General features: G+C 34.4%; 58 protein-coding genes and 5 pseudogenes (1 of these 63 running past the window's edge). 50 read left to right on the forward strand and 13 right to left on the reverse strand.

The genetic code is table 11. From position 1 onward, the window contains the following. Nucleotides 1–201 precede the first annotated feature (201 nt). Nucleotides 202–2,004: a DUF262 domain-containing protein gene (locus tag DEX24_RS11935; RefSeq protein WP_109306639.1), complete on the forward strand. Its 1,803-nt coding sequence runs from the start codon at nt 202–204 to the stop codon at nt 2,002–2,004. 1,825 nt (nt 2,005–3,829) lie between these two features. Continuing rightward, nucleotides 3,830–4,619 (forward strand): annotated as a pseudogene (locus DEX24_RS17505) (IS3 family transposase); the annotation flags it as partial. On the opposite strand, the gene DEX24_RS17850 reads toward DEX24_RS17505, so the two are convergent. Beyond that, nucleotides 4,594–4,731 carry a hypothetical protein gene (locus DEX24_RS17850; RefSeq protein ID WP_170112929.1) on the reverse strand — a complete coding sequence of 46 codons (138 nt, stop codon included), beginning with the start codon at nt 4,729–4,731 and terminating at the stop codon, nt 4,594–4,596. The pseudogene DEX24_RS17505 and the gene DEX24_RS17850 sit on opposite strands and share 26 nt — an antisense overlap. A 558-nt stretch (nt 4,732–5,289) precedes the next feature. Here DEX24_RS17850 and DEX24_RS11960 point away from each other — a divergent pair. From DEX24_RS11960 to DEX24_RS11970, 3 genes are read left to right on the forward strand one after another with little or no spacing between them, the layout of a single operon-like run. After that, a complete protein-coding gene (locus DEX24_RS11960) occupies nt 5,290–7,203 on the forward strand; it encodes a hypothetical protein (RefSeq protein WP_246131457.1) in 1,914 nt (637 codons plus the stop codon). A gap of 1 nt (nt 7,204) precedes the next feature. Next, nucleotides 7,205–8,059, forward strand: a complete 855-nt coding sequence (locus tag DEX24_RS11965) for a hypothetical protein (RefSeq protein WP_109306645.1) — start codon at nt 7,205–7,207, stop codon at nt 8,057–8,059. After that, nucleotides 8,049–8,819 (forward strand): hypothetical protein, encoded by a 771-nt coding sequence (locus tag DEX24_RS11970; protein WP_109306646.1) that lies wholly within the window; start codon nt 8,049–8,051, stop codon nt 8,817–8,819. Before DEX24_RS11965 ends, DEX24_RS11970 begins: the two co-directional genes overlap by 11 nt. Nucleotides 8,820–9,354: 535 nt before the next feature. Here DEX24_RS11970 and DEX24_RS11980 read toward each other — a convergent pair. Then, nucleotides 9,355–9,615, reverse strand: coding sequence for a transposase (locus DEX24_RS11980; protein ID WP_109306648.1), 261 nt, complete (start codon nt 9,613–9,615; stop codon nt 9,355–9,357). 889 nt (nt 9,616–10,504) lie between these two features. Here DEX24_RS11980 and DEX24_RS11985 point away from each other — a divergent pair. The 15 genes and pseudogenes from DEX24_RS11985 to DEX24_RS12045 all read left to right on the forward strand — a co-directional run bounded on the left by DEX24_RS11985 (nt 10,505) and on the right by DEX24_RS12045 (nt 21,104). Then, a complete protein-coding gene (locus DEX24_RS11985) occupies nt 10,505–12,127 on the forward strand; it encodes a DUF2075 domain-containing protein (protein ID WP_170112930.1) in 1,623 nt (540 codons plus the stop codon). A gap of 188 nt (nt 12,128–12,315) precedes the next feature. Next, nucleotides 12,316–12,468: pseudogene (locus DEX24_RS11990) on the forward strand (type I restriction enzyme subunit R domain-containing protein); the annotation flags it as partial. 111 nt (nt 12,469–12,579) lie between these two features. Next, complete coding sequence (locus DEX24_RS17230) at nt 12,580–12,738, forward strand: hypothetical protein (RefSeq protein WP_170112931.1); 159 nt, start codon at nt 12,580–12,582, stop codon at nt 12,736–12,738. Nucleotides 12,739–13,145: 407 nt separating this feature from the next. Then, nucleotides 13,146–13,970, forward strand: coding sequence for a hypothetical protein (locus DEX24_RS11995; RefSeq protein WP_109306650.1), 825 nt, complete (start codon nt 13,146–13,148; stop codon nt 13,968–13,970). Between the two features lie 258 nt (nt 13,971–14,228). After that, nucleotides 14,229–14,447: a helix-turn-helix domain-containing protein gene (locus DEX24_RS12000; RefSeq protein ID WP_109306651.1), complete on the forward strand. Its 219-nt coding sequence runs from the start codon at nt 14,229–14,231 to the stop codon at nt 14,445–14,447. Then, complete coding sequence (locus DEX24_RS12005) at nt 14,444–14,653, forward strand: hypothetical protein (protein WP_109306652.1); 210 nt, start codon at nt 14,444–14,446, stop codon at nt 14,651–14,653. The genes DEX24_RS12000 and DEX24_RS12005 overlap by 4 nt, the downstream gene beginning before the upstream one ends. A 23-nt stretch (nt 14,654–14,676) precedes the next feature. After that, entirely contained in the window at nt 14,677–14,805 is a 129-nt protein-coding gene (locus tag DEX24_RS17855) for a hypothetical protein (RefSeq protein WP_373863582.1), read from the forward strand. A 701-nt stretch (nt 14,806–15,506) separates the two neighbouring features. Next, the gene (locus DEX24_RS12010) at nt 15,507–16,811 is read left to right on the forward strand and encodes a GTPase (RefSeq protein ID WP_109306653.1); all 1,305 of its coding nucleotides are present in this window, start codon (nt 15,507–15,509) and stop codon (nt 16,809–16,811) included. A 537-nt stretch (nt 16,812–17,348) separates the two neighbouring features. Next, nucleotides 17,349–17,557 (forward strand): annotated as a pseudogene (locus DEX24_RS17780) (protein rep); the annotation flags it as partial. A 47-nt stretch (nt 17,558–17,604) separates the two neighbouring features. After that, on the forward strand, nt 17,605–17,766 hold the full coding sequence (locus DEX24_RS17240) for a hypothetical protein (RefSeq protein ID WP_170112932.1): 162 nt from the start codon (nt 17,605–17,607) through the stop codon (nt 17,764–17,766). A gap of 138 nt (nt 17,767–17,904) precedes the next feature. Further along, on the forward strand, nt 17,905–18,351 hold the full coding sequence (locus DEX24_RS12025; RefSeq protein WP_109306655.1) for a terpene synthase: 447 nt from the start codon (nt 17,905–17,907) through the stop codon (nt 18,349–18,351). A 184-nt stretch (nt 18,352–18,535) separates the two neighbouring features. Further along, on the forward strand, nt 18,536–18,760 hold the full coding sequence (locus DEX24_RS12030; RefSeq protein WP_109306656.1) for a hypothetical protein: 225 nt from the start codon (nt 18,536–18,538) through the stop codon (nt 18,758–18,760). Next, nucleotides 18,732–19,259, forward strand: a complete 528-nt coding sequence (locus DEX24_RS12035) for a hypothetical protein (RefSeq protein WP_109306657.1) — start codon at nt 18,732–18,734, stop codon at nt 19,257–19,259. The genes DEX24_RS12030 and DEX24_RS12035 overlap by 29 nt, the downstream gene beginning before the upstream one ends. Nucleotides 19,260–19,837: 578 nt before the next feature. Then, entirely contained in the window at nt 19,838–20,062 is a 225-nt protein-coding gene (locus DEX24_RS12040) for a hypothetical protein (protein ID WP_109306658.1), read from the forward strand. Between the two features lie 547 nt (nt 20,063–20,609). Next, on the forward strand, nt 20,610–21,104 hold the full coding sequence (locus DEX24_RS12045) for a hypothetical protein (RefSeq protein WP_109306659.1): 495 nt from the start codon (nt 20,610–20,612) through the stop codon (nt 21,102–21,104). A gap of 137 nt (nt 21,105–21,241) precedes the next feature. On the opposite strand, the gene DEX24_RS12050 is transcribed toward DEX24_RS12045, so the two are convergent. Next, nucleotides 21,242–21,394: an IS3 family transposase gene (locus tag DEX24_RS12050; RefSeq protein ID WP_109306660.1), complete on the reverse strand. Its 153-nt coding sequence runs from the start codon at nt 21,392–21,394 to the stop codon at nt 21,242–21,244. 221 nt (nt 21,395–21,615) lie between these two features. Here DEX24_RS12050 and DEX24_RS12055 point away from each other — a divergent pair, with 221 nt between their 5' ends. Both DEX24_RS12055 and DEX24_RS17860 read left to right on the forward strand, forming a co-directional pair. Beyond that, entirely contained in the window at nt 21,616–21,900 is a 285-nt protein-coding gene (locus DEX24_RS12055) for a hypothetical protein (RefSeq protein ID WP_109306661.1), read from the forward strand. Between the two features lie 15 nt (nt 21,901–21,915). Beyond that, nucleotides 21,916–22,065 (forward strand): annotated as a pseudogene (locus DEX24_RS17860) (transposase); the annotation flags it as partial. An 88-nt stretch (nt 22,066–22,153) separates the two neighbouring features. Here DEX24_RS17860 and gntK read toward each other — a convergent pair. Further along, complete coding sequence (gene gntK, locus DEX24_RS12065) at nt 22,154–23,683, reverse strand: gluconokinase (protein ID WP_109306662.1); 1,530 nt, start codon at nt 23,681–23,683, stop codon at nt 22,154–22,156. Nucleotides 23,684–23,910: 227 nt separating this feature from the next. Between gntK and DEX24_RS12070 the strand changes: the two genes are divergently transcribed. Continuing rightward, the gene (locus tag DEX24_RS12070) at nt 23,911–25,245 is read left to right on the forward strand and encodes a GntT/GntP/DsdX family permease (protein WP_109306663.1); all 1,335 of its coding nucleotides are present in this window, start codon (nt 23,911–23,913) and stop codon (nt 25,243–25,245) included. A gap of 44 nt (nt 25,246–25,289) precedes the next feature. Here the strand turns inward: DEX24_RS12070 and DEX24_RS12075 are convergent, their stop codons facing one another. Then, the gene (locus DEX24_RS12075) at nt 25,290–26,132 is read right to left on the reverse strand and encodes a MurR/RpiR family transcriptional regulator (protein ID WP_109306664.1); all 843 of its coding nucleotides are present in this window, start codon (nt 26,130–26,132) and stop codon (nt 25,290–25,292) included. An 82-nt stretch (nt 26,133–26,214) separates the two neighbouring features. Between DEX24_RS12075 and gnd the strand changes: the two genes are divergently transcribed. From gnd to DEX24_RS12130, 11 genes and pseudogenes are all read left to right on the forward strand, one after another. Beyond that, nucleotides 26,215–27,114, forward strand: a complete 900-nt coding sequence (gnd, locus tag DEX24_RS12080; protein WP_109306665.1) for a phosphogluconate dehydrogenase (NAD(+)-dependent, decarboxylating) — start codon at nt 26,215–26,217, stop codon at nt 27,112–27,114. A gap of 605 nt (nt 27,115–27,719) precedes the next feature. After that, the gene (locus tag DEX24_RS12085; RefSeq protein WP_109306666.1) at nt 27,720–28,571 is read left to right on the forward strand and encodes an alpha/beta hydrolase; all 852 of its coding nucleotides are present in this window, start codon (nt 27,720–27,722) and stop codon (nt 28,569–28,571) included. A 61-nt stretch (nt 28,572–28,632) separates the two neighbouring features. Beyond that, entirely contained in the window at nt 28,633–28,938 is a 306-nt protein-coding gene (locus tag DEX24_RS12090; protein ID WP_109306667.1) for an ArsR/SmtB family transcription factor, read from the forward strand. A gap of 212 nt (nt 28,939–29,150) precedes the next feature. Then, nucleotides 29,151–29,585 (forward strand): SRPBCC family protein, encoded by a 435-nt coding sequence (locus tag DEX24_RS12095; protein WP_109306668.1) that lies wholly within the window; start codon nt 29,151–29,153, stop codon nt 29,583–29,585. 26 nt (nt 29,586–29,611) lie between these two features. Then, the gene (locus DEX24_RS12100) at nt 29,612–30,616 is read left to right on the forward strand and encodes an aldo/keto reductase (RefSeq protein ID WP_109306669.1); all 1,005 of its coding nucleotides are present in this window, start codon (nt 29,612–29,614) and stop codon (nt 30,614–30,616) included. A 175-nt stretch (nt 30,617–30,791) separates the two neighbouring features. After that, the gene (locus tag DEX24_RS12105) at nt 30,792–31,094 is read left to right on the forward strand and encodes an excinuclease (RefSeq protein ID WP_109306670.1); all 303 of its coding nucleotides are present in this window, start codon (nt 30,792–30,794) and stop codon (nt 31,092–31,094) included. Between the two features lie 88 nt (nt 31,095–31,182). Then, nucleotides 31,183–31,560 (forward strand): PH domain-containing protein, encoded by a 378-nt coding sequence (locus tag DEX24_RS12110; protein WP_109306671.1) that lies wholly within the window; start codon nt 31,183–31,185, stop codon nt 31,558–31,560. Between the two features lie 400 nt (nt 31,561–31,960). Beyond that, nucleotides 31,961–33,199, forward strand: coding sequence for a stalk domain-containing protein (locus DEX24_RS12115; RefSeq protein WP_211310121.1), 1,239 nt, complete (start codon nt 31,961–31,963; stop codon nt 33,197–33,199). Nucleotides 33,200–33,234: 35 nt separating this feature from the next. Further along, nucleotides 33,235–33,744, forward strand: a complete 510-nt coding sequence (locus DEX24_RS12120) for a YfiT family bacillithiol transferase (protein WP_109306672.1) — start codon at nt 33,235–33,237, stop codon at nt 33,742–33,744. A 57-nt stretch (nt 33,745–33,801) separates the two neighbouring features. Beyond that, nucleotides 33,802–34,233 (forward strand): annotated as a pseudogene (locus DEX24_RS12125) (DUF1569 domain-containing protein); the annotation flags it as partial. A gap of 123 nt (nt 34,234–34,356) precedes the next feature. Then, nucleotides 34,357–35,073: a dihydropteridine reductase gene (locus DEX24_RS12130; RefSeq protein WP_109306710.1), complete on the forward strand. Its 717-nt coding sequence runs from the start codon at nt 34,357–34,359 to the stop codon at nt 35,071–35,073. Nucleotides 35,074–35,119: 46 nt separating this feature from the next. Here the strand turns inward: DEX24_RS12130 and DEX24_RS12135 are convergent, their stop codons facing one another. Further along, the gene (locus DEX24_RS12135; protein WP_109306673.1) at nt 35,120–36,781 is read right to left on the reverse strand and encodes an FAD-dependent oxidoreductase; all 1,662 of its coding nucleotides are present in this window, start codon (nt 36,779–36,781) and stop codon (nt 35,120–35,122) included. 277 nt (nt 36,782–37,058) lie between these two features. Between DEX24_RS12135 and DEX24_RS12140 the strand changes: the two genes are divergently transcribed. Beyond that, entirely contained in the window at nt 37,059–37,922 is an 864-nt protein-coding gene (locus DEX24_RS12140; protein WP_281288195.1) for a ribose-phosphate pyrophosphokinase-like domain-containing protein, read from the forward strand. A 39-nt stretch (nt 37,923–37,961) separates the two neighbouring features. Here the strand turns inward: DEX24_RS12140 and DEX24_RS12145 are convergent, their stop codons facing one another. Beyond that, on the reverse strand, nt 37,962–38,933 hold the full coding sequence (locus tag DEX24_RS12145; RefSeq protein ID WP_109306675.1) for a tRNA dihydrouridine synthase: 972 nt from the start codon (nt 38,931–38,933) through the stop codon (nt 37,962–37,964). Nucleotides 38,934–39,462: 529 nt separating this feature from the next. Between DEX24_RS12145 and DEX24_RS17035 the strand changes: the two genes are divergently transcribed. Beyond that, the gene (locus DEX24_RS17035; protein ID WP_146192992.1) at nt 39,463–39,669 is read left to right on the forward strand and encodes a hypothetical protein; all 207 of its coding nucleotides are present in this window, start codon (nt 39,463–39,465) and stop codon (nt 39,667–39,669) included. 552 nt (nt 39,670–40,221) lie between these two features. On the opposite strand, the gene DEX24_RS12150 is transcribed toward DEX24_RS17035, so the two are convergent. The 5 genes from DEX24_RS12150 to DEX24_RS12170 form a co-directional block, all read right to left on the reverse strand. After that, nucleotides 40,222–41,241, reverse strand: a complete 1,020-nt coding sequence (locus DEX24_RS12150; protein WP_109306676.1) for a zinc-dependent alcohol dehydrogenase — start codon at nt 41,239–41,241, stop codon at nt 40,222–40,224. A 124-nt stretch (nt 41,242–41,365) separates the two neighbouring features. After that, nucleotides 41,366–41,962, reverse strand: coding sequence for a TetR/AcrR family transcriptional regulator (locus DEX24_RS12155; RefSeq protein ID WP_109306677.1), 597 nt, complete (start codon nt 41,960–41,962; stop codon nt 41,366–41,368). A gap of 308 nt (nt 41,963–42,270) precedes the next feature. Then, nucleotides 42,271–42,912, reverse strand: coding sequence for a 2OG-Fe(II) oxygenase (locus DEX24_RS12160; RefSeq protein WP_109306678.1), 642 nt, complete (start codon nt 42,910–42,912; stop codon nt 42,271–42,273). A gap of 219 nt (nt 42,913–43,131) precedes the next feature. Next, nucleotides 43,132–43,254: an SDR family oxidoreductase gene (locus DEX24_RS12165; RefSeq protein ID WP_109306679.1), complete on the reverse strand. Its 123-nt coding sequence runs from the start codon at nt 43,252–43,254 to the stop codon at nt 43,132–43,134. A 4-nt stretch (nt 43,255–43,258) separates the two neighbouring features. Then, nucleotides 43,259–43,492 carry an SDR family NAD(P)-dependent oxidoreductase gene (locus tag DEX24_RS12170; RefSeq protein ID WP_246131490.1) on the reverse strand — a complete coding sequence of 78 codons (234 nt, stop codon included), beginning with the start codon at nt 43,490–43,492 and terminating at the stop codon, nt 43,259–43,261. A gap of 239 nt (nt 43,493–43,731) precedes the next feature. Here DEX24_RS12170 and DEX24_RS12175 point away from each other — a divergent pair, with 239 nt between their 5' ends. From DEX24_RS12175 to DEX24_RS12205, 7 genes are all read left to right on the forward strand, one after another. After that, complete coding sequence (locus DEX24_RS12175; protein ID WP_146192993.1) at nt 43,732–44,037, forward strand: hypothetical protein; 306 nt, start codon at nt 43,732–43,734, stop codon at nt 44,035–44,037. A gap of 155 nt (nt 44,038–44,192) precedes the next feature. Then, a complete protein-coding gene (locus tag DEX24_RS12180; RefSeq protein WP_246131493.1) occupies nt 44,193–45,551 on the forward strand; it encodes an MATE family efflux transporter in 1,359 nt (452 codons plus the stop codon). Nucleotides 45,552–45,945: 394 nt separating this feature from the next. Then, nucleotides 45,946–46,380, forward strand: a complete 435-nt coding sequence (locus DEX24_RS12185) for a MarR family winged helix-turn-helix transcriptional regulator (protein ID WP_109306681.1) — start codon at nt 45,946–45,948, stop codon at nt 46,378–46,380. 60 nt (nt 46,381–46,440) lie between these two features. Further along, the gene (locus DEX24_RS12190; protein WP_146192994.1) at nt 46,441–47,790 is read left to right on the forward strand and encodes an MATE family efflux transporter; all 1,350 of its coding nucleotides are present in this window, start codon (nt 46,441–46,443) and stop codon (nt 47,788–47,790) included. Between the two features lie 258 nt (nt 47,791–48,048). Beyond that, nucleotides 48,049–49,233 carry a YhgE/Pip domain-containing protein gene (locus tag DEX24_RS12195; RefSeq protein WP_109306683.1) on the forward strand — a complete coding sequence of 395 codons (1,185 nt, stop codon included), beginning with the start codon at nt 48,049–48,051 and terminating at the stop codon, nt 49,231–49,233. Between the two features lie 68 nt (nt 49,234–49,301). After that, entirely contained in the window at nt 49,302–49,841 is a 540-nt protein-coding gene (locus DEX24_RS12200) for a PadR family transcriptional regulator (RefSeq protein WP_109306684.1), read from the forward strand. 211 nt (nt 49,842–50,052) lie between these two features. Continuing rightward, on the forward strand, nt 50,053–50,460 hold the full coding sequence (locus DEX24_RS12205; protein ID WP_170112936.1) for a cytidine deaminase: 408 nt from the start codon (nt 50,053–50,055) through the stop codon (nt 50,458–50,460). 596 nt (nt 50,461–51,056) lie between these two features. Here DEX24_RS12205 and DEX24_RS12210 read toward each other — a convergent pair. Beyond that, nucleotides 51,057–51,968 carry a TDT family transporter gene (locus DEX24_RS12210; RefSeq protein ID WP_109306685.1) on the reverse strand — a complete coding sequence of 304 codons (912 nt, stop codon included), beginning with the start codon at nt 51,966–51,968 and terminating at the stop codon, nt 51,057–51,059. 181 nt (nt 51,969–52,149) lie between these two features. Between DEX24_RS12210 and DEX24_RS12215 the strand changes: the two genes are divergently transcribed. The 7 genes from DEX24_RS12215 to DEX24_RS12245 form a co-directional block, all read left to right on the forward strand. Beyond that, on the forward strand, nt 52,150–53,019 hold the full coding sequence (locus DEX24_RS12215; RefSeq protein WP_109306686.1) for an alpha/beta hydrolase: 870 nt from the start codon (nt 52,150–52,152) through the stop codon (nt 53,017–53,019). Between the two features lie 138 nt (nt 53,020–53,157). Next, complete coding sequence (locus tag DEX24_RS12220; protein ID WP_109306687.1) at nt 53,158–53,640, forward strand: RrF2 family transcriptional regulator; 483 nt, start codon at nt 53,158–53,160, stop codon at nt 53,638–53,640. A 16-nt stretch (nt 53,641–53,656) separates the two neighbouring features. Continuing rightward, a complete protein-coding gene (locus tag DEX24_RS12225; protein WP_109306688.1) occupies nt 53,657–54,601 on the forward strand; it encodes an LLM class oxidoreductase in 945 nt (314 codons plus the stop codon). A 22-nt stretch (nt 54,602–54,623) separates the two neighbouring features. Then, a complete protein-coding gene (locus tag DEX24_RS12230; RefSeq protein WP_109306689.1) occupies nt 54,624–54,845 on the forward strand; it encodes a DUF896 domain-containing protein in 222 nt (73 codons plus the stop codon). An 18-nt stretch (nt 54,846–54,863) separates the two neighbouring features. Beyond that, nucleotides 54,864–55,730 carry an Hsp33 family molecular chaperone HslO gene (gene hslO / locus DEX24_RS12235; RefSeq protein ID WP_109306690.1) on the forward strand — a complete coding sequence of 289 codons (867 nt, stop codon included), beginning with the start codon at nt 54,864–54,866 and terminating at the stop codon, nt 55,728–55,730. 337 nt (nt 55,731–56,067) lie between these two features. Beyond that, nucleotides 56,068–56,928 (forward strand): alpha/beta fold hydrolase, encoded by an 861-nt coding sequence (locus DEX24_RS12240; RefSeq protein ID WP_170112937.1) that lies wholly within the window; start codon nt 56,068–56,070, stop codon nt 56,926–56,928. A gap of 1 nt (nt 56,929) precedes the next feature. After that, nucleotides 56,930–57,671, forward strand: the 5' portion of a protein-coding gene (locus DEX24_RS12245; RefSeq protein ID WP_109306692.1) for a DUF1684 domain-containing protein. The gene runs 41 nt beyond the window's last position; 742 of the gene's 783 nt are visible here — the first part of the coding sequence; its start codon is at nt 56,930–56,932; its stop codon lies off the right edge, out of view.

Here is a 57,671-nt window from a genome sequence, read left to right on the forward strand (position 1 = left end):
CAGAGCTGGCCGAAATGTTTGAAGTTAACAAAGACCAGTAACTCAAATTAACGCATATATATATTCGAAAATGATCAGATACTATGAAAAGGTTGGATTGTCATTTACACATAAATATTGACACTCTTGTCTAAAATATGCGATGATATAAGGTCTTAATTTTATCATAATTTACTTGTTAAAAAAGAAGGGAAGAAAGAAATGAATTTTGATGCAATGAGTGATAATATACGAGGTTTATTAACTGCTACAAGGACATATAGAATTCCAAGGTTTCAACGTGATTTTTCTTGGGATCAAAATAATTACAATGAATTTTTAAAGGATATGTTATCACAAATATCATTTAATCCCAAAACTTCCAAATTTGAAACTTCGCAGTATTTTTTAGGGAACATGTTATTTTTAGGAGAAAAAGATACAGATCTAGTTGAAGTTGTAGATGGTCAACAGAGATTAACTACAGCTACAATATTATTAGCAGCTTTAAGAAATTCATTGTATGGTGTAAACGATCCGACAATGTATAGTAGTGATCAAATAGCAGCAGCTCATGATTATGCCGATACTGTACAAAGTGAATATTTAATAAAAAAAATTGATGGTTCTCCACAAAGGAAAATACAAACAACTTCTAGTTATCCATATTTCACGCAAACTATTCAAGACTATCATACTAAAAATAGTGAAGTTGAACCTACTACAGAAGAAGAGGACTTACTAAAGAAAACATTTGAGTTCTTTTTAAAAGAATTAAAAGAAGATGCTTTTTTAAAAAAAATGTCGGCAATGTATAAATATCAGTTTAAAACTGCAGATTATGTTGAAGCTTTAAAAGCGTTAAGAGATCAATTATTAAAGTCCGAAATAATCGATGTGTTTGTTTCAGAAAAAGAACAAGCAAATAAAATATTTGAAAATATAAACTCTAAAGGTAAGCCACTTTCTCAAGTGGATTTGATAAAAAACTCTATTTTTAGCAGAATTGGTATTACTGATGGTGGAGTTGATGAAATATCAATTACCTGGAATGATTTCAAGCAACAAATTGTAGATTTAGATACTACTTTCAATGAATTTTTCCTACATTATTGGAAGGCTGTATATCCAGAGGATAGTGCAAATGGAAATAACTTATATAAAAAGTTTCTTAAAAGATTTGGTACAAGTACGAATCAAGAACTTGAAAGTTTTGTTAAAGAGCTGAAACAAGGACTAAAATTTTATAAAACAATTGTATCACCAGATAAAAATCAATTTACGAGGAAAGAGTTAAAAGCAGAATTAAATTATTTAATAGCCATTAATAGATTTAAAGGCGTACAGGTACGACCAGTTTTACTCTCTTTATATATCAAAAATGAAGAGCTAGGTAAAAAGAAATTACCTCAAAAAGAAAAAACTTTATTCTTGCAGTTTTTAAGTAACTTTCATTTTGCTGCATATGGAACAAATTTAAAAATTAGGTCTAATAAAGCTACAATGCCGTATAAAAACTGTGCTGGAAATATTTCTAATGCTAAGACGAAAAATGATGTTAAATTAGCAATTTTGAAATTAAGAACAGAGTTATTAAAGCTTATTACGAAAGAAAAATTTATTAAAGAATTTGAGTGTTTAGAATTTTCTAAGGAAAAAGCAAGAGGCGGTTTAGAAGCATATCCTGCTTCGTATGCTATTAAACAAATAGCTAATATAATGGATAATAGAGAATTTGATGATGATGAATATTCTATAGAGCATATTTTAGATGAATCGTTAGGTAATACTGAAAATATTGGCAATTTAATAGTTCTTGAAGAAAAATATAATAGAGAAATCAATGAAGAGAAGAAACGAAATAAAAATACAATATCATTTGAACAAAAGAAATTAATATATTTAAAAAGTAAATATATTATGATGCAAACCTTATGTGAAAAAAAATCTAGCTTTGCTAGGGATGATGTATCTAAAAGAGCTAATGAATTAGCCAAATCTTTTTGGGATTCATTTTTCAAGTAAAGAAAATCTTCATTGCACATTTAGGATCTTTTTATTATAAGTAGTTTTTCAAATAGACATTTCATTAAAAAATTCTTTATAATGAAAAAATATGTAATAAAAATAAAAATAAAATTAATATTTATATTATTTTTTTGACTAGACAAAGAATATATATGTCTGGTCCTTTTTTCTTCATATCTGTATATCGCAACCCAATATTGAGCCAATTATTAACTAAGCCAGTGAGCCACTTAATCCACCCTGTACTTTCCAGACACACACCTCGGCTTTATTTGGAGTGGCGGGCATGATACCCTTGTTCGGGCGTTAAATCCTTGATACTACGCCTTTTAAGCGAGAATTATGCCCGCAGAGGCTCCATGTAAAGCCTACGAGCAAACTTGCTGCCTTGATTATCTTGTCTACGGAAATGACTTAATATTTCAGTTGCGATGTGGCTCACATTTCAATTGCGAAATACACATATCTATATAATGTATATTTAATAGCTATTATTCCTACACTGAATGTAAACATATTATTTACATTCAGTGTAGGAAGGTGAAAAAGTTTGAAAAAAAGGAATTTGTAATGATTGTTTTTAACGATACTCAACATTTCAAGTGCAGCTGATAGAATTATCTTTTTGGTTTCTAAGCTTAATTCTTCACCATTATGGAAAACTGTTTGATCTAAAATTAATGAACGGAATTCCTTTTTTTTTGACTACTAAATCCATATTTAATCAATCCTTTCTATTTGTCTAAGTGACTCCAATTTCATTAAACTTGTATACTATAAGTAGGAAAAGATAAATTTCTTCAAAATTAGATTTAATTTTTGTATATACATAATTGGTTAATATTGGGATTTATTATATAATTTTAATAGTCCTAAAAAGGACCAATTATACAGAAATCAGAACTTGTTGCATATTCATGAAAAACCGTTTTAAAAACGGTTTTTTTCTTGAATATACGTAACAGGTGCTTTTTTGGATTATATTCAACAGAAAAGGAGAATTTTAATGTTTTCTTATGAAGAAGTAAGGAATTTATTACAAGAGAAAATGTTTGAAAAGTACTCAGGTGAATTTGAGAAATAAACAGAATACAGTGAAAAGAATATAATGACTTTATATGAACTACTGGATATAGGAGAATACTCTTATGATGTAAATTTTAAAGAAATTATGGTGATAGTTGATATTGGAAATGAATACTTTAATGAAGAAAAAACGCTTAATAATTTCTTTTTAGAAGTTAATGACCTTTTTATGAAAAGTAGTGTAATAAGCATGAGGAAGCTACATCAAATTTTAAATTCATTCATTATATAACTGTCCATAGAGATGAGAAAAGTAATAAACCAATTCAATTATTAGTAAGGTTTAATCTTGATTTAAGTAAATATATTAAGGAACATTTAGAAGAGGCTGGTTGCGTTTTTAAATAATCATTTTAGTGTAAAATCTGAATCCGTATTAGCCCTGTATGGCATTCATATTTTTTCTTGGTCAAAATCTGGTCAAAGCGTGTGGATTTATGAAGAAAAGTCCTTTGAAACATTGATATAATAAGGTTTTAGGTTTTTTTAGTGTGAATCCCCGCCGTCTCCATATTACGAAATCAACCGATTTCATAGAGTGTCAAAACCTTTGATAGATAAGGGTTTTGGCACTTTTTATTTTTATCCAATTTCAATAGATTGTATTCAAACATAGTCAAAAATCAATTTACCAATTAATTAGATCTCAAGGTAGGTAGCAAACTTCTGAATTGCTCCTTTGAACTACACCTCCAATTATTAGACACAATCTAATAATTGGAGGTGTAGTTTTTTTATGACCAAATTTACGAGCGTGTTAAAATTAGCGATTGTACAAGGAATTAATCCAAATAAAATTTCACAAAACGAGTATGCATCTTAGATGTATGTTACAAAAACCCAATTTCAATTTTGGTTGAGATTATACGAATTGCATGGCGAAGAAACGTTTCAAAATTCCTATATAAATTATTCTGTACCCCTTAAACTAAATATACTTAACTACATGGTTCATTCTGGTGGCATAGAGGCCCTTGAATCAAAAACAAAGGGGCATCCATCCATGAAAAAAGAAACAACCAAAACAACTACCAGTAGAAGGTTCACCAGAAGCACTTCAGGTAGAAATCCAACGTCTACGTATGGGAAATTAGTATTTAAAAAAATTGAACTCCTTAGTTCAAGCCAAGGAAACATCACCAAAGAAGACAAAGTAAAGGACATCTATGAATTAAGGCAATAAATATCCGATGAAGGCGCTTTCGAAGTTCGTAGGCATTCCACGTAGCACGTATTATGATTACGTAAAGAAGATGAATCGATGGGATCCAGATGCCAAGTTAAAAGATGATATTCAAGCGATTTATAATGAACATGGTGGTCGTTATGGCTATCGTCGTATTCGAAATGAGCTAGCGAATTGTAGACAAAAAGTTAATCATAAAAAGGTTCAACGTCTTATGAAATCCTTAGGCTTAAAATGCATGGTACGTATAAAAAAATGTAAATCTTATAAAGGGACGATTGGTAAAATTGCGCCAAATATTTTAAATCGTCATTTTACGGCTGAAGCGTCAAATGAGAAGTAGGCTCCTTACATTCTATTATTAGATAGGGCTTTGAATCTTCATTCAAAATAAAGATGGCAGCTCTTAATTTCAAATCTGTTTTACTATACTTATGTACAGGTCTTTCCACTTCAATATAAGTTTTGTGGTATATAGCGCATACAAATCTTCAGTAGTTTTTGTCGAACATATTCTTCAGGATACATAATGACCGGAAACTCACGAATCAAACATAACGGCTTTTCCATGTAAGCCCTCCTACTGATACTGCTTTGTTTAGTGAAGTTATTTGAATTAATTATATAATATTGGAGGAATTGTTTGGAAATGGTTTTTTATTACAATGTCAGTTAAATGAAAAGAGCTATGGACCTTTAAATAGATCCATAGCTCTTAATATATTGAAAACGAATTTTACTTATAAAACAAATAAATTCCCAAGTGCTATTAAAGATACTTTAGGCAGGATAATAATAATCGTTGCATCACGGCCGAGCGTTAAATACAAAAATCGTATTGCAATCAATACCTATAAATCTGTGGGAATTATATAGAATGTGGAATTTTGTATAACTAATAGATAATTTATTCTATAATTAGAGGTTAAAAAATACAATAAGTGATAAAATAATCATAATAAATGAAGATATTTATGACCTATAAAACACTGATAATTGAGGTGCACAATTTGAACGCAACTGATAACCAATGGCAATTTTCACAAATACCAAATATCGAAGAATCAAATTTCAATAAAATTTTAGAACGCTTTTATAGTTTAGGGGTAGCAGGTCTAACAAGAGAAAATATACAAAACTCGTTAGACGGTCGACTAAATGATAATGATCAGCCAATAGTCGTTACGATTAAATTGGGGAAAATTGATCGACAATCGATTCCGGGAATAGATTCAATTGTAGAACGTATTAATAGTCTTGAGGGACGCAATGGCTACGCTAAAGAAACAATCAGTCACATGAAAGCGACTATGCAAGAGAAAGAATTACGTTATATTTCGTTTGAAGATAGCAATACACGTGGTTTAACTGGTGCAAAGTATGGTCAAAGTAATTCAAAAGACCATACATGGGGTATTTATGCATATAACAAAGGGGTTCATTTCGAAGAGAAGGATGAAAAATTTGAAGCTTCTCGTGGCGGTTCTCATGGTGTAGGGAAAATTGCATCTAATGCGGCATCTGATTTACATATGATGTTTTTTGCTAACTGTGACAAAGAAGGAGAGAAACACTTAGGAGGCACAATCCAATTAATCGAGCATCAGTATAAAAATGCTTATTATCGATCTACTGGCTATTTTGCTAAGTTAGGGGGTTCAAATTTCCTGCCGTTTGAAAATAAATTTGGTGGAATTTTTGAAAAGCAAACGCGCGGTTTAAAGATTGTCATTCCATTTTTACGCAAAAGCTTTTATAAAGAAGATGAAATCATTCGCTCAGTATGTGATAGCTTCTTTGTTGCGATTCTTGAGAAAAAGTTAATTGTACAAATAAATGATTTGGTTATTGATGCATCTACTATCGAGGACATTGTAAGCAACCCTAATTATTATGAGCAAGATATTTCGGCTATGAAAAAAGTGTTTACGCCTTTATATGTTCGTACTTATAAAAATGAAACATCGCATGTTATTGAAATTCCTCATGGTAGTTCAACATTTAAATTTAATTTGTACTTCAACTATGATGAACAAATTCCAAAAGGGAGAGTTGCGATTATTCGAACGATCGGTATGAAAATTGAAGACTTTATGGTGAAAAATAATTCTACAAAACCATTTAATGGCGTATTAATCGGAAGTAGTGATGAGGATGTCTATTTAAAATCACTTGAAAATGAATCGCATACTAAAATTTCGAGTGACGATATTAAAAATCCAGAGCTAAAAAAACAAGCGAAGAAGTTTATTAGTAATTTAACGAAAGAGCTGCTGAAAGTCATTGATGAAGCAGTCCGTAAACATAATCCAGTTGACGGGAAAATTAATACATCCGACATACTATATACAATGGAGCTGGATTTTAAAGAGAATTTAGCAGAATCATTCGGCACGATTAAAATTAAAAATGGTCGAAATATTGTCACAAGCGATGAAGGGAAAAACGCTGAAATCGCACCGGCAAAAGAGAAACGTAAGAAAAGAGGAACTGAAAATCCCGTAAAACCAAAACAAACAGGTATCCGACGAAAAAGTAATAAGCCGGATAAAGGGGATGAGAAAAGTGCGGTAGAGGATGTTAAGGATGAATTTAAAATTAATCCATACCGTGTAGAACGCTTATTATTGAATGATCAAGAAATCATTCAACTAAATTTAACAGGCGACCCAGATGTGTCAAAAGCAGTGCGCTGTAATTTAAAATTCAACATAGTAGACGGAATGGGTAAAGAGTATATGGGTGAATTTAATATGCTAGCAAACTATGTGAAAGTTATAGACAAAAATACGAATGCAGAATGTAAAGTTGAAAAAGATGCTATAAAAAACGTATCGGTTAAAAAAGGGTATGTAAATTTACAGCTAGCTCTTCAGCCAGCATATAATCGCTCGTTAAAATTCATTTATTATGTAGAGGTGTAACATGATTTATAAAAAAGATGCAAACTTTCCTTATCCAATACTTTCTTCGAATACGTTTTCTTATGAAGAAAGCGACTTTATGATCAAAGTGAGTTTTGAAGAGGACGGAGATTTATATAAATTCAAAATCCAAAAGTACTTAACATCTGATTTTGTCCAGGGCCTATTAAACAGTGGGGAAGCTCAATACTTACTAGTTATTCAATCAAAGGATACAAAGTTTTTCCCTTTGGAGCCAACTAATTTACAAGTCGAGATTCCGAAAAATCGAATGACGCTTTCGAGTCGTACATCGATTCAAATACACATTGTCGCAAATAAGGATATTACATTTGCGCAAAACAATGAACTGAACAGCTTTTATGACGAATTGAAAGCATCGATTACGGTACCGGAATTTTCGATGCTCGGTTTTTCAAATATTGTAACGTTTGAAGGGGGGATGAAAAATCCTCTTGATTTATTTGAAAAGCGTTTAGATCCAAAGCTTTCTTCAGCGATTAAGTTTGAACTAGGCTCTGAATGTATCATTCTTCATTTCCGCGATGAAGAAATGCAGTTCCAGTCAATGGCGAAAGCAAATGCATTCCTGAATCCATATTTATACACAGGCTTACGGATGGCATTAGAGCGATTTATTAGCACCTATGCTGAGGAAGATGACGATGTAGTAGAAATATCGCAAATTACACAGCCAGAGGATTTGCTTGATTATAAATTATATAATTTAATGGTGGGCAAATCAGTAGGGGAATTAAGTGTAGATAATATTGATGAAGTGATTGGGCGTATATCACATCAAATCATTGAGAAATACGTAAAAGCTGTAAAGGAGTTAGTAGCACATGAGGATTAAGCTTTTAACAGAAGGTTATAAAAAGGATGAGTTACTCTATATAGCATTTAAAAATGGTGAGGTAACAGACGATTTATTTTTCTCAGAAGAAACAATTGAAATTGAGGAAGCACCAGATTTTCCAATATATATGGGTAAAGGTTCTGAAATCCAAAAGAAAGCAGATTTTCTAGCAGCATTTCAAGCTATTGCGAATGCATATGTGAATTTAGATCGTGATATTCATTTTAATGAGCGTTTCTGGCATTCGCTATTAATCACACACAAACGGGATTATATCATCGGGAAATATCCTCAAGTTTTAGAAAGCTATCGCGAGTTTTGCAATATTGTTATCAAAGATTTTGACTGGGAAAACTATATTTATAAATGTATTTTAGCAGTTGAATATATTGAAGATGCTACAGAGTTAACGTTTTCTAAAGAGCAACATTACGAGTTAATAGTAGATAACCTAGATATATTCAATTACATTATCAAGTATTCCATTTTTAGAAATGGAGAGTTTCTAGTAAAAATCTTAACGGTTATTCATAACTTAGGAATCGGTGAACTGTTAAAAGGAAAAATAACGAATCGTCCTGATTTAGGTAAAGATGAACGTTACGGCCGACGAGTTATTTTTGAGCTTAATAAATCGTACCCAGTATTAATGAGTCCGTTATTAGATATCAAATCTTTGCAGGAAGAGTTTATAAAGGCATTGGGGAATTATTTTGATGTGTCGGGTATTGAGTCACAAAATAAAGTAATTTTGTAAAAATACTAAAATAAATAAATTTAACTATAAAAATTTTTTCGTTTTTTATTAAATAAATTTTGGATGTTCTGAATATGGAAAATAGATGTAATGAAATTTCGATTGGATAGAGTAGATATAAGCTTTACAGCATTAATCATTATTTCGTAAATTTTCATTTTGAAATGCAAATAGAGCAGCTAATCCCTAGGCCACAAGGATTAGCTACTCTATATAGATAATTGAAATTGGTGATGTAAATCAAAATATTTGATATGAGTAATTAAATTGCTTTAAGCGATCAACGATAACAGGAGCGTTGATCGCTTTTATTTTTATAAATAGTGAATTTTAGGTGCTCCATAACGACAGTCACTTTCTGGATGTATTTCACGAATACGTTCTGTTATGTGTTGATTTTCCAGATAATATACCGAAGGTTTTATATGAGCAGCCTGATAATACCTACTCTTAGGCAACTTTAAAACGCGACACGTCATTTGAACAGGATAATGTGCTTTCTCTTCATTAATATGTTCGATAATTTCTTGATCCATCACTTTTTCGAGAATATGGTCATAGCCTTTTTTAAAATTTCTACCTCTTGTTTTAAGCGTAAGTTTTCTTTCTGTCTGGCTGACATATCAGCTGTTGTAAGTGATTTTTCACCTTCAATTGAGGAATGCAATTTAATCCATTTATAAATATTTACTTCAGTAACACCATATTCACTGGCAAGTTGATTGACGGGTGTAACGGCACGATAAAATTCTACGATTGTTTCTTTGAATTCTTGATTGTAACATTTTTGTTTCATTACGGACACGTCCTCTCTTAATTTCTAGGATAAGGACTTAACTTCAAGGTGTCCATACAACTATACTAACTCCAGTTATATAAATTTAAAGAAAATCTAAGAGGAAGAGAATGACCGAAAAAATTACAATTAGATTCTTCCAATGAAAAAGCTCATACAGAGCAAAATAATGCAAAAAAAGTTATATAACATTTATACAATTTATATCAAAAAGCCATTGAGATTTCTTGAATATTCAAGCTACATTTATAGGGAATTGATGTAAGATATACAGCATTTATCTAAATAGAGGGAATTATCATTGGAAGAAATTGAATGGAAAAACTATTGTATAATTCCTCCAGGACAAAGGGGATTAATTAGCAATGGAAGGATTCGACTGAAAAAACTATTATCTGATTCTTCCAAGGATTTTAGCCTAATTAGAGCTTAAATTCTGAAAAAAGTTGAGAAAATATTTCATTTTTTTATTGTAAATCCTTTATTATCAATGGTTTAAAGGCATAATTGCTTCGGCAATATGCCCCTAACCAATCGCTTACACATGCTGAAAATATTATTATTGAAGGTTGTTCATCTGAACGGGGATAGCTATGTTACAGTTTTAGAGGATTTGGTGATTTATAGGTATGATCCAATTTTCCATAATCACAATTGATGAATGTAAAAGAGCTGGTAGTCGCAAACGCTTGTAATAACGCTAAACGAGCAGATGAAAGTAGAAAGGGCATCTATGATTATTTCAGAAGTTTTTTATCTGGTAGATATTCCTATTGCTGCTTTGTTATTATTAAAGTGGTAATTGGATTCATAGTGACTTCATAGAAATCATTTCCTTGAAAGGTTTGAATACCTGTTTTACTAGGAAAAATCATAAGTAGGTGAAAAAATGACAGCAATCGAAATACTATCTTTGCCGTTTAAGCAAGATCGTATTAATCAAATAAGCAATACAGATCAGTATGTAAATTACCCAGTCATATATGTGTTAAACGGCAACAAAGAGGCTTATATCGGTGAAACCGTATATTTTAAAAATCGAATGAAAGCACATTTAAAAGCTCGTAAAAATATTGATCAAATCAATCTCATCAAGCATGATAAATTTAATCGATCCGCAACATTTCATTTAGAAACGAAGCTTATAAATTACTTCCTAGGTGATGAAAAATATACACTGCAAAACAAAAGTAAAACGGCTAGTGATTTTACGCACAATTATTACAACAAACCGTACTATGATCAAAAAGTATTTAAAGAACTATGGCAGAAACTATATGAACAAAAGCTTGTTAATCATGAGCTTCATACGATTGAAAACAAAGACATTTTTAAATTATCTCCTTTTAAAGAATTATCTTTAGAGCAACTGGAATTAAAAGGAAAAGTACTCGAATTTTGTGAGAAACAAATACAAGCAACTACAACTGAATATGGTAGCCTGTTAGTGATAGAAGGTGAAGCTGGTGTAGGGAAAAGCGTTGTTTTAAGTTCGATTTTTAACACGATACAGGAACGAGCTGAAGAAGCATCTTCACCATTATATAAGACAGAAAACTATTTAGTTGTAAACCATGAGGAAATGTTTAAGACGTATAAAGGAATTGCGAAGCAGGTAAAGCATCTAAAGGGTAAAAACTTTATGAAGCCAACACCATTAGTAAACACACTTCAAAAAGAGCAGAAAAAAGCGGACATTATTTTTGTAGATGAAGCTCATTTATTGTTAACAAAGCCAGATACTTATAATAATTTTCATGGAAATAATCATCTGGAGGAACTTTTAAAGCTTGCAAAAGTAGTCGTTATTATTTATGACCAAGATCAAGTACTTAAGTTGAAAAGCCTATGGGGGGCTGCTACATTAGAGCAACTAAAAAAGTTGAGCACATACCAGGAGGAATATCAGTTATCAAATCAGTTCCGTATGCAGGCAAATGATGAAGTTATTAATTGGATCAATGCATTTAAACGTAAGCAAGTGCTGCCATTGCCTCACGATGTGAACTATGAATTAAAAATTTTTGAAACGATGAAAGATATGCATGGAAAAATAAAGGCTCAAAATCATCAATTTGGATTAAGCCGTGTCGTTTCAACATTTGATTATCTACATAAAAAAGATGGTGGCACATATTATGTGAATGAATCAAATGGGGAATACAAAATACCTTGGAACACAACAAGTACGAAATACACTTGGGCTGAGAAGCCTGAAACAATTCATGAAGCTGGCTCTATTTATACAATTCAAGGGTTTGATTTAAATTACGTTGGTGTCGTGCTGGGACCTTCTGTTCAATACGATGCTGCTAAAGATGAAATCGTTATTGATACGAGTAAGTATATGGACAAAGGTGCTTATACAGGTACGGAAGGCATTACCAATGTAAATGAAGCAAAAGAAAAAATCGTACTTAACTCCATTAATATTTTAATGAAGCGGGGTATTAAAGGGCTTTATATTTATGCAAGTGATGAAGCATTGCGGGAGAAATTATTGTCTTATTAAAAGTAGCGAAATTATGTGGTTGGATTAGAAGGGATTTGAGAGTTTTTGATGTGGGTGTACCTGGGAGTAGGTTCGTAAAACTAGAGGGTCAGCATTAAACTTACTTTTGCTTCGAGGTTAATTTTAAATTTTATAACTAATCACTGATATGAAAAACAGAGAGGAGAGTGGGTAGTGGCAACGTCCATATATTAACCGGTTTTGATGCACCCACGATTCAAACGCTGTTTGTCGATCGTAATTTAAGCTATACGAATTTAATTCAAGCATTCTCACGTACCAACCGAACGTGTCCAGGGAAAACAAAAGGGTTAATCGTAACATTTAGAAAGCCATTTACGACTTTTGAAATTTTCAAGGCCCAACTACAAAGCTTTCTATAGGCGGGTGAAAGTGTTTCACAACATGATGTAGAACCTTTTTTAATCCAAATAGATACGACTTGGACAGATTTGTTATGGCAATATGCACAGTTAGATTATGACGTAGCCTTCTATCAATTCGTAAAAACAATGTTGGCGAATCATGTAGCAAGTTTTTCAAATTCAAGTGTGCCAATTGATATTATTTTAAAGAAAAATGATTCGGCTTTGTTTGCTACTGAACTGTAGTTGGCACAGGTAAAGTCTGCTGAGTGGATGCAAGAAATGCAGCTATTTTTAAATACATTTACGCAGCTAATTCCTTTAGCAAATAAGAAAATATTAAAGAATTATTTGAGCGTAATCTAAAAGAAAATGTAACATCTACGGAAAGAATTCAATTATATAGTGTTGTTTTATATGCTAAATATTCAACAAAATTAGATGAAGATTCTTTCAATCAGTGGCTTCGCTTTGTTCGCAATGTAACTGAAAATACGATTTATAACAATGTGATGGAGTATCGTTCTTCAATTGTGGCGCTATATAGAATGAAAGATTATATAAATGATATCGAATCCTATTTGATTTCTGAACAGATGAAATTAGAATGGTTTTATCAAATGTAGGTACAGCAGGAAATAAATAAAGCAAAGTTGAAAAATCTTGATTCAAATTGGAAGGCGTATATCGAACAAGCAGAAGATCATCCCTATTTTACAGGGGAAATCGGCCTTTTATTGAAGTTTGCTGGAGTTACAGATAGCCTGGATTTTGTAGCGATCAATCATCCAGAAGCACAAGTAAAATTTAAACTGTACTTCAAAAAAGCAACGCTTATTTTTTGGGAAAAAGGATTAACGATTTCGTCTACGTTGTTATCTCGTGCGTTACTTTGCTGGGGTGATTATTTAGTGAAGATTGGACATAACTATACTTTTTCGAAAGATAGTTTCGACCGTGACTACGGATGGAAACGATATTTACGTGATGAAAACGTCATGTTCTTGAAAAATATGCTTGATAGTTTGCCGGACAACTCGGTAGAAAAGGCATTAAATACAACGATTAAAAATCATTCGATTACAGATTGGCGAAAAAACTTTATCGATTTCCCAGAGATAATTGAGGATTATTGTGGGGATAATCGAAATATTAGGGTTTTAGAAGATGGCGTTATTTTATTGTTGAAAACGAATGCGACTAATGGCTATTGTGCAGAATATAATACGTTTGCGCTAAATCTACAATGCCAATTAAAAGATTTTGATCAATTAACTATCGAGTATATTGACTCTGTGGGTAGAGATTATTCCACAAAGTATATATTAGTAAATGATTCATACGGGGTATCTTATAATGGACAAAACTATTTATCAGAAAAATATGAACATTTAAAAAATAAATGGTTACATGTTGAAGACTTTGAAGACGAAGATGCGGTATTTAGTTGGCTAAAAGACTTAAACAAACAAGTTTAGATCTCCGTAATCATAGTTTATAAAACCTTATGAATTTCTTTGTAAGAGCAATTTTGGACGGTCAAAAGGTCTTTTAAACTTTGATTTTAAAGGGTTTATAGGATGCATATGGGGAATATCCACCGTATATCTACTAATTTTTTTGACACTATTAAAGTTATCTAAAAGAACTTTTCTTGATATTATCCCCTTTAGGTAGACAATGTTAAAAAAACTACAGTACGCTGTAGATAAACATTTACTTAAAGGGATTTTTCTATGTCTAGAACAAATAATTCATATTCAAATGAGTTGAAATTAGAGGTTGTACAAGCCTATTTAAAAGACAATGAGCGTATGCAAAAAATGGCGGATCGTTATGAAATCCGTAATATTTCTCAAGTGAAAGCTTGGATTAAGAAATACAAAGAAGTAGGATCAATACAAGCTTTTGAACGCCTACTTATCCAGATCGTTATCACATTATCGAAGAAATGAAAAATCGCTACTCCATTACTTGGCTCACTGAAATGGCAAAAGCACAACGATCGGGTTATTATAAGTGGCTTAAAAATGGCAAGGTATCATTACATACACAAGATGATCTCCTTTTAAAGGAGCAAATTTCAACGATACATCAAACACATAAAATGTATGGATACCCTCATATGAAAATTGCTTTACGAGATAAGGATTTCATGTAAATCATAAGAAAGTTTATCGATTAATGTCTGAGTGGAGTATTCAATCAATTATCCGTAAAAAGCGTAGAGTTTGGGGAAATCATATATCACGTGTATTTGATAACGTTTTAGGGCGTCAATTTAAAGAGCGTGTAGATCCTTTAAACGAATAAATGCTTTTTTTGAAGAAAAAAGCGGCTATGTTATCGCGAATCCAAGAGTTTGGATAGATGGTAAACAAAAGAGAATATGGAGATGGATTAAGCGCGCTGTTTAGCGTGCTTTTTTAATTTAAATAAGGATTTTATGAAAATAAGGAAATATAAACTATTATATATGATAAAATAGGCATTGTTATTTTACTTTTTAAGGAGATTATAATAGTTATTAAGTTTTATGGTGTTAGCATTCAGAGGTTTAGAAAACACTTTGATCCTACAATTAAATTAGACAAATATACCTTCTTATAAAAATGAATAATGTAGATGAAATAATAATTACAGGTGAGTTTAGAAATTGCCCGGTGGAATATTCTAGTTGGAGAGATTTCAAAGGAAGAATTTTTGAATACCTCAAAGAAGATAGTGACAATAAGGGGGTAAGTTTCAAATATAGAAAACTTATTCAAGAGGGCAAATGTTAAAATTGAAATACTAGAAAACACTAAATTTATTAATCCAATTTATGAAGATTGTGAAAATATTAAATGCTTCTACTGTTTCAGAAACAGCCTTTGTTATGTTTGAAGTCGTTTGTGGTGACTTAATTCTACGAAGAAAAGGTCTTCCTTTTCTATATCTTTAGTTATTACACAAAATATTTTATACGCTCAATTATTATGTAGTAGAAAACAATTAAAAAGGAATGGTATACAATGAATAATAAAGAAATATTAGAAGCAAGGTTAGATCAAATAGTTAATACATTAGAATCAGTAGAAAAAATTATTGACAATTTAGATTTTGGAATTCCTGAAAAAGCCAGACAAATAGTTTTAAAGATGATGAAATCAGATGAAATAAATGAGATTATAACAGGTATCAAAGAAAAAAGACCACCAAGATTGGTATTAATGGGACGTACAGGTGTTGGGAAAAGTAGCTTGATAAATGCTGTTTTTGGTAAATATTTTGCAAAAACAAGTGCGATAGAAGTAGGAACGAAAGTTTATGAAAAGTACAATTTTGAATCGAATGGTGAAGTGGTTTTTGAAATTATTGATACTCGAGGGATTAAAGAATCTATACAAGTCAAAGATACTTCAGCAGAAGACGACTTAAAAAAAGTTATAGAAGAGTTTGAACCAGATGCATTTTTATTATTAACTAATGGTGCAGATAGATCTACTTTAAAGGAAGACTCTCTTTATTTAAAGGAGATTTACGCATATCTTGAAATTGAAGTTCCATTAGTTACTGTAATCAATAGAATTGATGATATAGAGCCATCACGAATAAAAGAGCCAGACAGTTATACTGAGAAGAAAAAAGCTAATATAATAATTAAAGAGGAACAAGTTCGTAAAGTACTTGAAGAAGTAGGAATACATGATTCATTTATCATTCCAGTTTCATCTTATATTGAATGGAATCATGAAGAACCTGAAAAATTAAGTCCAGAAGAACAGAGTCAATTAACTATTGAATTTGATGGGCGCTATAATATCGATACACTAGTAAATTTTTTAGAAGAGAATATGGATTTTCGGGCAGCAGTCTATCTAATGCTTACCGATAAAATTGAAATAGCGATTAAAAAAATTGCCAATAGAATGGTGAAATCATTCTCAATGGCTAGTGCAGCAGTTGCTGTAACTCCTATACCACTTAGTGATATCACTATTTTAATACCAATTCAAATTATAGAAGTTACAATAATTGCATATTTAAACGGTGAAAAAATTAATGGGAAAATTGCTAGAGAATTCATCTTTTCTGTAGGAGGGGTCGCTGCTTTAGGTGTAGCGCTTCGCATGATTGCACAACAAGGGACCAAACTATTAAATCTTGTAGTACCAGTTTCAGGTTCGGCCATTAGCAGTGCAATAGCATATTCTGGTACATATGCTGTTGGACAGGCTGCAATAGCACATTATATAGATAGAAAAACAACTGATGAGGCAAAAGATGTTTTACAACAATCAAAAAAAGAAGCGAAGGATGAGTTTGAAGGGAAATAGTTGTCCTTATTATTTGAAGCATGTTAAGGTGATTTAAATACAATTCTAACTTAATTAGAAATATATAAATAAGTAAAACCTTATTAATTCCTTTGTGAGAGCAATTTTAAATGGTCAGAAAACCCTTGTAAACGTTGATATTGAAGGATTTTGTAACTTGGTGGACTGAACAACCGCCGGCTCCATAGTACGAAATCAACTGATTTCATAGAGTGTCAAAATCCTTGATAGATAAGGATTTTGGCACTTTTTTAATTTCATGGGATTTATTCACCTGTAGTTAAAAGGCTCTTTGTCAAATGACGTCGGTGAAGATATTCAACTAAATAAAAGAGCCGACTAATTTGAGCGAGTTGCGTTTCATTTGTGAAACATGGCTCGCTCTTTTGAGTTTGAAGTGAATGAAATACGATTTCGATAGTTAAAGAAGTTCCGTTAACCATAAGCAATGCAGTTTAATACTTTAATTTTATTGTTGATCTATTCAACTCTTCCGTTGTTAAATGAATAGATAAAACTATTTTTAATCGAACTTAAATGATGTTTGAGTTATTAGAGATTCTTAATTTTAAAAAGGCAGTACGTGTTTCGAGTTGCGTGGAAATTTTAGAATTTGATGTGACTAAATAACAGCGCGATGGTTGTTTTTAACTTTGTCATTGAAAAATGTTTTTTCAGGTGAAGAATTAGATGGAAGTTTAAAAGAAATGGCAAAAGGTTTTCGAAGATTGATGATGTATAAAAAGTGAAGAGCAAGAAAAAGAATACAAATCAAGAGACGGTGAAATGTTCAGTGAAATATGTAGATTATTTAACAGGAAATTTGAAGAATGCAATGGAAAAAGCTTTATCTGTTTCATACAATTTTGTAAAATGGGCTAAAGAGCAAGATGTAAAAGATTTGGATCAGTTGAAGAGAGCGCATTGTAAAAACTACATAGAACAAAAAAAGTGAAGGTGTTTCTACAGGGCGTTATCTTACTTATACTTCTGAAAATATTTTACTCGATAATATATTTATAATTTTATTTTGTATTTAAAAAAGAGGCGGAAAAACAAGGAAAGTTGGATAAAAAAAGGAGATTTTATTTATATGGAATCATTTATTAGAGTTTTTAAATCAAGAGATTTAGAGCTATTTGAATTTTTAAGAAATCGTAATGTTGTTAGTTATATAGTTATTGAGGATACTAGAAAACCACTTTCTCATGAAGATAAAAAAATAGATCCTTTTTGTTATATGAATGAAGAAGATATTGATGAAATTTTAAATGTTTTTAAAATTTCATTTGTCAGTGATTTGGAATTAAATGAAGAAGATAGTTTATTTTTGAAGAACTTTTTCAACGATTTATTAAATATTACAAATTTAACAACTATGATTTTTAAAAACTTTGTTGTTAAAGATTTATATGATAATGAATTTAGAGTGGATACAATTCCTTTTTTTAAAAGGTTATTAGAGTGTGTAAAATCAGATGTGAATTTGAATGAAAATGAAATTAATGATTCGAGTTGGATGTATTTATCACAAGATTGATTAAATAAATTGAAACAATACATCCACGATACAAAAAAAGCCAAAGAAATAGAAATACTTTTTTATTTTTAACTTTGCAACAGAACGATATTATCATTAGATTTGGAATAATTTTACTGATATAATGGGTATTATTTATTTATTCAACATAGTGTAATTTATAATTAGAAAAAGGGGTGTTGGAATGATCGAAGTGTTTATTTTATTAGCTGGACTTTCTTTTTTAATGGGTGTTCTTTTATTATTTTCAACGGAATTTATTACAGCTTTTTTAGAAACAGCACATGGTGTAGGTATTAATGTTATAGAAAGTTATGGTTTTTCGAGTTATCCAATGTATTGTTTTGTTTTAGGTGTATTATTTTTGGTTTCGATATTTTTTGTTAAATTATTCAAAAAAAAATACTGACTTACTAAGTGTATATGTTGAAGTTAATGAAAACGAAAAAATTTATTCATCAGAGTCAGCTGAATTATTAGAATTAACATCAAAAGCGTACGAAGATTTATATTATGAATCAGATAAAGATGAAACGAATAGTGGTATTGAAGAAGATGATCAACCGTTAATTACACCAAGAGATTCATTCTGTCCTTGGTTAGTATTTGTTCTTACAACAAATACTTCATATGATATTAGTTGTACGACATCTTCTTGTTCATTGGGGCATGGCGTTATGTATAGTAAATCTATAGAAGTTGCCCATAGTATAGCTACGAATTCTGAAAAGGCTCTTATAAAATCTGCTTTAAATATTCGTTATATAAACTCATTTATTTTTCATCTGACAAGTATTTTAAAAAGACTATGCAGAAATAGGTGGTCTTTTTATTGCGATTTACCGTTGACACCTACAATATTAAAAAAGCTTTCATTATTATTTAAAAAATTTAGTACATACGTATAATTCGTCAACTTCACTAATTTCAGAAGCTAAAATTTTAAACGCTGATCCATCAGCACGGATTTTTCCCTCTCAAGTCTTTGCACGTACTATTAATTTAGCAGGCTTTTTAAACCCACCTAATACTTTAATGATTTTTACTACTGCAAATAGATTAGATGCAATAACCATGATCAAGCCGTTGCACATGCACCAATAGCAACTCAATCAGAATCTGCTAAAACAGGGAAAGCTATATCATCATTAAAATCGACAGTTTGAATTAATGTATGATCAACAATTTTATATTTTGTAGGAACTTTTTTGCCGTTATCATCTGTTGCCTATGCTTTACCAGAAACACTTTGAATAACATTATTTTCATCAACAAGAGTATCTTTAAAATAATCCTATGATGTTACTAATTTATGACCTTCAGATAAATTTAAATCAAATTTACCTTCTTTATACTCAATTAAAATATTTTTATCATTTTCATTCGTATTTTATGAAAAAACCAATTTATGTTATCACTTCCAATGATATAAAATTAATATTTTTAAATAAAAAAGAACCTTTTGTTTTTAAAGGAGGAATTTAATATGTCAAAATATACTAGTCTAATAATAGCAATAACAATAACATTATTTTTACTTAACAAAATTACTAGTATATTATTTTTAATAATTTTTATTCCATCATCGATTTTTATGTTAATATTCGGGATTTTAGAATTAAAAAAAGCTTTTAAAAGTGATGATGAAATAAAAAAACATGCACTAGAAATAAAAAATAGAAATAAAAATAATACCCAAAAGCATAATTAAAAAGAGCTGGGGACAGAACAAAAATAGTATGTTTCCCATACGAATAATCAAATCAATTGAACGCGCAGAAAACGACTCCTGCGGGAATAGCATGAGCTGAAAACCCCACAGGAACGCAGTGACGAGGCGTTTGAAGCCATGTCCGCGGAAAGCATTTTTCGGAGCGGAAATTGATTGTATTCTTCAATGGACAATTCTCTCAATATATTTCTTTGTTTTGGGTGTTTTCACCATCACTTCAATTTCAAAAACATGATTATTGTAAACCTGATAAAGGTATAAATTTATTTGCTGGAAAAGAAAACAGACATATAGAAGTTGGATGTCTAAAGGAACACATACCTACATTTTAAAAATGTAAAAGAGCTACTTAGGTAATGGGGTTTGAAAAATAGAAGTTAACGAAAAAGGATATGAAACATATATGGGTAAGACACCATCCTAAATAGTAGACAGATTGTAAGAGAATAGACGTTATTTATTCTAAATTATCAATAAAAGATAGAGAAAATATAGCCTGTAATGTTGCTAAGTAAAGGAGTTAATGATGAAAATAGACACTTATATTTATATTGAAGATGAAGATGAATTTGTTAGTCTAGATGAAAAAGAGAGGATAAAAGATTTTATAAAACGAAAAAAAGATTTTATGGAAGATGGATTTTTAAATCTAGATGGAACGATTACATTTAGAAATGGGGAAAATGGAGAAATTGTTGAATTTGAAGAAGCAGATGAGATATCCCCCCTATGGAGTTATTATAAAAATGCTTTAAAAGACTATTTAAAAGAAGGGTATGGGGAAGTTTATTATCCGAATAGTCCATTAGAAATAAAATTCGAAGCAAGCTCAAATAGAGAATTAATATTATCTCTAGAAAACCAAATTCTAGTTTGTAACAAAACGGAATTTTTAAATGAGTTCTATAATGCAGGAAATAAATTTGTTGACCTGATTAATTATTTAAGTGATGGAAAATATGAATCTGATTTAAAAGAGGCATTATTATCTATAAAAAATGAAATGAAAGCTAATGAATGAACAAGAGCCAATGGATTAATTTCCAAAGGCTCTTGTTGTTTCTTTCTTTCTGTTCCCATACAAAATCTATTCTAGCTGTCATTTCGTTCACTTCACTCTCTTTAAACTAGATTGGCAACAGTAAACTGAAAAGAGGGTTACAACTTAAATTCCATGGGCATTAAATAATGCAAAGATCCATGAATACGGATGTTATTAGACCAATGAACGTAATCATTCATTTCAACTTCCAGTTGCTCCAGAGTAGAAAAGTGCGATGTGGACTGACTCAGTAGCACACTCCTTTTCATTATTGAACTTAGTTTACAACCCCTGATTTATTCTGTCTAACTTCGTGTAGCCTATTCAATGTAATCGATTCTTACCTATATGATGAAAATGGTTTGCGCTTAATAAAAATAGTTGGAAATAAAACATACGAATATTTCTATAATGATCAATCTTGATATATGAAAAATTTAAAATAATTGGGAAACGTTATTAGAGGTGGAATAATAACACGCCCCTTGGAATGGTTGTTGAGGGGAATGGAGTAATTAAAACATACCAACTGGTGATTGCGAATGCGGAAATACATGAAGCGCTAGATATTCTACCGGATCGTCGCAAAGATACGATTAACGAAAGGGAATTCTGGTATGTCGATCGATATTTTGGAATATCTGAAGAATTGAAGCAGGCATATAAACTAAAAGAGGCCTATTGCGAATGGTTTGATTGGGCTAAAACAATTGAAGATGTAGCAGAAGTGAAACGGAGATTAGAAGCCTTTTACCGTAAGATAGAAGTAGCGTAGGTTCCAGCATTTTTAAAAGCGATTAAAACACTTGAAAACTGGCAAGTAGAGATCCTCAGTAGTTTTCTTTTTCCTTATTCTAATGGCTTTTTGGAGGAAATCAATAATAAAAAAAGTGATGAAGCGCAATGCCTATTCTGGCTTTGGACGCTTCAATCACTTTAAAGTAAAAAAATTATTACATATTGAGTATGAAAAATCGGTGTTCATTTAGGATGAGGGGGATAGGCAAAGCACATCACCCCATCATTTTTTAAACCCATTTATTTTGGAAGTCGACGATGGAGTTGTATTCATCGTTTAGTAGACGGGAAAGGCGAATGAAGATCGGTGTTAGGTCGTTGTAGATGGCAACATTTTCTTTGATGGGTTCATGATGGTATGTGCCGCCAACCCATTCAGAGACGATGGAGAAGTCTTCAATTTCGCCGGTTGCGTAAAGACCAAGTACAACTGCGCCAAGACATGAGCTCTCGTAGCTTTCTGGTACGGTTACGGGTTGGTTGAAAATGTCGGCCATCATTTGACGCCAAAGTTCTGAACGAGCAAAGCCACCTGTTGCTTGAATTTTCTGTGGTACACCGATTAGCTCTTCCAATGCTAATAAAACGGTATACAGATTTAAGATTACACCTTCCAAGACGGCACGAATCATATGCTCACGTTTATGGTGCAAGCCAAGTCCAAAAAAGGAACCACGTGCATTGGCATTCCATAATGGTGCACGTTCACCGGCTAAGTAAGGGTGGAATAACAAGCCATCCGCTCCAGGCTTAACGCGGTCAGCAATTTTTGTTAGTACTTCATATGGGTCGATGCCAAGTCGTTTGGCGGCTTCAACTTCTGATGGAGCTAGTTCGTCACGAACCCAGCGTAAGGTCATCCCGCCATTGTTGACAGGACCACCAACAACATAGTGATCTTCCGTCAGGACATAACAGAAAATACGACCTTTTGGATCGGTAAGTGGTTTATCTGTCACGGTACGAATTGCACCACTTGTCCCGATTGTGACAGCTACAACACCCGGATCAATCGCATTTACGCCTAGGTTGGATAGTACGCCGTCATTTGCACCAATGATAAATGGTGTTGTTGCGGGAATCCCTAGTTTATCAGCTATTTCTTCGCTCAATCCTGTGATTGATGTAGTAGTCGGGACAAGTTTTGATAATTGTTCAGCTGTTATGCCGGCAATTTTCAGGGCTTCCGCATCCCAATCTTTTGTTTCTAGATTGAACAAACCTGTTGCAGAGGCAATGGAGTGATCGACAATATATTCACCGAATAGATTGTAGAAAACATACTCCTTGATGCCAATAAATTTGGCAGTACGTGCAAAAATGTCAGGTTCATCATGTTGTAACCAAGTGATTTTCGCTAATGGTGACATAGGATGAATGGGTGTACCCGTACGCATATAGACAGTTTGACCATATGTTTCTTTAATCTGGTCGGCCCATTTCACTGCGCGGCTATCTGCCCATGTAATGCATTTTGTAATAGGTGTATCAAAGGCATCAATAGCGATGACACTGTGCATGGCAGCACTAAATGATACGAATTGTAATGTAGTGACATCATAACCTTCTAAGGATACGGCCGCTTTAATACTTTTTTTTACGGCTTTTAGAATGTCATCTGGCTCCTGTTCTGCTACTGCAGGTGTAGGGCTAAGCAATGGGTAGTTTACGCGTCCTGTGTTTAAAACTTCCCCTTTATTATTAAATAATAACGCTTTTGTACCGGTAGTTCCGATGTCAACGCCTAAATAAGTAGATATGATAAACCTCTCCTCGGAAAATTAATTTTATAATTATATATTATTAACGAAAAATTATTTCTATGTTTATTTTACATAAAGAGCAAGCAATATGAAAGTGTTTGCAACACGATATATAGTAGATTCTTATTAAAAATGAAAAAATATTTCTCAAAAACATTTGAAATAAGAAAATTTATTTCGTATAATATAAATATGAAAGTGCTTACAATAACTGGAGGTGCATTATGGATCCATATTTATTAATTATAACAATTTTATCAATTGTTCTTGTAATCGTTGGTGTCTCCGTTTTCAAATGGCATGCATTCATTAGTTTAACGGTTGCGAGTCTATTTTTAGCAATTTTTGCTAAAATGGATTTCACTCAAATTGTTAAATCTTTTGAAACAGGTGTCGGCGGACAATTGGGTCACTTAATCGGTATTTTAGCGTTAGGTACGATGTTAGGTAAGCTATTAGCAGAATCCGGCGCAGGATTGAAAATCGCTAATTTCTTTATTAAAGTGTTTGGCGAAAAAAAATTACCCTGGGCAATGTTTGCATCAGGATTTATTGTAGGTATACCCGTATTCTTTGAAGTAGGTATTTTAATTTTATTACCACTTATTATTTCAATACAACAATCAACTAAGAAAAATATCTTAGTCATTGGTTTGCCAGCAATTGCTGGGTTATCAATCGTACATGGTCTTGTACCACCACATCCAGGTGCTGTAGCAGCAATTGGTATTTATGGAGCAGATATCGGTACTGTACTACTTTATTCATTAATTATTGCGATTCCTGCCGGTATTTTAGGCGGACCTATTTTTGCAAAATTAATTACAAAAGTAGTGAAACCAAAAGGTGAGCCGGATTTATTAAAAGCAAAAAGTACATTGGATGATGGCATTACAGCTCCGAGTACATTCACCTCATTTTTCATTATTTTATTGCCAGTTATTTTAATGGTAATTGGTACATTGAAAACACAAATTACGAGCAATGAAACAGTCCAACATATTCTACAATTTATTGGAGAACCATTAATTGCATTGTTAGTGGCAGTATTTGCAGCAACGTACTTACTTGGTTATATGCGTGGACGTGATCGTAAAACAGTTAAACTATTCCTGGAAGATTGTCTAATGCCAATTGGTTCAATCGCGCTTATTATTGGAGCTGGTTCAGGATACAAACAAATCCTCATCGATTCAGGTGTCGGAACAATGATTGGTAATATGGCACAAGATATGTCATTATCTCCATTGATCTTAGCCTTTTTAATCGCAGGTCTAATACGTGTTGCTACAGGCTCAGCAACAGTGGCATTAACAACTGCTGCTGGTATTATTGCACCAATCGTAGCGACGATGCCAGATGTAAACTTAGCCTTGTTAGTAATTGTAACGGGCGCTGGTTCTTTAATGCTGTCCCATGTCAATGATGCTGGTTTCTGGATGGTCAAAGAGTACTTAGGTTTAACATTAAATGAAACATTTAAAACATGGACATTGCTAGAAACGATTCTGTCATTCACAGCGTTTGGTATGGCAATGTTCCTCAATTCAATTCTTTAATATAAAAAGGGGCGAACGCTAGTTGTTCACCCCTCAACTTGTTATTACTGTCTTGTTTTCGAAATGGCTTTGCGAATATTTTGTAAGACAGTGTCACTTTGTTCTTTATTTTTAACCATTAAGTTCACATAGAGTGCATCAATAATGCTTAATTGTGCAATGCGTGATGCCAATGCTTCTGAGCGATATTCTGTTTCTTCGGAAGAAGTCAGCAAAGTAATATCTGCTTTTGTCGCAATAGGGGAACGTGGGAAGCTTGTAATCGCAATTGTTTTAGCACCTGCTTCTTTTGCAGTCATCAAAATTTGTAAGGTATCTTTATTTTTACCAGAGTGTGAGATAATCACCGCGATATCATCTTTCGTTAGTTGGGAAGCGGACATCAGTTGAAAATGCGAATCAATAAAAGCAAATGCTGGTTTATTTGTACGCATGAATTTATGATAGCCGTCCATGGCAATAATTGCAGAACCACCTAAACCAAAAAAGTAGATTCTTTTTGAGTCGTTTAGTGCATTTATCGCGACGGTCATCGTATCTTGCGTTAGTAAAGTGAGTGTATTTTGTAGCGTTTGAATGTTTGATTGGAACACTTTTTGGGCAATTGTGAATTCATCATCTTGTTCAGAAATTTCATCGTGAATGGATTGAATCGGTTTTTTTTCCTTTGCTAATGCAATTTTCAAATCTTGGAAGCCATTGTATCCAATGCGTTTGCAAAAACGGAAAATCGTTGCATCTGCAACGGCTAATTGTGTCGCAACTTCACTAATTGTCATATGAACGACTTGTTGATCATTGGCGGTAATATAGTCAGCAATGAGCTGATCCGTTTTACTTAAACGGGGATATGTAGATTGAATTTTACGAAACGTAGAATGAGGCATAGTAAAACTCCTTTATTGTGCTTAATAAAAAAATTATAACACTTATCACAATGTAGGGTGATAAAAGAAAGAAGGAATTAGAATGCAAGTAGGATTAATCGGTTTAGGGAAAATGGGCTTCAACTTAGGATTGAATTTAATGAAACATACGCATACAGTTAACGCCTTTGATGTAAATGAACAAGCGGTGACAAACTTTAAAGAACAAGGCGGTCAAGGTTTTACTTCGATGCAAGAAGTTGTGGAAGCATTACCAACTCCGCGCATTGTCTGGTTAATGGTCCCATCAGGTGATATTACAAAATCAACAGTTGCAGAAATTACGCAATATCTTGAAGCGGGTGATATTCTGATTGATGGTGGTAACTCACATTACAAAGAATCAATCGCATTTGCACAACAGTTAAAAGAAGAAAAAGGCATTCACTTTATGGACATCGGTACTTCAGGCGGTACAGAGGGTGCATTAAATGGTGCATGTATGATGGTCGGCGGCGACAAAGAAGCATTCAATCACATCGAACCATTCATCAAAGAGATTTGTGTGGAGCATGGCTATGTCTACGCTGGTGAAGCAGGTAGCGGTCACTTCTTAAAAATGATTCACAATGGTATTGAATACGGCATGATGCAATCAATCGCAGAAGGCTTTGAAGTACTAGAAAAAAGCCCATACGATTTCGATTATGAGCAGGTCGCACAAGTTTGGAATAATGGTTCGGTAATCCGTTCATGGTTAATGGAATTAACACAAAATGCTTTCTCTAAAGATTCAAAACTTGAAGGAATTCGTGGTGTTATGAATTCATCAGGTGAGGGTAAATGGACTGTCGAAACCGCTTTAGAATTAGAAGCGCCAGTACCAGTTACAACACTTGCTCTCATGATGCGTTATCGTTCTCAAGAAGACGATACATTCACCGGCAAAGTAGTTGCTGCACTTCGTAATGAATTCGGTGGCCACGCAGTCGTTAAAAAATAATAGAATCTTTTCAAAACCGTATGTAAACAATTTGTTTATATACGGTTTTTTTTATTATTATTTAGGTTTTATACGATTTGTTGTGGTATGTAATGCAAAAAGCACAATGCCACCAAGTCATTTATATTTGAATTGCTGAGAAAAAAGTCGCCCAAAAGGAAATAACTGAATCGCCGGCGGGTAGAAAATGATTGCCTATATAATATCAGAACAATTTAGAACACAGCGCATCGTTTTGCTCAAATGAATTATGAACAACTATCTGTAAGGATGGCTATTTAACAGCTAAACGGCCTGTTGTGGTCTTGTTACCGTTCGCTAGTATCTAGATAAGTGGTCGCCTATGCATTAAAAGCTTTTTATATAATAATCGCTAATCCTTTTGAATACATGACAAATCGCTTAAAATAGATGCATCCACACTTTTTTCACAGATTTATTGCCTAACTGATACGAATAAGGTCATAGTCTTTTTAGAATAGAGGCCTCTTCATTAGGGTATTTTACTAATATAGAAAAATACAGCTAAAAAAGAATATAGTCTTATAGAGTGGGTTTTTATATAAAAGAACAAATGATAGTGTAAGATAAGAGGAGTGAACAGAATGAAACAATTTCAAACGATTGTAGATGGTTATTTGTTTAATGGATACATGGTAGGGAATGACAAGAAACCGGTTCTAGTTTGCTGTCATGGTTTGACGAATGATGCGTATAGTTTTATTCCATTAGTGGCATATTTGAAGGATGATTTTCACTTATTGTTGATTGATGGACCTGGGCATGGTCAGTCAGCAGCATTTGAACAGGAAGAGGAATATGATTTTTCTATTTTAGTAAAAAGGATAAAACAGGTCGTTGAACAAATTACGCCGGAACCATTTTACATAATGGGCCATTCATGGGGAGCAGATCTAGCTTTACATATGGCAAAACAATATCCTGAAAAAACACGTGGCCTTCTTTTGGTGGATGGTGGATACGTGTTTCCGACCTTTTTTACAGCGACGGAAGAAGAAACATTGACAAGTTGGAAGTCTTTTGTAGAAGGTAGTGTATACTCTTCTTGGCAAGCGATTCGAAAGGACTTCCAAGGTTATACGACACGCAAATGGGATGTAGAGCTAGATGAAGCGATTCGAAGTACCCTAATCCAAAAAAATGGTCAGTACGTATTAAAATCTGATGTTACAAGTGTCTTGGCAATAATGAAAGCTTTTTATAAAGTACCTTGTACGACGACCTATGCGAGTATTAAATGTCCTGTAATTTTATTTCACGGTACGGTTCCCGCTGGTAATCAAGCGATTGCAGCAGGTTTAAAAAATATTAGCAATGAATTGTCGGACTTAAAAATAATTGGTTTAGCAAATACACAACATTACCCGCACTGGGACTATCCTCAATTGGTCGCACAGGAAATACGCATATGGGAAAAACATATTGACATATCGTGAAAAAACGATATAATAATATTTATGAACTTGACATATCGGCAAATGACGATATAATACGAGTATGAAACCAATTGATATTTTTAAAGCACTATCGAATGAAACAAGGTTGCAAATAGTAGAGTGGTTAAAAGAGCCGGAAAAACATTTTCCACCTAGTCAAGATATTAATGACTTTGAAAATGTAGGTGTATGTGTCACACAGTTTCATGAGAAGCTAAATGTTACACAATCGACTGCTTCACAGCATCTAGCCATTTTAAATCGTGCAGGTCTTGTTACGACAAGCCGTCGCGGAAAATGGACATACTATAAGAGAAATGAAGAAACATTTCAGCAACTGAAAGAATTAGTTGAGCATGATTTATAGGTGGTAAATCATGTGCGCTCATTCTTTTGTTTTTTGGCTCATCACATCGTTAAAACGCAATATGACGAATTGTATATTTTTTTACATTATCACATCGTCATTTCGGAATATGTCTAAATATTTTAAGGAGGTGACAGACACACTTAATTGGTCGATGCACTAATAAAATAAAGTAGTTTTAAACTACTACTATAAAAGAGGCGTTATATACAATGGCAAAAACAACAAGATCTTTACTCATTGAAGCATCACCTGACGCAGTTTGGGAATTGATTGGCGGCTTTGATTCTTTACCTCAGTGGTTACCTTATATTCCAAGTAGTGAGGTGACAAAGGGTGGACGTATCAGACATTTAGCTAATCCAGATGGTCATGTTATTATCGAGCAATTAGAAGTTTTCGATAATGCAGCTCGCACCTATTCTTACTCGATTTTACAAGCGCCATTTCCTGTCACAAACTATTTAGCCACACTTCAAGTACATGAAGTTGCAGGTGAAAAAAATACATCTTTAGTGGAATGGTCGGGTAAGTTTACACCAATTCATAATGCGACGGATGAAGAAGTAATAGCTTTATTTAATGGTATATTTTCAGATGGTTTAAAAGCGATTAAAGCAGCATTTTTATGTAAAAATTCATACTAAACAAATAAGAATAGGGAGTTTTTAAAATGAGAGAATTATTAACAGGTAAATTAGGATTTGGCACAGCACCATTGGGTAATATGTATCGTAGTATTTCAGAAGAAGAAGTTTTTGCAACAGTAGATGCGGCTTGGGATAACGGGATTCGTTACTTTGACTCTGCACCCTTTTATGGTGCGGGATTGGCTGAAAGTCGCCTAGGAGAAGCCCTAGCAAAACGTAATCGTGATGAATACCTGTTAAGCACAAAAGTAGGGCGTATTATTTTAGATGAATTAGAAGATCCTTCAACAAGAGATTTAGGTGAAAAAGGTGGACTTTTTGAATTTGGTCGCACCAATAAAATAATCAACGATTACAGTGCGGATGCAACATTGCGTTCAATTGAAGAGAGTTTGACACGTTTAAAAACAGATCATTTAGATTTTGTCTATGTACATGATATTGCACAGGATTTTTATGGTGATGCGTGGATTGCTCAATTTGAAACAGCCCGCAACGGTGCATTTAAAGTGTTAGCCAAATTACGTGAAGAAGGAGTGATTAAAGGCTGGGGTTTGGGTGTCAATAAAACGGAGCCTGTCGAATTATTATTAGATTTAGAAGAAGTAAAACCAGATGTTACATTGTTAGCAGGGCGTTATACGTTATTAGATCATGATTATGCCCTACAACGCTTGATGCCTAAAGCCTATAAAAATAATGTAGATATTGTAGTTGGCGGTCCCTACAGTTCAGGTATCCTGGCTGGTGGTACGCATTTTGAATATCAAAAAGCATCGCCTGAAATTATTGCAAAAGTAAATAAAATAAAATCGATTACAGATCGTCATGGTATTAGTATCAAATCGGCAGCATTACAATTCTCATTAGCAAATCCTGCTGTAGCTGCAGTTATTCCAGGTGCTAGTAAACCACAACGATTAATTGAAGATAAAGCAGCATTGAATACGGTTATTCCAACAGCATTTTGGCAAGAAATGCGCGATGAAAACTTAATATCTGAGCATGCACCACTACCTACTAAATAAATGAAAACCTACAGGCAAAAGAAGATATGCGTTTGATTTACTAAATCATCCATCGTATATTCTTTTTTAGCCTATAGGCAGTACATAATAATCTGTTATTTTTCAAGAAGACTTTTGCTAATAGAAAACCTAGCGATTATAATAATAGAATAAAGATTTTGAAGGAGAGTATAAAATGAATACACGTTATAAAATTACAAGACTTGATGAAGCGGGACAGCCAACAATTACGCTAGAAGAAAGCTTATTATTTTTCGCTACGCAGCCTGATTTTATTTACAATGATTCATTTATTGTAAATAAAGATGATGTACAAATGAAAATAACAGGTCATTTCTTCATGTGGCAAATTGATGAAGTGCAAGTACCATTCCGCTTTTTCGATGGTGAGCTGTTCGTAGCCATTTCGCATCCGGCTATTTTAGCGCGTGCACATGATATAACTGCTGCTCTTGAAGCGACTATGGTAGAAGGCTAATAACATGGGACGTTAAGAGGAGTGACTTACCTATTTGTGGGGAACCTTATACGCTGTCAATCGTATAATACAAAAGGAGTGAGGAACTATGGGTTTATTTAGTGGTATATTAGGCAATGCGACAACGCAGTCAAACGACGCGATTGCTAAAGAATTGGCAGATGTCTTGATTATCAATGAAGAGGTAGATTTATCATTCAAATTGATTCGAGATCTCATCGTTTTTACAAATAAACGATTAATCATTATTGACAAACAAGGTATGACAGGTAAAAAGGTAGAATATCGTTCGATTCCTTACAAATCTATTTCCCGCTTCAGTGTAGAAACAACGGGGCATTTTGATTTAGAATCAGAATTGAAAATATGGATTTCCAGTGGCGAACTACCAGCAGAACAATTAATGTTCCGTAAAGATGCTAATATTATCAACGTACAAAAAGCGTTGGCAACAGCTATACTTTAAGCGAAAGAGCCTGAGACAAACGTATTTTCAACAGAGAAAAGCCCGTATGATTTTTCGAAATCATACGGGCTTTTTCATTTCAATCCATTTCGGCTTCGAAAAATGCTTTCCGTGGACATGGCTTCAAACACCTCGTCACTGCGTTCCTATTGCTTTGATTATTCGTATGTGAGACATACTATTTTTGTTCTGTACCAGGCTCTTTTTTTGTGATTTCACATGTATAAATTATTGATTTTCTGCTAACTTCAATCAATAAAATATGAAATATTGCTAAAATTATCTATTTTTCATCATAATTTTTAATTAAGCATGATAATAGTAATTTTCTTATATAATCAAGTATGTTGAATGAATAGTTAGTTTATAATTATCGGTATAAATGGAAGGTGGAAATCAGATGATACAGAATAAAAATAGAATGAAAATAGTAGTTTTATCTATAATTTGTTTACTAGCTACTTTTACTATGACTAACAATGACACTTTTGCAAAATCAGAGATAGTGGGTCAAGCTAAATCAACTACAATCAGTTTAAATGGAATTAATAATAAAATGATACCAGTTTTTAGTAATAATACAATTTATATGTCATTAGATGATGTTGGTTATCTATTGAATATGAACTACAAGTGGGATGCTAAAAAGAAAATTGTGAAATTTACAACTAGCAAAACACAGGTTTCAAAAAAGAAAACTATTGTCAATTCAAATCAAAAAATTAAAGGCATAAAATCCGAGACAACTATAAATTTAATGAATAAAAATTTACCATTAAAAAATGAGAATGGCGGTAAATTAACGCCCTTTTTATTCAATAAAAAACTTTTTATCCCTCTCCAACCAGTTGCTAATTCATATGGTGCGGGCGTAAAATGGGATGTTCAAAAGAAACAAATTTTTGTAGTTAATCAACTGGCCTTAAAAGGCGATAAAGGTGATAAAGGCGATTCAGGAACACCAGGGCTTCAAGGGATAAAAGGCGATAAAGGCGATTCAGGAGCAATAGGGCCTCAAGGGATAAAAGGTGATAAAGGCGATTCAGGAACACCAGGGCTTCAAGGGATAAAAGGCGATAAAGGTGATTCAGGAGCAATAGGGCCTCAAGGAATAAAAGGCGATAAAGGTGATTCAGGAGTAGCAGGACCAACAGGACCAACAGGACCAACAGGAGCAGCAGGACCAACAGGACCAGCAGGACCAAAAGGAGAGGCAGCTGCGATAAAATATGCAAATGTGAATCATATTATACTTGCCAATGATGTTAATACTAGTACGAATATTGACAATAAATACCGCTTCGATCTGACTTTAGACACTAAAAACGTTGATGCTGAATTTTTTTCTGGCAACAGAGATGAATTGACAATTAAAGAAGATGGCGTCTACTATATTTCTTATAACGTAGCTTTTGATCGCCCAGTTGGTTACGCATCTGAATTCCAAATTGATGGAATGAAAGATGAGTTGTTTTCAGTAGAAACAGACGCTACACAAAATAATTTAGCGACAAGCGGTATATTAATTTTTAAGAAGGGGACTAAGATAAAACATCAACTTAACGTCACGCTAAAAGGTTTTGCAATTGCTAAAGATACAGTAATGAAGTATAATCTTACAATTATTAAAATTAGATAATTCCTAAAATTAAAAATAGAAATGAGGTTATTTAGATGGATATTCGTTTTCCGATTGGTCAGTTAGAAGTACCAGAAGTGGTGACGCTAGATGATGTTCAGCTTTGGTTGCAAGAGACCGCTAGTTATGCGACTCGATTACGACTTGTAGTGGATGGGTTGTCAGATGAACAATTAGCTAAAACGTATCGTGATGGCAGTTGGACGGTACGTCAATTAGTCCATCATATTGCAGATTCTCAATTGAATATGTATCAGCGTTTAAAGCTTGCGTTAACGGAGGATCAGCCAGTAGTTCCTGCATTTTTAGAGGAGGTTTGGGCGATTCAACCAGATACAAAATTGCCGGTAGAAAGTTCTGTGAAAATGCTAGAAGGAATTAATGAACGAATAGTGGCGCTTGGTAAGTCTCTAACGGCAGAACAATTAAAACGAAGCTTCATCCATCAAGTAAATGGTGAAATTGCTGTATCAACAAAGCTTGCAAAATTAGCTTGGCATGAAGAACATCATTTAGCGCATATTGAAAATGCCTTAGCCCAATAAAAATGAGCAGCCCATAGCGGTTGCTCATTTTTACATTAACATGTTAGGAGTTGTATGATGAAATCCATATTTCAAGCCAATGATGCACAGGATATGATAAGGCGAATCCAGCAATTAAATGAAAAAAGTGAGCGACAGTGGGGCAAAATGACAGTTGCTCAAATGATGGCCCACTGTACATCATTTCAGGCGATTCCAATGAGAGAGGCCTACCCAACTAGAAGTAATATAGGACGGCTTGTCGGTCGATTGATCAAGCCAATGATGTATAATGATAAGCCACTACCACATAATTTGTCGACCATTCCAACAATTATAATCACTGAAGAATGCAATTTGGAAAGTGAACGACAAGTGCTTATTGCAAAAATAATTACTTTTCAGCAAGCGGGCCCTCAAAATTGTTCAATGCATCCACACCCTTTTTTCGGAAAACTGACAGCTGAGCAATGGGGAATGGGTATTTATAAACATCTAGATCATCATTTACAACAATTTAATGTGCAGGTGCATCTTCATAAGCTTCTTTATATGATGAAAAAAATTCAATTGAGAACAGTTATCAATAAGTGTATACTAAAGATAGCGCAATCATTTGAAGGGGGAATCATCATGCAAATTTATTGGACGAAAATCAATAAAATTATTGAAGAAACACCAGAGGTAAAAACATATTTACTGGATTGTCCAGAGGGCTTCACATGGGAAGAGGGTTCTCATACACATTTTGCATTGGAGGGCTTTAATGTTGGAGACAAACCTAATCGTAATTTAATACGTCATATGTCAATCTCAACAGTACCACAGGAAAAATCGATTGGTATTACAACGAGAATAAAAGAACAATGTTCCGAATTTAAAGCAACCTTAAGCAATTTGGCAGTTGGAGAAAAAGTGGCTATTTTTAAAACGCACTCAAATATTCCATTGAAACGCCAAAATAAAAATGTCTATTTATTATCATCAGGCGTTGGATTGGCTACATTTAGACCCCTAGTGTTAGCTTATTTAGCGAATGCTCAATATGTTACACAACTCCATTCCTTAAATATTGATTCCTCTCAAAATTACTTATTCTTGGATCTTTTCATGACGAATAAAGAGAAGAAATTCACTGTGCAATTTGTCGATCAACGTCAAACCTACTATGAAGAAGTCAGTAAATTAGCAGCTGATACGCAAGGTCATTTCTATATTGTCGGGAGCGATGACTTTCTCAAACAAACGATTGAAGTTCTACGCACTTTAGGCATTTCACCACAACAAATAATGATCGATAAACATGAACAGTCACGTGACATATTATTGCCTACAACGCCTACTACATAGGCATAAAAAAAGTGAGAATCCGCATACAGGATTCTCACTTTTTTACTTATTTATTTTCCAAGCAATGTTTAGCCGCAATATAGCCAAATGTCATACCGGGTCCAAGCGTCGCACCTGGGCCTGGATAAGCTTCACCCATAATAGAAGCAGAACAGTTACCGCAAGCATATACACCTTTAATAGGGGTATCATCTTCTTTCAGAATACGACTGAATTTATCGATAACCACGCCGCCCTTTGTACCGATGTCTCCCGGGTATACTTTTAATGCGTAAAATGGTCCTTCATCAATTTTATCAAGATTTGGGTTAGCGAGCGTTGGGTCACCGTAATAGCGATCATGTGCAGATTCACCTCGTCCAAAATCAGCATCTTTACCTGTATCAACGAAACCATTAAAACGCTTGATTGTTGCCGTTAAATTACCATCTTGAATGGCCATTTTTTTCTCTAGTTCTGCAATTGAATCACCTGCTAAAACGACTTCATTGTCATAGTATGGTTGTGGGAAATCTTGGCCAGGAAACTGCCCAGCAAATAAATAGCGCTTTTTAGAACGCTTATCTAAAATAATCCATGAATGAATCGCTTTTTTATCTGTTGCAGCTTGATGTTTATACATAATATCGATAAATTCATGATAAGGTGTCGGCTCATTAATATAACGTTTACCATCTTGATCGACGATAATCATTCTTGGAATACCACGATCAGCTACAAGGAAAAATGGTCGACCTGTATGATCAATAATTGAGGGGGCACCCCAAACCTTATCCATTAAATCAAACTTAGCCCCCAATTTTTCTGCTGGTGTAATAATATCACCTGTTTGGCCAGGAGGTGCAGAAGACCAAGCCACATTTGTTGGGGAAGGTAGGAATTTTTCTCGGTAGGCGGCATTTTGTGAAAAGCCACCGGAACCTAATATCACACCACGGTTGGCTTTGATATTAAAGACTTTGCCATGTTTATCAATTGTAATACCAATAACACGATCACCCTCAAAAATAAAATCTTTGAACCCACTATTAACCCATAATTCACCGTCCAACTCTTTATAGGCTAAAGCTAGTCGACCGATTAAAGCTTGGCCGAGCGCGGCTAGTTCTTTACGTAGTACTAAATGCTGCATTAACCGCCAGCCTAGTGTTAGCGAGCGTATTTTCCCCGCCCAAGTTCGCGTAATCATGTTAACGCGAACGAAATCTTGTCCATTCATGACAAAACCTTTTGTATCCATTGCGGGTGGGCGCATAAGTATTTTCCAATCACCAAGTTTATTTAGATCGAAAATATCAGGCTCAATGGAACGACCATGACCTTTCCCACCAGGAAGGTTCGGGTAATAATCAGCATAATTTTTTGCGTAAGAAAAACGCATATACGGACTGGTGGTATGCATGAAATCAAGCATTTCAATACCACGTTTCAAGTAAGTTTCTTTGATGTCATCACTTACTCGATTTCCAATGGTTGAGTCTAGATACTTTTTGGCTTCGTCAAAAGAATCAGCTACCCCAGCTTCTTGTAAATAACGGTTATTGGGTACCCAAACGCCACCACCAGACAGTGCTGAAGCACCACCAAATGTTTTTTCTTTTTCAATAAGTAGTGTATGTAATCCTTCTTTTTGAGCTGTAATTGCAGCAGCAAAACCAGAAGCGCCAGAACCAACAACGATGACATCATATTCAAAATCCCACTCCATGATATAAATCCCCCTCTAATCAATTTAGTGAAATACCGATATATTCCCTTTAATGAAGATATACCCTATTTCAAACAGTATAATTAATATCTTCCTATTAATCAACTTGTAAAATAGAAGGGGGTATAAATTTTTTTTATACAATCGTTCTTTTGGATGAAATAATGATCGTTATTACGCGCAAAACTAAAAAGAATCAACTGTTATTGATAACAATATGTTTTGATTTAACATGTACAAAATGACAGTAATCACTTAATATAAAAGCACAATGATGATGAAGGAGGTGGCGAATTTGATGTTATTGAATGGACAATCATTGCAAATAGACCATTTTCCCAATGGTGAATTGCGTGTGTCTCCCGAAATATTAGAGCAGTTAGTAACAGCAAAAGACCAGATGCAATTGTTGACATTACGCTTTGAAACGAATGAAGATTTAGTAGTATTATTGTTGCTCTCCCAATGGTTAAGGGAGGAGGGCTTTAAATCACAAGCATTGTATATGCCATATATGCCGTATTCTCGCATGGATCGTAAAGTAGGACGGCATTTATTTTCGTTGCAATATATTACCTCTTTTATTAATGCGATGCACTTTGAAAAGGTGTATGTACTAGAGGCACATTCACAAGTAACATTAGCGTTAATAGACAATGTAATTTCATTGTCCTATGTCAATAAACTTGTTCAATTAGCGATGAATGATATGGGTTTTGATGAGCAATTAGATGTTATTGTCTTCCCAGATAAGGGAGCTGAAGAACGGTATCGAGGAGCCTTTCCAAGTAATTTCCGTATATTATACGGTGAAAAAATCCGTGATTTTGATACAGGAGAGGTATTAGAATTGAATGTAAAAGGCGATGGTAAAGCGATTAGGAAAGCTTTATCAGTGGATGATCTTGTCAGTCGAGGTACGACTTTTTTACAGCTAGCAAAAGCATGTGAAGCATTAGGAATTCACGATATCTCATTAGCAGTTACACATACAGAAAATAATTTATATAGTGGTACTTTCTTTCACCATATTACACGATTATATACGACGGATGCACTACAGCCTTTTTTAGAACAAGCATTAGTCCACCCACAAATTACAGTCTATGCGTTACCAGATATAAATGAGTTATACAATTAAAAAAGAGACCTTGGGAAAGTACCAAGGTCTCTTTTGATTTTATATTTGTGTTGCCAAAACATCATTTACTAATGCACGAACTTCATCAGTTGATTTTGTATTCATCAATTGATTGCGTAATTCTGCTGAACCACTAAATCCACGTACATAAATTTTAAAGAAACGATGTAAATGATTGTAGGGGCGCTGTGTTTCACCAGAATATTGTTCATATAGATCCAATTGTAATAACAGTAGATTTAAATAATCTGTGACACTGCGTTCGCTATCATCTTCACTGAAAGCGAATGGATTTGTGAAAATCCCACGGCCGATCATTACGCCATCTACTCCATATTTCTCAGCTAATGCCAAGCCAACTTTACGGTCTGGAATATCACCGTTAATGGTAATTTTAGTTTGTGGTGCAATTTCATCACGTAGGGCCATAATATCAGGAATCAATTCCCAATGTGCATCGACCTTACTCATTTCTCTACGTGTACGCAAGTGAATTGTTAGGTTGGCAATATCTTGTTTTAAGACATGTGTTAACCATTCACGCCACTCGCTCACTTCTGTATAACCTAAACGTGTTTTGACACTAATCGGTAATCCTCCAGCCTTAGCTGCTTGAATAATTTCAGCTGCGGTGTCAGGATGATTAATAAGACCTGACCCTTTACCGCGTGATGCCACATTAGCTACGGGACAACCCATATTTAAGTCAATCCCTTTAAAACCCATTTCTTTTAAGCCGATGCTCATTTCTCTAAACATTTCAGGCTTATTACCCCAAATATGTGCAACAAGTGGTTGCTCATCCTCAGTAAAGGTAAGTCGACCGCGTACACTGTAAATCCCTTCCGGATGGCAGAAGCTCTCTGTATTTGTAAATTCAGTGAAAAACACATCCGGACGACCTGCTTCAGCAATCACATGGCGGAATACAACATCCGTAACATCTTCCATCGGTGCCAATATAAAAAATGGCTTTGGTAAATCAAGCCAAAAATTGTCTTCATTCTTCATCGTCTAATCTTCTCCTCATACAACATTTATAGCGGATTAAATCATATACCCGACCTAAATAGTATCATTTTTTTCCTATGCTTGCACAGATTATTTCTTTTTAAACAATTAAAATCATAGCTCCATCATCCATCGTCCGCGTCAAAAAAGCATATAGTTTCACTACGAACAAGGAAATGCTCAAAAATATAGTCTAATAGGTAAGTAAATGAGGCCAACCGGTAAGTAAATCGAGCCAAGCGGTAAGTAAATCGAGTCAAGCGGTAAGTAACACCTGTATAAGTTAAGAAAATAACTTTAAAATCATACCTACGTCATTGTCCGTGTCAAAAAAGCATGATAACGAAAAATATAGCCGCGAAAAGGGGAGTAATCAAGGGAATATGCCAACCGGTAAGTAAATGGAGTCAAGCGGTAAGTAAACGGAGCCAACCGGTAAGTAAATCGAGTCAAGCGGTAAGTAACACCTGTATAAGTTAAGAAAATAACTTTAAAATCATACCTACGTCATTGTCCGTGTCAAAAAAGCATGATAACGAAAAATATCGCCGCGAAAAAGGGAGTAATCAAGGGAATAGGCCAAGCGGTAAGTAAATCGAGCCAAGCGGTAAGTAAATCGAGCCAAGCGGTAAGTAAATCGAGTCAAGCGGTAAGTAAATCGAGTCAAGCGGTAAGTAAATCGAGTCAAGCGGTAAGTAAATCGAGCCAAGCGGTAAGTAACACCTGTATAAGTTAAGAAAATAACTTTAAAATCATACCTACGTCATTGTCCGCGTCAAAAAAGCATGATAACGAAAAATATAGCCGCGAAAAGGGGAGTAATCAAGGGAATAGGCCAAGCGGTAAGTAAATGAGGCCAACCGGTAAGTAAACGGAGCCAACCGGTAAGTAAACGGAGCCAACCGGTAAGTAAACGGAGCCAAGCGGTAAGTAAACGGAGCCAACCGGTAAGTAAATCGAGTCAAGCGGTAAGTAAATCGAGTCAAGCGGTAAGTAAATGAGGCCAACCGATAAGTAAACGGAGCCAAGCGGTAAGTAAATGAGGCCAACCGGTAAGTAAATGAGGTCAAGCGGTAAGTAAATCGAGCCAAGCGGTAAGTAACACCTGTATAAGTTAAGAAAATAACTTTAAAATCATACCTACGTCATTGTCCGTGTCAAAAATAGCATGATAACGAAAAATATCGTCACGAAAAAGAGGATTAGCGCGGGTTTTAGGGAATATAAATAAAGCATAGGTTCCGGCTACAGGACCCTATGCTTTATTTTGGAAGTATGATGGTAGAGATTATTTAGTTAGATCGATAATTACTTTGATTGTATTTTGCATAGCGATTGCTTTATCAAACGCTTGTGATAATTGGTCCAATGGATATACGTCTGTCACCATTGTAGCAATATCAGTTTTTTTGTTGTTAATATGGTCGATAACTTTCAAAATATCTTCTGTTGTGTAACCACTTGCACCAAAGATGCGTAATTGTTTGCTCATAACTTGGGCAAGGCTAAACGGCACATCTGCTTTGTACACTGCAATAATCGCGATACGTGCATTTGGTTTCGCAATTTCCATTACTTCGTGAATAAGTGGAGGCGCGCCCGCAGTATCTACGAATCCATCAACATCCGGAATATCCATACCGTACATTTGAGTTTTTCCCACAAATTGATATAAGCCTTCAGCTAATGATTGTTTAGATGTATTCACTGTTTTAGCACCTAATAAACGTGCTTTTTCTAAACGGAATTCGTCAAGATCCACGACGATAACATTTTCGATACCTTCACCGATTAAACCAGCAGCTGCAGAAAGGCCAATTGGACCGGCTCCTAAAACGACAATTGTTTCGCCAACTTTAGGGCTGATACTGAATGCACCGTGGAATCCAACGCTCATAGGTTCCATTAGTACACCTTCTTCAGGTGTTACTGTTTCAGCAAATTCAAACACATTATAGTTTAAAGCTGCATCTTCAATAAGAACATATTGGGAGAAGCCACCCACTTCTAATGAGAAGAATACACCTGCTTTTTTAGCGGTGATTGGGTTAATCCCAACGCGCATACCTACTTTAACATCAGTAACGTCAGCGCCGACTTCAATTACCTCGCCATAAAATTCATGACCGAATTCTTGACCATAGCGAATCCCCATTTGATCAGAGCCCGCTTTTACAATATTAATATCAGTACCGCAAATCCCACTGCGTAAATTTTGTACAATCACATCTTTCGGACCGGCTTTCGGCATCTCTTTTTCTTCGATACGGACATCATTTTGACCGTAGTAAATTCCAGCCTTGTTCATTTTAAATTCCTCATTTCCTCTTTTTTTCTACAGTCACATCGTAATAAATAACGTGGGAATGAGCAATGAACAGTTTAAAACAATGCGTAAAATATACTACAAAACAGTTGAATATGTCGTTTAATTAATCAATGATAGACGTTTTTCGCATAGGATTAAGCTTCACAATTTGAGTGGCAAGATAAGAAGGCGAGTATTTTAAATCGCTTGCTAGCCACATTGAGATGGTACCAATCAATGCGGAACTAAAATACCAAAAAGCGATATCTTTTTCGACTTGATCCGCTTCTAAAGCTTTAAATTGATTGTCATTTACTTCTGTTGCCATGACCATGAAGTTTCGAATAAGTTCGTGGAAAAGGGTCGTAAAGTAAGGAACACTTTTTGAAACGAGTAATGAACGGAATATTTTGTGCTTAGCGCCAATAAAGGTTAAAAACTCTTCCATTATATGAAGTTCTATTTGCAAGGAGATGGTTTCATTTTTTTGTTTGTTAAATATATGCTCGATGGAGATAAATAACTCATCGATGAAACTCTCGATAAAATCCTCCATATTTTGATAATGAAGATAAAAAGTTACACGGTTAATTTCTGCAGCAGCTGTCAAAGCATTAACAGAAATTTTATCAAAAGGTTTTTCTTCCAACAATTCAACAAAAGCATGATTTAATAATTTTTTTGTTCTTTTTATCCGTAAATCAGTTTGTTCGATAGTCATGCATGTCTCTCCATTTCGCAAGTTAATAATATAAAAACCATAACATGAATCGAGGTAATTAAACAAAAAATGAGGCTGAACAAATAGGTCATCTACCTTTTTTAGGGTTCGCAACAAAAAACCGAAACTGCGTCACACAGCGCAATTTCGGTTTTTCTTATACTCAGATTGGACCATGTTTTTATACATAAGTCTCAGCCGTATCAGTAAGTAATTTCAATTTAAATGATAATTACCCTTTTAATGGAAATAAATAGAATAAAAAAAGCCTTTACTAGAAGGTTTAATATTTAACATGTAGTCGATTATCATGATCTGACGCGTTGTTTACGCATCCACTGTGTAGCTACCCATTTCACACCTTGAATGACCGGAGCACCAGCATGTAATGATAAATCATTTAATTGTTGGTCGCTATAGAAGTATTCGAAATAAACAGCGGAACCCTTTTTAGGTGTTACGGAAACATTTACTTTTGGGAAGGTTGTTTCGCCGCCTTCTTCTACATCGTTTAAGTACATGATGAGTGTACTAATACGGTTATTATTGGCCGCCTTACTTGTTGAAGCGAAAAAGTCATAGTGAGCTTTATACTCTTGACCAGGTTTATACTGAAGGATTTGAAGCCCTTCTGCATGTTCGATTGGTATATTCATAATAGAAGAAACTCTTTTTTCAATTAAAGCAACAACATCATTTTCATTCTCTTCAAAAAACATGCTACTGCTCGTACGTTGTTGATCAACTTCGCGTGTTGCACCAATTTTTGAACGTTGCAATTTGTCTTCTGATAATTTAATGAGCGCATCGCATTCCTCAAAGCTGAGTACATTATCCAGGACTACGATTAATGGTTCTTCAAATTTAGAAACAATTGTAATATCTCTATCAGTACTTATGGTAGGTCCTACATGATCAAATAGTGTTTGCTCTTTCTTGTCCGTCTTCAACGGCTAACCACCTTTTAACTATATTTTATTTTCAAAAAATACCCATCTAGCCATTTTTTTACATGATATTAATTTTAATTTATTTTAGCATACTCTAATTTTATTTGGATACATTTTTTTGAAAAATATTAGTTATTTGAGGAAAAGTATTTTAATAAGATGAAATGAGCGGAGATCTGATAAGTGACATAGCTAATCTATGACTTAATGAGTAATTGATTATAATGGAATTTTACCTGCAACATAGCCACCGTCTACTGGAATAACGATGCCATTAATTTGTTTAGATAAATCACTACATAAAAATAGTACAGCATTTCCTGAATCTTCGGGTAATGACATCGTACTATTCGAGGGCTTTTTGTACCCAATCTTCTAGTGCGGCTGATTTAGTAATACCGATAATGACATGTTTGGATGTAACGTAGGCAGCCATAGTTGTCACACCCTCTAATCCAGCACCAGAAGCAATATTGATGATTGAACCATCATCTGTTTTTTGATCGTATGCTTCATACAGTAAAATGTTCCGTATATAAGGAGTCAGCATCCAATTTAGTAAGAAGAGATCCAGTTTCAAAACAGGTCTCTTCCTTGATCTCGGTCACGATTATTTTCGCGCCTTGTCTTACTGATAGCAGAACTAGCTGCCGTAATAAAACTTCCACATGAGGGGGATGGATGGTAGTCAAATATTACCATGTGAAAAGCGCTGTTCAATTTGTTGAAAACAGTGCATACTTAAGATAGATACTTTTTTATGGAGGTAATACAATGCAAGTATGCGATAAATGTCAAAAATCCTTTGCGGAGGATCAAATGATAGAGACCGATCATTTCCGTGGTGAAGAACTTAAACACTATTGTGATCACTGTTTTCTTGAAGGTGCTCGTACTGGTTTTCATGACGAAGAATTAGATTGTCACTGCGGTGAAAAACTTGTATTAGAGCAGCCAGATGCTGAAGTGCTAGATTTGGCAAAAGAGGGTGATATTCTTTTTTACAGCTGTAAAAAAATTGTCGATGCTAGAAAAGCAGGGAATTTTGAATTAGCTGAAGCTTTAAGTGATATACATGAAACAGTTGGTTTATATGTTACGCAAGCAAGTGCTGAATACGAGTAAAGAAAACGACCATGTATAGGGTCGTTTTTCTATAGTGAAAAAACATTTCGGTATTCGGAATAAGTTGTTTATTATTCTCTGAAAAAGATGTACTCTAATTATAGTAGATTAATTCCGAACAGAGTAAAACATGATTTGGGGAATGGAGATCTGAATTGGCACAAACAATTAGTACAAAGGGCAAGTTAAGTTTATTTCATTTAACTTGGCCCATTTTTTTAGAGTTTTTCTTATTTATGTTAATGGGTTTAGCTGATACATTTATGCTGAGCGCAGTATCGGACCAAGCAGTTGCAGGGGTGGGGACTGCAAACCAATATATCCAAATTGCAATCTTACTATTAGGTGTTGTTGGGACAGGTGCATCCATTGTCGTGTCACAATATATCGGTGCGCGAAAAATGTTCGAAGCGACAAAAATTGCTGCACTATCGGTGACTTTAAATTTGGTAATGGGATTAATAATGAGTGGCTTATTCATCTTGTTATCGAAGCAAATGATGAAGCTAATGAATTTACAAGGTGAAGTACTACAATTTGCGCAGAGTTATCTAGCAATTGTCGGTGGGTTTTTATTTTTCCAAGCACTTATTACTACAGTGGCAGCAATTATTCGTGTGCAAGGCTGGACTAAGCAAGCGATGTTTGTATCTTTAGGGATGAATATCCTTCATCTATTATTAAATTATGTACTGATTTTCGGTCATTTTGGTTTTCCTAAAATGGGTGTTGAAGGCGCAGCCTGGTCATCGGTAATTAGCCGAGCAGTGGCGGCAATCGTCTTCATTTGGTTACTTACAAGGGCGTTAGAAGTGAAGGTGCAATTGAAAAATTTCATTACTTGGTCCAATGAGTTTGTTGGTAAAATATTGCGCATCGGTATTCCAGCAGCTTTTGAACAAATTTTATATCAATTCGCACAAATTGTCTTACTTTATTATGTCACGTATCTAGGGACGGAATCATTAACAGCCCGTCAATATGCCATGAATATTTCGATGTTAATCTATTTATTTGCGATGGCAATTGGGACTGGAACAGCAATTATTATTGGACGATATGTTGGCGCAAGGGAGACCGAGCATGCGTATAAACAAGTGTGGTCAAGCTTGCGAGCAGCGCTAGCTGTTTCCGTTGTGATGGTCATTATTGTCATCATTTTCCGCAATCAATTGATGGGGTTATTTACAGATAATGACGAAATTATAAAAATTGGAGCAAGTGTTTTAGCCTTGAGTTTCTTATTAGAAACAGGAAGAACAATTAATATTACAATTATTAATTCATTGCGCGCATCAGGTGATGCACGCTTTCCTGTGAAAATAGGTTTTATATCAATGATTTGTATTTGTTTACCAGTAGGCTATGTCCTTGTTTTCGTTATGGATCTTGGATTAATAGGTGTTTGGTTAGCTATCGCATTAGATGAATGGCTACGAGCAATCCTCGTATTATTTCGCTGGAAAAGCCGTAAGTGGCAACGTTTTGCACTTGTACCATCCTCAAAAGAATGAAATAAGTATAGTTGCTTCATGCTATTTTAAAACAGTCAGTGTTCGGGCGTTTACCGAACACTGACTGTTTAGTTTTGTACAGATACACATAATATTTTATATGTGCCTTATTAACGTCACGACTATTTTTAATACTAAAGGCCGGTTATGTAATCATTCGCACAGTAAATTTGATCAACGCATAAAAAGTATAGGGATGGCTAAGGAAGCAAATAGTATAACGTTCATATGTACCAAAGAATGTAGTCGTTCATAATTTGTTCATATGTGTTGTATATACTCCTAGTAACAAAAAAACACATCTTATTATTAGATGTCTAACTAAAAAATTGACAGCGTTATTTGTGTATCGTATCATTAGTTAGAAATCTAACGAATAGAAAGAAGTGGTCATATGTCAAAAACTAATTATCAATTTCAAATAAGAAATATTGGTCATATTATGAAGCAACTCGGTGATCAAAAATTAGAACAATATGGCCTCACTTCTGAACAGGGGCATGTAGTGGGTTATTTGGTTGGTCATATGGAAGAGAATATCACGCAAAAAGAGTTAGAAAAAGTATTTCAACGGAAAGCCTCTACCATTTCAAGTATTGTAACAAATTTAGAAAAAAATAATTTTGTTCAAAGAAAGATTGATCCAACAGATGAACGGCGAAAAATTATTCAACCATTACAAAGAGCAATTGATGTAACGCTGGAGTATGAAGTGTTTTTTGAGGATTTAGAAGTGGGTATGGCACAGGGCTTTTCAACGCAAGAAAAAGTAGAATTATCTCAACTACTAGAACGAACTATTATCAATTTAACACAGATGAAACGTTGAATTATTCAATGTTTCACCACTATATAGTTAGATATCTAACTAATTGGAAGGATGATTTTTATGAACGCGAACTACTATTTTGAGAAAGCATCAATCCCGAAGGCAGTGATGCATTTTTCGCTGCCAATGATTATAGGGATGTCTGTCAGCATCATTTATACTTTGCTAAATGCCTTTTTTATCGGATTGTTACATGATTCGGTTATGATAACAGCAATCACATTAACATTACCGGTGTTCGCTCTATTAATGGCGCTGGGAAATCTTATTGGAGTCGGTGGAGGTACATTTATTTCACGATTATTCGGTGAGAAAAAATTCACTAAAATGAAGGAAGTATCTTCATTTTCATTCTATGCCTCTATTGTTTTGGGGATAATAACGATGATCATCGGTGTACTATTTATCGATGGTATTACAAGAGGTTTAGGTGCAAGTTCTGATGCATTTATCTACACCAAGCAATATGTTTTAGTGATGATTTTAGGTGCACCCTTCTTTATTTTAAATTTTTCGCTAGAACAAATTGTACGTTCTGAAGGGGCTGCAGTCGTATCAATGATTGGCATGTTTGTCAGTGTAATCATCAATTTGGCATTAGATCCACTCTTTATTTTTGTCTTTCATTGGGGTGTACCCGGTGTTGCAGTTGCCACATTAATCGGTAATATGGGGGCAGTCATCTATTATGCAATGTATATTGTAAGAAAGAGTGAACTATTGACTTTTTCTTGGCACTTCTTGAAAATAGAAAAATCAGTTGTGCAAGAAATCGTGAAAATTGGTATTCCAGTGGCACTTATGAGTGCATTAATGGGTGTAACCGCTTTAATATTTATGAATTATGCGGCGTTATATGGCGACAATGCAGTGGCTTCCTATGGCATCTCTCAACGTATATTACAATTACCAGAACTCATTATCATGGGGCTTTGTGAAGGTGTAATCCCATTAATTGCCTATAATTTCACAGCAAATAAAAAACGTATGTCTGCAGCGATTAAGTTTACAAGTCTCGTTGTAGGAACGCTAGCAACGCTCTTTGCGATCATCGCATTCTTTGTAGGTAATCATGTTATTGGGTTATTCACTATTGATCCAGATGTGATTGAATTAGGTAGCTATGTTATCAAAGTTATTTTTATTTCATTATTTATTACAGGATTTACGAGTTTAATGATTGGTATTTTCCAAGCGACTGGCCAGGGAAAAGCAGCGCTCACTATGTCCTTGTCTCAAGGCTTAGCGATGATTCCAGTATTGATTATTGCCAACCATTACTTTGATTTTCATGGAGTGATATGGGCAATTGTTATAGGGGATGTTATCACTTTTGTCATCGGTATATCAGTACTCTATGTTTTAAGGAATAAATTGACGGTATCAAAGGACTTCGAATTTGAAGGTTAATATAATAGAGGAAAGTATGATTATCTACTAATCATAGAGAGGCATTAGATGCGTTCGCAACTGAACGCATGCTAATGTCTTTTTTATGCGGTAAACAAGATATACAACTATTATTGCCATAAAATGGACACAAAATAATTTGTAATGCAAACGGTTCCAATTATTTATTAGTTGATTTCACTATTACGGCAGTGTATTATACTTTAAGTGAAGTACTCTAATTAGAGTATATATTGAAAAGCAGAGGAGATAAACAACTTGAAATTTAAAGAATTCATGAAAACAAAAGGGGCAATCGGAGCAATTTTTATGGCAGTATTTTATGCTGTAGCGATGCTGGGTATTTTCTTATCAGGTTATACAGCGATTCCGGGAAATATGGATGAGCTAAAAATTGCGTTAGTAAATGATGATCAAGGTGACGCAGGTAAAAATATTGCTAAAGAATTAAATAAGAGTCTACCATTTAAAACAATTGAAAGTGATATAACGAATAAAGAAGCAATGAATAAACTAGAAAAAAATGATTTAGCATTAGTTATTCATATTCCAGAGAACTTTTCTTCAAATGCTAAAAAAGGTAAAACTGCAAACATTGATTATACAGTGAATGAAGCATCCGCAACGATGGTGTCATCATCAATGTCAGCAGTAGTGAATCAAATTAATAATCAATTAAGTGCTAACTTCTCAGAACAAACAGCTAAAGGTATTTTAATGAACTTTAACTTGCCAGAAGAACAAGCTGAAGAGATGTCTAAACAAATTGAAAATAGTTATGTAGGTAATTATAAAGTAATGAATGATGTACCAGATGGTATGCATCATAATATGTTGGCTATGTTCTTAACGATGGCTTGTTACGTCGGAGCGATGATTGGTTCTATGTTATTAGTCGGTTCGTTTAAAGCAAGTCGTGGTAAAGCATCAAAAACAAAATTATTTGTCTATGTACAACTTGCAGCAATTCTTGTTGGTGTCATTTCAGGTATTTGTGCAATCGGTATTGGTATGGCATTTACTCAAGCTGATTTATCACTATTAATTCCAGCATTTGCGCAACAAATTTTACTTTATTGGGTAGCCTTTAACTTTACTGCCATCCCAACATTTTTCCTTGGTGAAGGGGGTATGATTCTTAATATTCCAGTCTTACTTGTACAAACAATTGCGAATGGCGCAACAATGCCACGCGATATGATGTATCCAGTATTCGAATGGATTAGTTATATTACACCAATGTACTATTCTGTCCAATCTTATTTTGCTATGTTCTATGGTTCAATAGGGTCACTCCAATTTATTTGGAAGCTAGCGTTAGTAGGGGTTGTTGCTATGGTAATTAATATTCTAATCGTACGTTTCATCCACAAACCATTGCCAGTTGATCCAAAACCAGAAGTGAAAAAAGAAGAAAAGAAAAAAGCTGAAGCTACTGTCTAATTATGGTAAGATAAGACGGAATAATGGCGTCTTATAAAACATGTGATGAAAGTAGGGATTGTTACATCATGTCAATTCAAATTTTTATTTTAAGTAAATTAATGGCTGAGAATAACTATCCATATAAGTTAAAAAAAGAATTATCTTCACCTATCCCATTTGATGAGATGGGAAAATTAACGGAAAGTAAACTGTATTATCATTTCGATTCACTTTTGAAGCAAGGGCTTGTCGAAACAGTGGAAGTTATTCATGAATTGAATCGACCAGATAAACAAATTTTTAGTATTACAGATGAAGGTCGAAAACAGCTGCCACTAAAAATGTATGAACTTTTCACAAAAGCAAATAATTTAGGTGAAATGATTGTCGGTCTTGTCTATATTGAATTTGTCGATCGTCAAAAGGTGATTGAGATATTTGAAAATCGCTTGAAGCAACATGAGGAGAAATTAGATAAAATGATTTCGATCTATGCCAAGATGAAAGAAAAAGACCAGCAAAGACCCGTTGTTATGTATTATAATGACTATTTTAAAGACAAAATGGACCGAGAAACTTATTGGCTACGAACGTTAATTGAAGGGTTAAAAACTAAAAAATATTAAAGAAAGGGCCTATTCAGCTTGTGTGACTGAATAGGCTTTTTTGTACGAATCAATAAATGAATGAATCATTCATATTATTGATTTGATCGATGAACAAGAGAGAGTATTTTCTTTATATTGACAATACAACAAATGAAATATAGTATTAATAGTCCTGCAATCAATTTGATTGTGAGGGAACTTAAACAGTTCATTCTTAAATGAGAAGAGGATGAAAGATTTGAATAAAGAACAATTAGTAGCAAGTGCACGCAGCATGAAATCAAAAGCGTATATTCCATACTCGAATTTTCCAGTAGGTGCGGCATTATTATTATCAGATGGTAAAGTCATTAATGGTGTCAATGTTGAAAATGTGTCATTGGGAGCAACAAATTGTGCAGAACGTACAGCGGTCTTTACGGCTGTTGCAGAAGGATATAAAAAAGGTGATTTTGCAGCTATTGCCATTGCAGGTGATACGGCAGATTATTTACCACCATGTAGTATTTGCAGACAGGTATTAGCCGAATTTTGTTTACCCGATATGCCTGTATACTTAACAAATGCCAACGAAGAAATTTTAACCTTAACTTTAAAAGAACTATTACCATATGCTTTTACAGATTTAGAAATGTAAGGTAGCAAAAAGCGCAACTTGGATTATTCCAGTTAGCGCTTTTTTTGTGGTTTTATTAGAGAGGTTGGCGTATCGAAACAATTCATGTTTTAGATATTTGGACATAGCGAAAGCTTTCCGCCGACAGTATCTCACTCTTTATTTTAATCATGATGAATAGATCTCAAGCTAGACATAAAAATCGAAGAAATAGCATCTAGTTCTCCTAATGGTCGTTCCGTTTATTGGACTTTAGACAAGCTACGCCATACCGTTCACATTGAGATTTTAAATAGTTGTGCTTTTTGTTATGTATGTTACCTATAACAGAGCACAATGCCAACAATTCATACACTGGAAATGAACCGATCTTTTCACCAAGGACAGTATTCATTCGAAACAAACGAATAGAATAGTGTAGAATCAGCATGGAACAATACAAAATTAACAGAGCCTGGGACAGAACAAAAATAGTATGTCTCCCATACGAATCATCAAATCAATTGAACGCGTTTTTCGAAGCGGACATGGCTTGAAATGAAAAATCCCGTATGATTTCTAAAAATCATACGGGATTTTTTCTGTTGAAAATACGTTTGTCTCAGGCTCTTTTATAGTTATTCTTTTGTGAAGATAAAAAATGCATAGCGTGTCGTTACAATAAGCGTGACAAGCGAAGCAATCGTCAACTCGAATAGTACTAAAAAATCTAAGAATGGTAGTTTTAGAACACTATTTGCTAAATGAGCGGCAATAGCTGTGATGACTAGTGGAAACGTAAATGCAGCAAAACTTGGATAAAACTGTAGTTTCCATAGGTTTGATAAAAAATACAAAGCGACTAAATAGAGCGCTTGACTTATTACAAAAGCTATAGCAACAATTGTTGTAGAATGTTCGTCTGTAATCGTAATATAACCGGCCAAACATAACGATGTGGGCGCGGTTAAAATCGTTAATAAAGGGAAATGTGGTTTTTCATCATAGGCAGTCTTTATTACACGGTATAAAATAAGTGGTAATAATATGCTGTAGTTTATGATGGCGATATAGAAAAAGATCGTCCCGATTACATCATTAAAAATAGGGGAAGTGAATGTTATAACACCTATTCCTATAAATGTTATAAACCAACTGGGATAGAGACTATTAATTGTTAATTGGCGTGTGAAAACAAAACGGAAGGCAAAATATACCATCAATGCTACATGTAAGATGACACCAAAATACCAGAGTGTAGTGGCAAAACCAGTGATGGTTTCAAATTGATGTAAAAAGGTAGCAATACCAAAAATAGACATCGTATAGGTTGGTGCTACAGAAGCAATCATTGGATTATTCATATCGATTAAGATTTGACGGAAATCCAAAATAATGCGACATGATAGCAAGAGCAATAAGACAATCGCAAACCAAGCTAACAGGGTCCCAACATCCTTAGCACCCTGTTGTAAAAAGTAGTTCGCTAATGAAATGATTGCTAAAATTAATCCACCCATTGGTATGGGTATTTTCTTAATAAAAGTCATGTGAATTATCCTTTTCTTTCTTATATCTGGGTCGTTGAAACATTGTACATGATAAAATAGATTTTTACTATCTTATAATTAAAAATAAATAAATTGGCATAATAATGGGTATAAATAGAGTAATAGTATATGATACAATCTGACAAATTACACCATTTGGTAAAAAGGAGTGTGAGCGACTATGAAGGATAAACCGGTCAGAAAAAAACGTCTAATTCAACTAGTGGGGTTGCTCGTTCTTATTATAGCAACGATTCTTTTGTCCACTGGTTTTTTAGAAAGAACATCCGATTCAAAGGAAATTTCATCTACAACGATTGATTATGGAGACAGTGACAATCAAAATTTCAAAATGTATAAACCTTCTAATACCAGCAAGAAAAAAACACCCGTTGTTTTATATATTCATGGTGGAGGCTGGGAAGCGGGGGACAAGTCAAATGTCTCTGAAAAACCTAGTTACTTTACGAGTAAAGGTTATACGTTTATTTCGATGAATTACCGCCTTTCACCGATTGCTGATTACGCAGAAATGGCTGATGATGTAGCACATGTTGTGAAATGGATAAATGACCATGCGGATGACCACCAATTTGATATGGAGCAATTAACTTTAATGGGGCATTCGGCAGGTGGTCATTTAGCGATGTTGATTACGATGGACGATCAATATTTGAAGCGTGTAGCTTTACCGCAGAGTATCGTTCATTCTCTTATAAATATTGAAGGACCAGTCGATATAGGACAATTTATTGAGCAAATACCATCGTATGAACAATTTTTCGGTAGTAATCAACAAGATTGGGAGAAGGCTTCGCCGATTCATTATACTGAGCAGAAAAATTTACCACCCATGCTCTTTATCGCACATCAAGATGATGCAAATGATTCATTTATTAAGAAAATGACAGCATCTGGTAACCAAGTGTTTTTATACACTGCAGTGTCGACAAGTCATAGTGATCTAACAAAAGTTTTGGCGACTACAAGTAGCGATGAAGCAATTAGCATGACAAAAGCGTTAACAAAATTTCTGCAAGATACAAAATAGTATGTCACAAGAATGGCGCCCCTTGTCATTCTTTTTTTAATGAAATCAACTACTAGACAACTAGATGAAAATCGATTATGATAAAGTGGATAATTATTATCCACGATGAGATAGATAAAAGAAAAGGTGATGAGCAATATGCAAATGAAGACAGGCGTTGAGCAATCACTCTACGCAATCTTGCTATTAAATATGTTACCTGATAAGGCCGTGTTACCAGCAGAAGCAATAAGCACACAATTACGTACATCTCAAAGTTATTTTCAAAAAATGTTACGTAAATTAGTTAGTGCAGACTTAATACAATCGGTACCTGGGATAAAAGGTGGTTTTAAGCTCAAAAAAAAACCACAGAATATACGTGTTTATGATATATATGTTGCCATTGAAGGACAGCAATCTTTGTATACGGCGAGTGGTGTCTTAGATGATATGCTCGATTTAGATGGTGATGACTATACATGCTTGATGACGAATGTTATGCATGAAGCAGAAAATAGTTGGCAGCAAGTGCTTAAGCGTGAAACAGTTGCATCTATTTATGCTGACATTGAAGAACAATTTAATCCGAAAATACAGCAATTAAAGATATGGTTAGAAGAACATATGGTACGCAAATAATAGGGGGGTGTGCATCATGGGAAACTTACAACAACATGAAGGGTTTAATAGAACTTTTCAAGAACATAAATTAACGCTTGGCCTTGCATTTCCTTTAGAAGCCTATGAAGGGAATTTTGCGCAGATGGATCTTACTGAACAAATCACTTTAGCGCAGCGGGCAGAAGAATTAAATTTTGCAGCATTATTCATACGTGACACACCACTTTTTGATGAGCATTTTAGCGATGCAGGAGCCATGTATGATCCATGGGTATTTTTGAGCTATATTGCTGCGAAAACACAAAAAATCGCTTTAGGTGCAGCGAGTATTATTACGACATTACGTCATCCCTTGCATCTAGCAAAATCAGCAGCATCACTCGATAAAATATCAAATAATCGCTTTCTTTTTGGTGCAGCGACAGGGGATCGTAAAATAGAATTTCCAGCATTTAAAGTTGATTATGAGAAGCGCAGTGAACTATTTCGCGAATCGCTTGAAGTAATGCGTGAAGCATGGAATCAAAATATGCAACCAATCCATACGGCTCGTGTTACTATGCAAGAAGGTAATTTATATCCGAAACCAAACCATGGGACAATTCCAGTTTTAGGAACCGGTTATTCTGGGCAAACACTTGAATGGTTAGCTGACAATATGGATGGCTGGTTATTTTATCCACAAAATATCAATAGCCAACGTGAATTAGTAGCTAAATGGCATGCTACAACGCCTCATTTCAAGCCCTTTGGACAAATGCTCATGCTTGATTTATCGGATAGACCAAATGAAGCACCAAAGCAAATTGAACGCGGTATTCGTACAGGGCGTACCTTTTTAATTGATTATTTATATGCGATGCAAGATATTGGTGTCAACCATATTACGCTCGCATTGAAAAATAGTAAAAGACCAGTAAGTGAAGTAATAGAAGAACTTGGACAATATGTCGTGCCAAAATTTAAAGCGCATAAATAATAGATGAAAAGGAAGATGACAAATGATTAAAGGTATTTCAAGAATTAATGAATTAGCTAAAAAACAAAAAACAGAAGGTTTAACAAACGCTGAAAAAGTAGAACAACAAGTATTACGTGAAGATTATTTACGTGAAATTCGTGGTCAGGTATTGAATACAATAACCAATGTTAAAGTAATGGATCCATTAGGTAATGATGTAACACCAGCGAAAATCCAAAATGGTTTATCAGGTTTCAACTAGCGGAGAGGAAGTAGCAACATGACAGATTATTTAGTAAAAGCGATGGCATTTAATGACCAAGTACGAGCATATGCTGTTAATTCGACTCTTACAGTAGGCGAAGCAAGTCGTCGCCATCGTACAGTAGCAGCCACTTCAGATGCAATGGGTCGCTCGATGACCATTGGCGTTATGTTAGGTGCTATGTTAAAAGGCGAAGAACAAATTATGGTGAAAATCGATGGGGGTGGGCCAATCGGCAAAATCTTAGTCGATGCCAATGCGAGAGGTGGCGTTCGGGGTTTTGTTACGCATCCTAAACCGAGCATTACAAAAACCTTAATTGGCGACCATGCGGTTAAAGAAGTAGTAGGTACAAATGGTCTACTAACGGTAACAAAAGATATTGGTTTAAAACAACCACATATTGGTTATGTACCGATTGAATCCGGCGATATCGTTGAAGATTTCAATGCGTATATTACGAATTCAGAGCAGGCATTATCTACAGTTAGCGTAGGTGTACAGGTGAATAACGATGATACAATACTTGCTGCAGGTGGCTTCATCGTACAGTTAATGCCAAGTGCGCCGCGCCATTTAATCGCAGAGATTAATGCTAAAATGGCGACATTGCCAACGATGACAACAATGGTCGGTCGTGGTTTATCTCCAGAGGAATTATTACAAGAAATATTAAGTGATGGCGATGTACGAATTTTAGATAAAATGGCTATTCAATTTGAATGCCAATGTTCTCGTGAACGTATGGAAAATGCCATTAAAAGTTTGGGTAGCGCTGAAATAGCAGATATGATTGCTACAGATGGTCAAGCTTCAGGAAACTGTCATTTCTGTAATGAAGATTATCATTTCACAAAAGAACAATTACAAGAACTATTATAAACAAAAAAACGTTGCAGATTTGCAACGTTTTTTGTTTGAATATACAGGAGAATCAATAATGGTTTCTTCCTATATAATGTCAGGGTGAAAAAGAGTATTATAGTGAATATCTAGAAAATAGCATCTTTGTGATAAATAAGCTAACATGGACGTATGCTTTTTGTATAATAGTATTATTTCATTACACTATTTCCCATAAAAATAAATTATTGCCTGATTGTGGTGAGATTTCGAGTTAATTCGTAGTAAACCACTTATAATTATCAAGAACCTGTTGACCAATGTATGTATTTTATAGATAATTACACTATTGATAAAAGAGATGAGGGACTCAAATATGTTTGCAGCGATAAATGGTACAAAATTATATTTTGATATTGAAGGTTCTGGTTATATACCCGTAGGACCCAAAATGGTAAAAAAACCAGTTTTAGTAGCGGTACATGGTGGACCGGGGAGCGATCATTCCGATTTTAAGCCTTTCTTAACACCGTTATCTGAAATCTACCAGATTGTTTATTTAGATCAACGCAGTAATGGCCAATCTGAACGCGTAGACCCAGCAACTTGTACATTCGATCAATTGGCGGATGATATCGAAGCCTTACGTCTTTATTTGGGATTAGAAAAAATTAGTGTTTTAGGGCATTCCTTTGGTGGCATGATTGCGCAAGTATACGCGACAAGTTATCCTGAATCAGTGGATAAATTATTATTAGTTAATACGGCACCAAGTTATGATTTTTATCGAGAGGCGAAGGAATTTGCTTCTCGAGTAGGCCGACCAGAGCAAATTGCTAAAATACCAGAACTATTCGAAGGTAATATTCGTGATGATGACCATTTGGAAGAATGGTGGACGGTGTGCTGGGATTTATATTGGCATGATTATCAAGATGATATTGGTGGCGACACGGGTAGCCGTCCAATCGGTTCGTTAGATGTTTGTAACTATACGTTTAAACATTTGATGCCCCTATATGATGTGCGTGCTAAATTACCGGCATTAAAAATGCCAACTTTAATTGTGACTGGTCGTCATGATTGGATTACACCTTTAACACAAGGCGAAGTCATGCATGACCTCATTCCAAATAGTGAACTAGCTATTTTTGAGAAAAGTGGTCATATGCCATTTATTGAAGAACAACAGATGTTTTTGACAACTGTGCGTGAATTTTTATCGAGAGGTCTTTAATATGGAAAATTGGCTAAAATGGCAACGGAGTAGAGAAGCAGCACTAGTTGGTCCTTTAGGTGATGTTTCACTGATTGCGATGCATGATATTACCCAGGAAATAAAAGTGGCAGAAATCTCTGGTATATGGTCACCAACAGCAGTAAATGATACAGGTTTACAGGTAGAGGCCAATGAAGAAGATGCCTTGTTTATACAAGGTGAAGCACTTATAGGACGCTATTCTATAGTTGCGGATGAGACAATTGTGACGGATGATCAGGGGCATTCAGCAATGGCAACAAGCCAACCTGAATCGAATCATCTTTTAGCAATTTGGGATGAAAATTGTGAAGCACTTCAACGATTTGAAGCATTGGAACATTTTGATTATAATGAACAGTTGATTGTTGAAGGCCATTTTGTGAAAGATGAAGAGCAACAAACTTTCACTTTTACACATACATCTGATGACCAGTCCTTACAAGGACGTAATCACGTATCACCGGGAGTAATCATGATGACGTTAGATGGACAAGAATATCGCTTACGTCCTTTTGCAGCTGAAGATTATTATATTGTTGTATTTCGTGATGCAACAAGTGGTGTGGAAAGTTATGAGATGGGTAGAATGTTAGTTGTGAAACCAGCTATGGATGGTTCAGTAACACTTGACTTTAACTATGCATTTTTACCACCATGTGCTAGTTCACATCATTTTAATTGTCCGATGCCGCCATTTAGTAATCGCTTTACTGCGAAAA

Origin of the sequence: Kurthia sibirica (genome assembly GCF_003143975.1) — a bacterium.
Taxonomy (GTDB): domain Bacteria; phylum Bacillota; class Bacilli; order Bacillales_A; family Planococcaceae; genus Kurthia; species Kurthia sibirica.

Excerpts from the sequence above, each read along its gene's own strand:
- DEX24_RS11935 (WP_109306639.1), top strand. The coding sequence starts at position 202 with ATGAATTTTGATGCAATGAGTGATAATATACGAGGTTTATTAACTGCT.
- DEX24_RS11965 (WP_109306645.1), top strand. The coding sequence starts at position 7,205 with ATGATTTATAAAAAAGATGCAAACTTTCCTTATCCAATACTTTCTTCG.
- DEX24_RS11970 (WP_109306646.1), top strand. The coding sequence starts at position 8,049 with ATGAGGATTAAGCTTTTAACAGAAGGTTATAAAAAGGATGAGTTACTC.
- DEX24_RS11980 (WP_109306648.1), bottom strand. The coding sequence starts at position 9,615 with ATGAAACAAAAATGTTACAATCAAGAATTCAAAGAAACAATCGTAGAA.
- DEX24_RS11985 (WP_170112930.1), top strand. The coding sequence starts at position 10,505 with ATGACAGCAATCGAAATACTATCTTTGCCGTTTAAGCAAGATCGTATT.
- DEX24_RS12000 (WP_109306651.1), top strand. The coding sequence starts at position 14,229 with ATGTCTAGAACAAATAATTCATATTCAAATGAGTTGAAATTAGAGGTT.
- DEX24_RS12005 (WP_109306652.1), top strand. The coding sequence starts at position 14,444 with ATGAAAAATCGCTACTCCATTACTTGGCTCACTGAAATGGCAAAAGCA.
- DEX24_RS17855 (WP_373863582.1), top strand. The coding sequence starts at position 14,677 with ATGTCTGAGTGGAGTATTCAATCAATTATCCGTAAAAAGCGTAGAGTT.
- DEX24_RS12010 (WP_109306653.1), top strand. The coding sequence starts at position 15,507 with ATGAATAATAAAGAAATATTAGAAGCAAGGTTAGATCAAATAGTTAAT.
- DEX24_RS12025 (WP_109306655.1), top strand. The coding sequence starts at position 17,905 with ATGGAATCATTTATTAGAGTTTTTAAATCAAGAGATTTAGAGCTATTT.
- DEX24_RS12030 (WP_109306656.1), top strand. The coding sequence starts at position 18,536 with ATGATCGAAGTGTTTATTTTATTAGCTGGACTTTCTTTTTTAATGGGT.
- DEX24_RS12040 (WP_109306658.1), top strand. The coding sequence starts at position 19,838 with ATGTCAAAATATACTAGTCTAATAATAGCAATAACAATAACATTATTT.
- DEX24_RS12045 (WP_109306659.1), top strand. The coding sequence starts at position 20,610 with ATGAAAATAGACACTTATATTTATATTGAAGATGAAGATGAATTTGTT.
- DEX24_RS12050 (WP_109306660.1), bottom strand. The coding sequence starts at position 21,394 with ATGAAAAGGAGTGTGCTACTGAGTCAGTCCACATCGCACTTTTCTACT.
- DEX24_RS12055 (WP_109306661.1), top strand. The coding sequence starts at position 21,616 with ATGGTTGTTGAGGGGAATGGAGTAATTAAAACATACCAACTGGTGATT.
- DEX24_RS12070 (WP_109306663.1), top strand. The coding sequence starts at position 23,911 with ATGGATCCATATTTATTAATTATAACAATTTTATCAATTGTTCTTGTA.
- DEX24_RS12075 (WP_109306664.1), bottom strand. The coding sequence starts at position 26,132 with ATGCCTCATTCTACGTTTCGTAAAATTCAATCTACATATCCCCGTTTA.
- gnd (WP_109306665.1), top strand. The coding sequence starts at position 26,215 with ATGCAAGTAGGATTAATCGGTTTAGGGAAAATGGGCTTCAACTTAGGA.
- DEX24_RS12085 (WP_109306666.1), top strand. The coding sequence starts at position 27,720 with ATGAAACAATTTCAAACGATTGTAGATGGTTATTTGTTTAATGGATAC.
- DEX24_RS12090 (WP_109306667.1), top strand. The coding sequence starts at position 28,633 with ATGAAACCAATTGATATTTTTAAAGCACTATCGAATGAAACAAGGTTG.
- DEX24_RS12095 (WP_109306668.1), top strand. The coding sequence starts at position 29,151 with ATGGCAAAAACAACAAGATCTTTACTCATTGAAGCATCACCTGACGCA.
- DEX24_RS12100 (WP_109306669.1), top strand. The coding sequence starts at position 29,612 with ATGAGAGAATTATTAACAGGTAAATTAGGATTTGGCACAGCACCATTG.
- DEX24_RS12105 (WP_109306670.1), top strand. The coding sequence starts at position 30,792 with ATGAATACACGTTATAAAATTACAAGACTTGATGAAGCGGGACAGCCA.
- DEX24_RS12110 (WP_109306671.1), top strand. The coding sequence starts at position 31,183 with ATGGGTTTATTTAGTGGTATATTAGGCAATGCGACAACGCAGTCAAAC.
- DEX24_RS12115 (WP_211310121.1), top strand. The coding sequence starts at position 31,961 with ATGATACAGAATAAAAATAGAATGAAAATAGTAGTTTTATCTATAATT.
- DEX24_RS12120 (WP_109306672.1), top strand. The coding sequence starts at position 33,235 with ATGGATATTCGTTTTCCGATTGGTCAGTTAGAAGTACCAGAAGTGGTG.
- DEX24_RS12130 (WP_109306710.1), top strand. The coding sequence starts at position 34,357 with ATGCAAATTTATTGGACGAAAATCAATAAAATTATTGAAGAAACACCA.
- DEX24_RS12135 (WP_109306673.1), bottom strand. The coding sequence starts at position 36,781 with ATGGAGTGGGATTTTGAATATGATGTCATCGTTGTTGGTTCTGGCGCT.
- DEX24_RS12140 (WP_281288195.1), top strand. The coding sequence starts at position 37,059 with ATGAAGGAGGTGGCGAATTTGATGTTATTGAATGGACAATCATTGCAA.
- DEX24_RS12145 (WP_109306675.1), bottom strand. The coding sequence starts at position 38,933 with ATGAAGAATGAAGACAATTTTTGGCTTGATTTACCAAAGCCATTTTTT.
- DEX24_RS17035 (WP_146192992.1), top strand. The coding sequence starts at position 39,463 with ATGATAACGAAAAATATCGCCGCGAAAAAGGGAGTAATCAAGGGAATA.
- DEX24_RS12150 (WP_109306676.1), bottom strand. The coding sequence starts at position 41,241 with ATGAACAAGGCTGGAATTTACTACGGTCAAAATGATGTCCGTATCGAA.
- DEX24_RS12155 (WP_109306677.1), bottom strand. The coding sequence starts at position 41,962 with ATGACTATCGAACAAACTGATTTACGGATAAAAAGAACAAAAAAATTA.
- DEX24_RS12165 (WP_109306679.1), bottom strand. The coding sequence starts at position 43,254 with ATGTCATTACCCGAAGATTCAGGAAATGCTGTACTATTTTTATGTAGT.
- DEX24_RS12175 (WP_146192993.1), top strand. The coding sequence starts at position 43,732 with ATGATAGAGACCGATCATTTCCGTGGTGAAGAACTTAAACACTATTGT.
- DEX24_RS12185 (WP_109306681.1), top strand. The coding sequence starts at position 45,946 with ATGTCAAAAACTAATTATCAATTTCAAATAAGAAATATTGGTCATATT.
- DEX24_RS12190 (WP_146192994.1), top strand. The coding sequence starts at position 46,441 with ATGAACGCGAACTACTATTTTGAGAAAGCATCAATCCCGAAGGCAGTG.
- DEX24_RS12200 (WP_109306684.1), top strand. The coding sequence starts at position 49,302 with ATGTCAATTCAAATTTTTATTTTAAGTAAATTAATGGCTGAGAATAAC.
- DEX24_RS12205 (WP_170112936.1), top strand. The coding sequence starts at position 50,053 with ATGAAAGATTTGAATAAAGAACAATTAGTAGCAAGTGCACGCAGCATG.
- DEX24_RS12210 (WP_109306685.1), bottom strand. The coding sequence starts at position 51,968 with ATGACTTTTATTAAGAAAATACCCATACCAATGGGTGGATTAATTTTA.
- DEX24_RS12215 (WP_109306686.1), top strand. The coding sequence starts at position 52,150 with ATGAAGGATAAACCGGTCAGAAAAAAACGTCTAATTCAACTAGTGGGG.
- DEX24_RS12220 (WP_109306687.1), top strand. The coding sequence starts at position 53,158 with ATGCAAATGAAGACAGGCGTTGAGCAATCACTCTACGCAATCTTGCTA.
- DEX24_RS12225 (WP_109306688.1), top strand. The coding sequence starts at position 53,657 with ATGGGAAACTTACAACAACATGAAGGGTTTAATAGAACTTTTCAAGAA.
- DEX24_RS12230 (WP_109306689.1), top strand. The coding sequence starts at position 54,624 with ATGATTAAAGGTATTTCAAGAATTAATGAATTAGCTAAAAAACAAAAA.
- hslO (WP_109306690.1), top strand. The coding sequence starts at position 54,864 with ATGACAGATTATTTAGTAAAAGCGATGGCATTTAATGACCAAGTACGA.
- DEX24_RS12240 (WP_170112937.1), top strand. The coding sequence starts at position 56,068 with ATGTTTGCAGCGATAAATGGTACAAAATTATATTTTGATATTGAAGGT.